This is a genomic window from Cyanobium sp. ATX 6F1 (assembly GCF_024346315.1).
In the GTDB taxonomy this organism is placed as follows: Bacteria; Cyanobacteriota; Cyanobacteriia; order PCC-6307; family Cyanobiaceae; genus ATX-6F1.
Genome location: NZ_JAGQCS010000006.1, coordinates 55,282 through 108,702 on the forward strand (window position 1 = coordinate 55,282; position 53,421 = coordinate 108,702).

Annotated in this window: 60 protein-coding genes, 1 tRNA gene and 1 pseudogene (2 of these 62 cut by a window edge); 33 read left to right on the plus strand and 29 right to left on the minus strand. The window is 68.5% G+C overall.

Annotated features, from left to right (window positions below; all coding sequences use genetic code 11):
• The 6 genes from atpA to KBZ13_RS10340 all read left to right on the plus strand — a co-directional run.
• A protein-coding gene (gene atpA, locus KBZ13_RS10315; protein WP_255008846.1) for a F0F1 ATP synthase subunit alpha crosses the window boundary here: on the plus strand, positions 1–94 show its 3' portion. Its footprint begins 1,424 nt before the window's first position; only the last 94 of its 1,518 coding nucleotides appear in the window; its start codon lies off the left edge, out of view; the stop codon is at positions 92–94.
• Between the two features lie 13 nt (positions 95–107).
• A complete protein-coding gene (locus KBZ13_RS10320; RefSeq protein WP_255008848.1) occupies positions 108–1,058 on the plus strand; it encodes a F0F1 ATP synthase subunit gamma in 951 nt (316 codons plus the stop codon).
• A gap of 77 nt (positions 1,059–1,135) precedes the next feature.
• The gene (locus tag KBZ13_RS10325; protein ID WP_255008850.1) at positions 1,136–1,906 is read left to right on the plus strand and encodes a TIGR02466 family protein; all 771 of its coding nucleotides are present in this window, start codon (positions 1,136–1,138) and stop codon (positions 1,904–1,906) included.
• A gap of 21 nt (positions 1,907–1,927) precedes the next feature.
• A complete protein-coding gene (locus tag KBZ13_RS10330; RefSeq protein WP_255008852.1) occupies positions 1,928–2,251 on the plus strand; it encodes a 2Fe-2S iron-sulfur cluster-binding protein in 324 nt (107 codons plus the stop codon).
• Positions 2,248–2,421: a hypothetical protein gene (locus KBZ13_RS10335; protein WP_255008854.1), complete on the plus strand. Its 174-nt coding sequence runs from the start codon at positions 2,248–2,250 to the stop codon at positions 2,419–2,421. The genes KBZ13_RS10330 and KBZ13_RS10335 overlap by 4 nt, the downstream gene beginning before the upstream one ends.
• Positions 2,422–2,447: 26 nt before the next feature.
• Entirely contained in the window at positions 2,448–3,476 is a 1,029-nt protein-coding gene (locus tag KBZ13_RS10340) for a DUF3326 domain-containing protein (RefSeq protein WP_255009107.1), read from the plus strand.
• 10 nt (positions 3,477–3,486) lie between these two features.
• Here the strand turns inward: KBZ13_RS10340 and ald are convergent, their stop codons facing one another.
• The 5 genes from ald to KBZ13_RS10365 form a co-directional block, all read right to left on the minus strand.
• Positions 3,487–4,626: an alanine dehydrogenase gene (gene ald, locus KBZ13_RS10345; RefSeq protein ID WP_255008856.1), complete on the minus strand. Its 1,140-nt coding sequence runs from the start codon at positions 4,624–4,626 to the stop codon at positions 3,487–3,489.
• Between the two features lie 70 nt (positions 4,627–4,696).
• Entirely contained in the window at positions 4,697–6,403 is a 1,707-nt protein-coding gene (locus KBZ13_RS10350) for an NAD+ synthase (RefSeq protein WP_255008864.1), read from the minus strand.
• Entirely contained in the window at positions 6,403–7,035 is a 633-nt protein-coding gene (locus tag KBZ13_RS10355) for a nicotinate-nucleotide adenylyltransferase (protein WP_255008865.1), read from the minus strand. The genes KBZ13_RS10350 and KBZ13_RS10355 overlap by 1 nt, the downstream gene beginning before the upstream one ends.
• The gene (locus tag KBZ13_RS10360) at positions 7,032–8,348 is read right to left on the minus strand and encodes a GTP-binding protein (protein WP_255008866.1); all 1,317 of its coding nucleotides are present in this window, start codon (positions 8,346–8,348) and stop codon (positions 7,032–7,034) included. Before KBZ13_RS10360 ends, KBZ13_RS10355 begins: the two co-directional genes overlap by 4 nt.
• Positions 8,345–9,358 (minus strand): CNNM domain-containing protein, encoded by a 1,014-nt coding sequence (locus tag KBZ13_RS10365; RefSeq protein ID WP_255008870.1) that lies wholly within the window; start codon positions 9,356–9,358, stop codon positions 8,345–8,347. The genes KBZ13_RS10360 and KBZ13_RS10365 overlap by 4 nt, the downstream gene beginning before the upstream one ends.
• 113 nt (positions 9,359–9,471) lie before the next feature.
• Between KBZ13_RS10365 and KBZ13_RS10370 the strand changes: the two genes are divergently transcribed.
• Positions 9,472–10,791, plus strand: coding sequence for an aminopeptidase P N-terminal domain-containing protein (locus KBZ13_RS10370; RefSeq protein WP_255008872.1), 1,320 nt, complete (start codon positions 9,472–9,474; stop codon positions 10,789–10,791).
• Positions 10,792–10,820: 29 nt separating this feature from the next.
• Here the strand turns inward: KBZ13_RS10370 and KBZ13_RS10375 are convergent, their stop codons facing one another.
• Positions 10,821–11,660 (minus strand): TIGR01548 family HAD-type hydrolase, encoded by an 840-nt coding sequence (locus KBZ13_RS10375; RefSeq protein WP_255008874.1) that lies wholly within the window; start codon positions 11,658–11,660, stop codon positions 10,821–10,823.
• On the opposite strand from KBZ13_RS10375, the gene KBZ13_RS10380 reads away from it, so the two are divergent.
• Positions 11,644–12,126: a 30S ribosomal protein PSRP-3 gene (locus KBZ13_RS10380; RefSeq protein ID WP_255008876.1), complete on the plus strand. Its 483-nt coding sequence runs from the start codon at positions 11,644–11,646 to the stop codon at positions 12,124–12,126. The two genes, KBZ13_RS10375 and KBZ13_RS10380, sit on opposite strands and share 17 nt — an antisense overlap.
• 344 nt (positions 12,127–12,470) lie before the next feature.
• Here KBZ13_RS10380 and atpC read toward each other — a convergent pair whose 3' ends face one another.
• Together atpC and atpD are read right to left on the minus strand one after the other, a co-directional pair.
• Positions 12,471–12,884 (minus strand): ATP synthase F1 subunit epsilon, encoded by a 414-nt coding sequence (atpC, locus tag KBZ13_RS10385; RefSeq protein WP_255008878.1) that lies wholly within the window; start codon positions 12,882–12,884, stop codon positions 12,471–12,473.
• Between the two features lie 3 nt (positions 12,885–12,887).
• On the minus strand, positions 12,888–14,366 hold the full coding sequence (gene atpD, locus KBZ13_RS10390; RefSeq protein WP_255008880.1) for a F0F1 ATP synthase subunit beta: 1,479 nt from the start codon (positions 14,364–14,366) through the stop codon (positions 12,888–12,890).
• Positions 14,367–14,621: 255 nt separating this feature from the next.
• On the opposite strand from atpD, the gene groES reads away from it, so the two are divergent.
• Both groES and groL read left to right on the plus strand, forming a co-directional pair.
• Positions 14,622–14,933 (plus strand): co-chaperone GroES, encoded by a 312-nt coding sequence (gene groES, locus KBZ13_RS10395; protein WP_255009109.1) that lies wholly within the window; start codon positions 14,622–14,624, stop codon positions 14,931–14,933.
• A gap of 118 nt (positions 14,934–15,051) precedes the next feature.
• Entirely contained in the window at positions 15,052–16,686 is a 1,635-nt protein-coding gene (gene groL / locus KBZ13_RS10400; RefSeq protein ID WP_255008882.1) for a chaperonin GroEL, read from the plus strand.
• A gap of 143 nt (positions 16,687–16,829) precedes the next feature.
• Here the strand turns inward: groL and msrB are convergent, their stop codons facing one another.
• Genes msrB through gpmI form a run of 3 tightly spaced genes read right to left on the minus strand, consistent with a single transcriptional unit; the run spans position 16,830 to position 19,154 of the window.
• Positions 16,830–17,309, minus strand: a complete 480-nt coding sequence (msrB, locus tag KBZ13_RS10405; RefSeq protein WP_255008883.1) for a peptide-methionine (R)-S-oxide reductase MsrB — start codon at positions 17,307–17,309, stop codon at positions 16,830–16,832.
• A gap of 14 nt (positions 17,310–17,323) precedes the next feature.
• Positions 17,324–17,554: a preprotein translocase subunit SecG gene (gene secG / locus KBZ13_RS10410; RefSeq protein ID WP_255008886.1), complete on the minus strand. Its 231-nt coding sequence runs from the start codon at positions 17,552–17,554 to the stop codon at positions 17,324–17,326.
• 16 nt (positions 17,555–17,570) lie between these two features.
• A complete protein-coding gene (gene gpmI, locus KBZ13_RS10415; protein ID WP_255008888.1) occupies positions 17,571–19,154 on the minus strand; it encodes a 2,3-bisphosphoglycerate-independent phosphoglycerate mutase in 1,584 nt (527 codons plus the stop codon).
• Between the two features lie 240 nt (positions 19,155–19,394).
• Between gpmI and pyrR the strand changes: the two genes are divergently transcribed.
• Positions 19,395–19,976, plus strand: coding sequence for a bifunctional pyr operon transcriptional regulator/uracil phosphoribosyltransferase PyrR (pyrR, locus tag KBZ13_RS10420; protein WP_255008889.1), 582 nt, complete (start codon positions 19,395–19,397; stop codon positions 19,974–19,976).
• Positions 19,977–19,980: 4 nt separating this feature from the next.
• Here the strand turns inward: pyrR and KBZ13_RS10425 are convergent, their stop codons facing one another.
• From KBZ13_RS10425 to KBZ13_RS10435, 3 genes are all read right to left on the minus strand, one after another.
• Positions 19,981–20,202: a ferredoxin-thioredoxin reductase variable chain gene (locus KBZ13_RS10425; protein ID WP_255008891.1), complete on the minus strand. Its 222-nt coding sequence runs from the start codon at positions 20,200–20,202 to the stop codon at positions 19,981–19,983.
• A gap of 61 nt (positions 20,203–20,263) precedes the next feature.
• A complete protein-coding gene (locus KBZ13_RS10430) occupies positions 20,264–21,094 on the minus strand; it encodes a hypothetical protein (RefSeq protein WP_255008893.1) in 831 nt (276 codons plus the stop codon).
• Positions 21,095–21,228: 134 nt separating this feature from the next.
• Positions 21,229–22,794, minus strand: a complete 1,566-nt coding sequence (locus KBZ13_RS10435; protein WP_255008895.1) for an Hsp70 family protein — start codon at positions 22,792–22,794, stop codon at positions 21,229–21,231.
• A gap of 99 nt (positions 22,795–22,893) precedes the next feature.
• Between KBZ13_RS10435 and KBZ13_RS10440 the strand changes: the two genes are divergently transcribed.
• The 4 genes and pseudogenes from KBZ13_RS10440 (at position 22,894) to KBZ13_RS15820 (ending at position 24,222) form a co-directional block, all read left to right on the plus strand.
• Positions 22,894–23,124, plus strand: a complete 231-nt coding sequence (locus KBZ13_RS10440; protein WP_255008897.1) for a DNA-directed RNA polymerase subunit omega — start codon at positions 22,894–22,896, stop codon at positions 23,122–23,124.
• A 4-nt stretch (positions 23,125–23,128) separates the two neighbouring features.
• Positions 23,129–23,542, plus strand: coding sequence for a DUF1818 family protein (locus tag KBZ13_RS10445; protein WP_255008907.1), 414 nt, complete (start codon positions 23,129–23,131; stop codon positions 23,540–23,542).
• Positions 23,543–23,795: 253 nt separating this feature from the next.
• Positions 23,796–23,876, plus strand: a pseudogene (locus KBZ13_RS15815) (hypothetical protein); the annotation flags it as partial.
• A gap of 40 nt (positions 23,877–23,916) precedes the next feature.
• On the plus strand, positions 23,917–24,222 hold the full coding sequence (locus KBZ13_RS15820) for a DUF2811 domain-containing protein (protein ID WP_409995643.1): 306 nt from the start codon (positions 23,917–23,919) through the stop codon (positions 24,220–24,222).
• A 22-nt stretch (positions 24,223–24,244) separates the two neighbouring features.
• Here KBZ13_RS15820 and KBZ13_RS10455 read toward each other — a convergent pair whose 3' ends face one another.
• A complete protein-coding gene (locus tag KBZ13_RS10455; RefSeq protein ID WP_255008909.1) occupies positions 24,245–24,706 on the minus strand; it encodes an EVE domain-containing protein in 462 nt (153 codons plus the stop codon).
• A gap of 126 nt (positions 24,707–24,832) precedes the next feature.
• Between KBZ13_RS10455 and KBZ13_RS10460 the strand changes: the two genes are divergently transcribed.
• A complete protein-coding gene (locus tag KBZ13_RS10460; RefSeq protein WP_255008911.1) occupies positions 24,833–25,570 on the plus strand; it encodes a hypothetical protein in 738 nt (245 codons plus the stop codon).
• Here KBZ13_RS10460 and murD read toward each other — a convergent pair.
• From murD to KBZ13_RS10480, 4 genes are all read right to left on the minus strand, one after another.
• Positions 25,559–26,962, minus strand: a complete 1,404-nt coding sequence (gene murD, locus KBZ13_RS10465) for a UDP-N-acetylmuramoyl-L-alanine--D-glutamate ligase (RefSeq protein WP_255008912.1) — start codon at positions 26,960–26,962, stop codon at positions 25,559–25,561. The genes KBZ13_RS10460 and murD overlap by 12 nt on opposite strands.
• A gap of 26 nt (positions 26,963–26,988) precedes the next feature.
• A tRNA-Val gene (locus KBZ13_RS10470) sits at positions 26,989–27,060 on the minus strand.
• 95 nt (positions 27,061–27,155) lie between these two features.
• The gene (locus KBZ13_RS10475; RefSeq protein WP_255008913.1) at positions 27,156–27,974 is read right to left on the minus strand and encodes a photosystem II S4 domain protein; all 819 of its coding nucleotides are present in this window, start codon (positions 27,972–27,974) and stop codon (positions 27,156–27,158) included.
• Positions 27,974–28,477 (minus strand): hypothetical protein, encoded by a 504-nt coding sequence (locus tag KBZ13_RS10480; protein ID WP_255008914.1) that lies wholly within the window; start codon positions 28,475–28,477, stop codon positions 27,974–27,976. Before KBZ13_RS10480 ends, KBZ13_RS10475 begins: the two co-directional genes overlap by 1 nt.
• Before the next feature lie 91 nt (positions 28,478–28,568).
• Between KBZ13_RS10480 and serA the strand changes: the two genes are divergently transcribed.
• The 4 genes from serA (at position 28,569) to KBZ13_RS10500 (ending at position 32,082) form a co-directional block, all read left to right on the plus strand.
• Positions 28,569–30,155, plus strand: a complete 1,587-nt coding sequence (serA, locus tag KBZ13_RS10485; protein WP_255008915.1) for a phosphoglycerate dehydrogenase — start codon at positions 28,569–28,571, stop codon at positions 30,153–30,155.
• An 11-nt stretch (positions 30,156–30,166) separates the two neighbouring features.
• A complete protein-coding gene (prmA, locus tag KBZ13_RS10490) occupies positions 30,167–31,132 on the plus strand; it encodes a 50S ribosomal protein L11 methyltransferase (RefSeq protein ID WP_255008916.1) in 966 nt (321 codons plus the stop codon).
• Positions 31,133–31,276: 144 nt separating this feature from the next.
• Positions 31,277–31,576 carry a ferredoxin gene (locus KBZ13_RS10495; protein WP_255008917.1) on the plus strand — a complete coding sequence of 100 codons (300 nt, stop codon included), beginning with the start codon at positions 31,277–31,279 and terminating at the stop codon, positions 31,574–31,576.
• A gap of 107 nt (positions 31,577–31,683) precedes the next feature.
• Positions 31,684–32,082: a hypothetical protein gene (locus KBZ13_RS10500; protein WP_261358977.1), complete on the plus strand. Its 399-nt coding sequence runs from the start codon at positions 31,684–31,686 to the stop codon at positions 32,080–32,082.
• 26 nt (positions 32,083–32,108) lie between these two features.
• Here the strand turns inward: KBZ13_RS10500 and psbV are convergent, their stop codons facing one another.
• Together psbV and rnz are read right to left on the minus strand one after the other, a co-directional pair.
• The gene (psbV, locus tag KBZ13_RS10505) at positions 32,109–32,621 is read right to left on the minus strand and encodes a photosystem II cytochrome c-550 (protein WP_255008918.1); all 513 of its coding nucleotides are present in this window, start codon (positions 32,619–32,621) and stop codon (positions 32,109–32,111) included.
• Between the two features lie 116 nt (positions 32,622–32,737).
• On the minus strand, positions 32,738–33,688 hold the full coding sequence (rnz, locus tag KBZ13_RS10510) for a ribonuclease Z (protein WP_255008919.1): 951 nt from the start codon (positions 33,686–33,688) through the stop codon (positions 32,738–32,740).
• Between the two features lie 134 nt (positions 33,689–33,822).
• Here rnz and KBZ13_RS10515 point away from each other — a divergent pair, with 134 nt between their 5' ends.
• Entirely contained in the window at positions 33,823–35,256 is a 1,434-nt protein-coding gene (locus KBZ13_RS10515) for a SpoIID/LytB domain-containing protein (RefSeq protein ID WP_255008920.1), read from the plus strand.
• A 109-nt stretch (positions 35,257–35,365) separates the two neighbouring features.
• A complete protein-coding gene (locus KBZ13_RS10520) occupies positions 35,366–36,127 on the plus strand; it encodes a glucosamine-6-phosphate deaminase (RefSeq protein WP_255008921.1) in 762 nt (253 codons plus the stop codon).
• Between the two features lie 4 nt (positions 36,128–36,131).
• Here KBZ13_RS10520 and KBZ13_RS10525 read toward each other — a convergent pair whose 3' ends face one another.
• Positions 36,132–36,884: a YebC/PmpR family DNA-binding transcriptional regulator gene (locus tag KBZ13_RS10525; protein ID WP_255008923.1), complete on the minus strand. Its 753-nt coding sequence runs from the start codon at positions 36,882–36,884 to the stop codon at positions 36,132–36,134.
• 1 nt (position 36,885) lies between these two features.
• Entirely contained in the window at positions 36,886–37,785 is a 900-nt protein-coding gene (gene truB, locus KBZ13_RS10530; RefSeq protein WP_255008929.1) for a tRNA pseudouridine(55) synthase TruB, read from the minus strand.
• Between the two features lie 62 nt (positions 37,786–37,847).
• Between truB and KBZ13_RS10535 the strand changes: the two genes are divergently transcribed.
• Both KBZ13_RS10535 and KBZ13_RS10540 read left to right on the plus strand, forming a co-directional pair.
• Entirely contained in the window at positions 37,848–38,597 is a 750-nt protein-coding gene (locus KBZ13_RS10535; RefSeq protein WP_255008931.1) for a queuosine precursor transporter, read from the plus strand.
• A gap of 23 nt (positions 38,598–38,620) precedes the next feature.
• A complete protein-coding gene (locus KBZ13_RS10540; RefSeq protein WP_255008933.1) occupies positions 38,621–39,394 on the plus strand; it encodes a class I SAM-dependent methyltransferase in 774 nt (257 codons plus the stop codon).
• Here the strand turns inward: KBZ13_RS10540 and rpmA are convergent.
• From rpmA to purD, 4 genes are all read right to left on the minus strand, one after another.
• Positions 39,381–39,638 carry a 50S ribosomal protein L27 gene (gene rpmA, locus KBZ13_RS10545; protein WP_255008934.1) on the minus strand — a complete coding sequence of 86 codons (258 nt, stop codon included), beginning with the start codon at positions 39,636–39,638 and terminating at the stop codon, positions 39,381–39,383. The genes KBZ13_RS10540 and rpmA overlap by 14 nt on opposite strands.
• Before the next feature lie 37 nt (positions 39,639–39,675).
• Positions 39,676–40,065 carry a 50S ribosomal protein L21 gene (rplU, locus tag KBZ13_RS10550; protein WP_409995644.1) on the minus strand — a complete coding sequence of 130 codons (390 nt, stop codon included), beginning with the start codon at positions 40,063–40,065 and terminating at the stop codon, positions 39,676–39,678.
• A 150-nt stretch (positions 40,066–40,215) separates the two neighbouring features.
• Positions 40,216–42,249 carry an ATP-binding protein gene (locus KBZ13_RS10555; RefSeq protein ID WP_409995648.1) on the minus strand — a complete coding sequence of 678 codons (2,034 nt, stop codon included), beginning with the start codon at positions 42,247–42,249 and terminating at the stop codon, positions 40,216–40,218.
• Positions 42,250–42,509: 260 nt separating this feature from the next.
• A complete protein-coding gene (purD, locus tag KBZ13_RS10560) occupies positions 42,510–43,838 on the minus strand; it encodes a phosphoribosylamine--glycine ligase (protein WP_255008936.1) in 1,329 nt (442 codons plus the stop codon).
• Between the two features lie 72 nt (positions 43,839–43,910).
• Between purD and KBZ13_RS10565 the strand changes: the two genes are divergently transcribed.
• The 9 genes from KBZ13_RS10565 to KBZ13_RS10605 all read left to right on the plus strand — a co-directional run bounded on the left by KBZ13_RS10565 (position 43,911) and on the right by KBZ13_RS10605 (position 52,447).
• Positions 43,911–44,921 (plus strand): hypothetical protein, encoded by a 1,011-nt coding sequence (locus tag KBZ13_RS10565; RefSeq protein ID WP_255008938.1) that lies wholly within the window; start codon positions 43,911–43,913, stop codon positions 44,919–44,921.
• Entirely contained in the window at positions 44,918–45,673 is a 756-nt protein-coding gene (purC, locus tag KBZ13_RS10570; protein WP_255008940.1) for a phosphoribosylaminoimidazolesuccinocarboxamide synthase, read from the plus strand. Before KBZ13_RS10565 ends, purC begins: the two co-directional genes overlap by 4 nt.
• Positions 45,674–45,717: 44 nt before the next feature.
• On the plus strand, positions 45,718–48,126 hold the full coding sequence (locus KBZ13_RS10575; RefSeq protein WP_255008941.1) for a BamA/TamA family outer membrane protein: 2,409 nt from the start codon (positions 45,718–45,720) through the stop codon (positions 48,124–48,126).
• The gene (gene lpxC, locus KBZ13_RS10580) at positions 48,126–48,977 is read left to right on the plus strand and encodes a UDP-3-O-acyl-N-acetylglucosamine deacetylase (RefSeq protein ID WP_255008943.1); all 852 of its coding nucleotides are present in this window, start codon (positions 48,126–48,128) and stop codon (positions 48,975–48,977) included. The genes KBZ13_RS10575 and lpxC overlap by 1 nt, the downstream gene beginning before the upstream one ends.
• A gap of 32 nt (positions 48,978–49,009) precedes the next feature.
• Positions 49,010–49,438: a 3-hydroxyacyl-ACP dehydratase FabZ gene (fabZ, locus tag KBZ13_RS10585; RefSeq protein WP_255009120.1), complete on the plus strand. Its 429-nt coding sequence runs from the start codon at positions 49,010–49,012 to the stop codon at positions 49,436–49,438.
• Between the two features lie 4 nt (positions 49,439–49,442).
• The gene (gene lpxA, locus KBZ13_RS10590) at positions 49,443–50,267 is read left to right on the plus strand and encodes an acyl-ACP--UDP-N-acetylglucosamine O-acyltransferase (RefSeq protein WP_255008944.1); all 825 of its coding nucleotides are present in this window, start codon (positions 49,443–49,445) and stop codon (positions 50,265–50,267) included.
• The gene (gene lpxB / locus KBZ13_RS10595) at positions 50,264–51,469 is read left to right on the plus strand and encodes a lipid-A-disaccharide synthase (RefSeq protein WP_255008945.1); all 1,206 of its coding nucleotides are present in this window, start codon (positions 50,264–50,266) and stop codon (positions 51,467–51,469) included. The genes lpxA and lpxB overlap by 4 nt, the downstream gene beginning before the upstream one ends.
• Positions 51,470–52,117 carry a peptide-methionine (S)-S-oxide reductase MsrA gene (msrA, locus tag KBZ13_RS10600; RefSeq protein WP_255008946.1) on the plus strand — a complete coding sequence of 216 codons (648 nt, stop codon included), beginning with the start codon at positions 51,470–51,472 and terminating at the stop codon, positions 52,115–52,117. It abuts the gene before it with no gap.
• 108 nt (positions 52,118–52,225) lie between these two features.
• Positions 52,226–52,447 carry a hypothetical protein gene (locus KBZ13_RS10605; RefSeq protein ID WP_255009122.1) on the plus strand — a complete coding sequence of 74 codons (222 nt, stop codon included), beginning with the start codon at positions 52,226–52,228 and terminating at the stop codon, positions 52,445–52,447.
• On the opposite strand, the gene KBZ13_RS10610 is transcribed toward KBZ13_RS10605, so the two are convergent.
• Positions 52,418–52,651, minus strand: a complete 234-nt coding sequence (locus tag KBZ13_RS10610; protein WP_255008947.1) for a hypothetical protein — start codon at positions 52,649–52,651, stop codon at positions 52,418–52,420. The two genes, KBZ13_RS10605 and KBZ13_RS10610, sit on opposite strands and share 30 nt — an antisense overlap.
• A gap of 30 nt (positions 52,652–52,681) precedes the next feature.
• Positions 52,682–53,421, minus strand: partial view of a leucyl aminopeptidase gene (locus KBZ13_RS10615; RefSeq protein ID WP_255008948.1) — the end only. Its footprint extends 754 nt past the window's final position; the window shows 740 of its 1,494 coding nt (coding positions 755–1,494); its start codon lies beyond the right edge, outside the window; its stop codon occupies positions 52,682–52,684.

Consider the following 53,421-nt stretch of genomic DNA (forward strand, 5'->3'; position numbering starts at 1 on the left):
CGTTCAGCGCGACAAGCAACTGAGCGAGGAGTCTGAGGCCCTGCTCAAGAGCGCCATCAACGAAGTCAAGGCCAGCCTTCTGGCCGTCGCCTGAGCACCCCCATCCAATGGCGAACCTCAAGGAAATCCGTGACCGGATCAGTTCGGTCAAGAACACCCGCAAGATCACCGAGGCCATGCGCCTGGTGGCCGCAGCCAAGGTGCGTCGGGCCCAGGATCAGGTGCTGCGCAGCCGACCCTTCGCCGACCGGCTCGCTCGGGTCCTGGAAAACCTCCAGGCGAACCTGAGCGGAGAAGGGGCCGATGTGCCCTTGTTGCAGAGCCGAGCGGTCTCCAGGATCACCTTGCTGGTGGTCACAGCCGATCGCGGCCTCTGTGGTGGCTACAACGCCAACATCATCAAGCGCACCGAGCTGCGCTTCGCCGAGCTCAAGGACCAGGGCTTCACCGTAGATCTGGTCCTGATTGGCCGCAAGGCGATCACCTACTTCCAGAACCGCTCCTATCCGATCCGGGCTACCTTCACGGGCCTCGAGCAGGTGCCCAACGCCGATGAGGCCCGGGGCATCGCGGATGAAGTGTTGGCGGAGTTTCTTTCCGAGAGCACCGATCGGGTGGAGATCATCTACACCAAGTTCATCAACCTGGTGAGTTCCAACCCCGTTTCCCAGACCCTGCTGCCCCTCGACCCCCAGGGAATCGCCAGCCCTGACGACGAGATCTTCCGCCTCACCACCCGCGAAGGTCGACTCCAGGTCGAAGTGGGCTCGGCTCCGGAGAACACTCAGCCGGTCCTGCCCTCGTCCTTCGTCTTTGAGCAGAGCCCGGCGCAACTGCTCAATGCGTTGCTGCCGCTGTATCTGCAGAACCAGCTGCTGCGCTCGCTTCAGGAGGCGGCCGCCAGTGAGCTGGCCAGCCGGATGACGGCCATGAACAACGCCAGCGACAACGCCAAGGCCTTGGCCAAGACCCTCACCCTCGATTACAACAAGGCCCGCCAGGCGGCGATCACCCAGGAAATCCTCGAGGTGGTGGGTGGCTCCGCGGGAATGGGCTGATCTGAGCAACCTCCAAAGCGGTCCTGCTCCTTCTTTTCAGCCGGCTTTCGGGCCGGCTGTTTCGTAGGGTTCACTGGATGGATGGCTCCCCACTTCGGCCCCTCTCGCTGCCGGAGCACCAGGGATTGGTGGTTTCACCCCTGTTCCCGCTGGCCCTGGGCAGCGCCCAGCTGCGGCTCGATCCGCTCGATCTGGCGGTGATGCTCCAGGACGTTCTGGCGCTGCGGGGTGAGGCAAGCGGCAACCCCGATCCCGATTGCGCCTGGACGGGGGATCTGCATGGGGTCGCTCAGCTGCACGAGCACCCCAGCTTTTCGAGCCTCTGCCGTCAGGTGGAGCAGCTGAGCCTGGCCTACCTGGAGCGGCTGGGCTTTGCCCTGGATCGTGTGGGCCTGCATCTGCAGCGCTGCTGGCCGGTGGTCAGCGAGCCCGGCCAGGGGGTGGGACGCCATCACCACCCCAACGCCCACCTGAGCGCGGTGGTTTACCTCAATGGCGATGGCAGCGGTGAGAGTGGTTGCCTGCGGCTGTATCCGCCCTGTCAGGTCAATGAGCTGGTGCCGGGGCTGGCGGTGGGCCACGGCGGGCCGATCCAGGTCGGTGGTGATCTCAACGCCCCCTGGGCGGAGGTGGCCCCCCGGGCTGGGCTGGTGGTGCTGTTCCCGGCGGCCACCGACCACGCTGTGGCGGGCAACGACGGCGAGGACCGGCGCTTCTCGATCAGTTTCGATTTCGTGCTCACCGCCCCCGCCGGCTCCCAAGCAGGTGGGCCCTCAGCGGAGTACCTGGCGCCCCATCCCAGCCAGTGGCGTCCCGTCGTCCAGGAAGATGGGCAGGTTGTGGACTGATCAGGCGCCCCAGGCAACCCCATGAGTGACACCTTCACCGTGATCGCCCTGCTGCATGGCGCGGAGCACAGCTTCCCGTGCCGCAGTGACCAGACCGTGCTGGCGGCCGCCGAAGCCGCCGGGGTCCCCCTGCCCAGCTCCTGCTGCTCAGGGGTGTGCACCACCTGTGCGGCCTTGCTGCAGGAGGGTCAGGTGCACCAGCCCGACGCCATGGGTGTCAGCCAGGAGCTGCAGGCGAAGGGTTACGCCCTGCTCTGCGTCTCCACGCCGCTGAGCGATCTCAAGCTGCTGGCGGCCCAGGAGGATGCGCTCTATGAAGCCCAGTTCGGTCAATTCCAGAAGTGACGCTGGAGAGCCTGGAGCTCTGGTTCGAGCTGGCTCCTGGGCTCCTGAGGCCCCAGGTGCTGGCGGCCCTGGCGCCCCACGGCGAACCCCTGCGCTGGGCGCTCACGGCTGTGGAGGTTGAGGTGGACGGGGCACGGCGGGCGCGGCTGGAGGCGGTGGTGCTGCGGTGAGCAGCTTTCCCCCGCTGCCGACGGTGATGGTGATTCCCACCGGCATCGGTTGCCAGATCGGGGGCTATGCCGGCGATGGCTTGCCCAGTGCCCGGCTGCTGGCGGCGGCCAGCGGCTGCCTGATCACCCATCCCAATGTGATGAATGGTGCGGCGCTCTACTGGAGTGATCCGCGGATCCACTACGTGGAGGGCTGGGCCCTCGACCGTTTCGTGGCCGCTGAGCTGGCCCTGGTGCCGGTTCGCAGCCAACGGGTGGGGGTGTTGCTGGATGCGGCCATCGAGGACGACCTGCGGCTGCGGCACCGGCAGGTGATCGAGGCCTGCCGCAGCACGCTCGGACTGACCATCGGCCCGGTGATCACCACCGATGAGCCCCTGGAGGTCAGCCTCAGCGTGGGCCCCAGCGGCAGCAGCTGGGGCAGCCTGGGGCGGCCTGGGGCCTTGCTGGCGGCCGCTGAGCGCCTCAAGGCGGCGGGAGCCACGGCGATCGCCGTGGTGACGCGCTTCCCCGAGGCCCCCTCCTGCGAGGCCCTGGCCGCCTACCGAGGAGGTAGCGGGGTCGACGCCCTGGCCGGCGCCGAGGCCGTGATCAGCCACCTGCTCGGGCGCCAGCTGGCGCTGCCCTGCGCCCATGCTCCGGCCCTGGAGCCCCTTCCCCTGGATCCCAGCCTGGATCCGCGGGCGGCGGCCGAGGAAATCGGCACCACCTTCCTGCCCTGTGTGCTGGTGGGCCTGTCGAGGGCCCCGAACCTCTGGCCGATGGCCCCTGGGTGCCCCGCCCCACCTGCCGGAGCGCTCCTCGGCGAGCAGGTCGGTGCCGTGGTGGCCCCTGCCGGAGCCCTGGGGGGCGAGGCGGTGCTGGCGGCCCTGGACCGGGGCGTTCCGGTGATCGCCGTGGCCGGCAACCCATCGCTGCTGGCGGTCAGCGCCGAAGCCCTGGGGGTGACCGTGCTGCCGGCGGCCAGCTACGCCGAGGCGGCCGGCTGGGTGCTGGCCCTGAGGGAGGGCCTCGCTCCGGAGGCCCTGGGGCGACCGCTGCGGCCCCTGGGCTGATGCACCAGGCTCAGCGCAGGCAGGCCATCGGATGGCGGGTGGGCAAGCCAAGCGCCTTGGCCACCCCGGGATGGCAGACATCTCCACTGATCGTGTTCAACCCCGACATCAGCTCGGGACGCTCGGTGATCGCCTCGACCAGGCCCCGGCCCGCGATGGCGAGGATGTAGGGCAGGGTGACGCTGACCAGGGCTTCGGTGGAGGTGTGGGGCACAGCGCCGGGCATGTTGCCGACGGCGTAGTGCTGCACCCCGTGGATGGTCAGCACCGGATCGGTGTGGGTGGTCTCGCGGCTGGTGGCGATGCAGCCCCCCTGGTCGATGGCCACGTCCACGATCACCGACCCCGGCCGCATCTGGCGCACCAACTCCTCGTCGACGAGGCTCGGGGCACGGCCGCCCGGAGTCAGCACCGCGCCGATGAGCAGATCGGCCGACGGCACCAGCCGCTCCACCAGCCCCCGGCTGCTCACCAGGCTCACCAGGCGGCCGCGGCGGTCGGATTCCAGGTTGCGCAACCGCTGGGGGGAGTGATCGAGCAGCAGAACTTCGGCATCCATGGCCGCCGCCACCCGGGCCGCATGCCAGCCCACGGTGCCGGCCCCCAGCACCACCACCCGGGCCGGCCTGACGCCGGTGCAGCCACCCATCAGCACACCTCGGCCGCCATGGGGTTTCTCCAGCAGGTGGGCCCCGACCTGGGCCGCCAGCCGTCCGGCGATCTCGCTCATCGGGGCCAGCAGCGGCAGACTGCCGTTCTCCAGTTGCACCGTTTCGTAGGCCACACCCGTGGTGCCCGCCTCCAGCAGGGCCCGGCCCACCTCCGGATAGGCGGCCAGGTGGAGGTAGGTGAACAGAACGAGGTCACTGCGCAGGAAAGGAAACTCCTCCACCTGGGGTTCCTTCACCTTGACCACCAGGTGGGCGGCCCAGGCCTCCTGGCGGTCCACCAGGCGGGCGCCGACGGCGGCGAAGGCCTCGTCGCTGATGCCGGCGCCGGCGCCGGCCCCGTGCTGGATGCGCACCTCCAGCCCATGGGCCACCAGTTCCCTGACGCCATCGGGTGTCAGGGCCACCCGCTGTTCGTCCCGTTTGATTTCGGAGGGAACTCCGATGCTGGCGATCGGAGCCGCCGGGCCGGAGGCTGACATGGGGTTGGGAAGCTCCTACCAGGTTGGCGACTCAGCCGGCTGATCGCCAACGAAGAACGGCATTCTCGCCTCAGTCGGCGGCGGCGATCGGCATCCGCCAACCGGTTCCGAAGGCCCGGCGGCTCACCTTCAGCAGCGGCGGGGCCTGGCGGCGTTTGAATTCCGCTCGTCTCAGCAGTCGCTGCACCCTGTGGGCCAAGGCCGGGTCGATCCCCGCTTCAATCAGATCCTCCGGGCTGCGCAGCTCATCGATGTAGGCCGCGAGGACCGGATCAAGCACGGAGTAGTCGGGCAGGGAATCGCTGTCCTTCTGGTTTGGGCTGAGCTCGGCGCTCGGAGGTTTCTGGCGGATCGCCTCGCCGATCAAGGGGCCTTCGGCCGCCAGGCCGACCCGTTGTCGGGAAGGACCGGATTCAGGGGCGTCAAGCCAGGCGCAGAGGGCGAAGACGGTGCTCTTGTAGAGGTCGCCGATCACGGCCAGGCCGCCGTTCATGTCGCCGTAAAGGGTGCAGTACCCCACGGCCAGCTCCGACTTGTTGCCCGTGGAGAGCAACAGCTGGCCCTGCTGGTTGGCCAGGGCCATCAGCAGGGTGCCCCTGATCCTGGACTGCAGGTTCTCGGCCGCCAGGCCCGTGGGCGGCCCAGCGAGGGGGCCATCCAGGGTTGAGGCGAACTGCTCCATCAGCGGCGCGATCGCCACGGTGTGGTGGGCGATCCCGAGGGTGCCGGCCAGGGCCAGGGCGTCGCTGATCGATCCGGCGGAGCTGTAGGGGGAGGGCATCAGCAGGGCCTGCACGCGCTCCGGACCGAGGGCGGCCACGGCCAGGGCGGCCACCAGGGCCGAATCGATGCCGCCGCTCAAGCCCAGCAGCGCCCGCTGGAAGCCGCATTTGCGCGCGTAGTCCCGCAGCCCCAGCACCAACACCTTGAACAGCTGCTCCATCGCCGGCGGCAGGGCCGGAGTGGCGGTGGCCTGGAGCTCTCGCGGAGCCTCATCAACGTCGTAGGTCCAGAGGCCCAGGTCCTCCTCGGCGCAGGCCAGCTGCAGCCGCACGCTGCCGCCTGGATCGATCACGAAGCTGGAGCCGTCGAACACCAGCTCGTCGTTGCCGCCCACCTGGTTGACGTAGACCACCGGGCAGCCCAGCCGCGCCGCCGCCGCCTGGGCCAGCTGGTGGCGCAGGGCCGCCTTGCCCTGGCCGAAGGGTGAGGCCGAGAGGTTGATCAGGAGCTCGGGGTGAAGCGGAATCAGTTCAGCGATCGGGTCGGGACCGGCCAGCCGCGGGATCGGCAGGGTTTCCTCCACCCAGAGGTCTTCGCAGATGGTGAGGCCCAATCGCCAGCGGCGACCTCCCACGGGTAACTCCAGCAGAGCGGGCTGGTCGGAGCTGCGGAAGTAGCGCCGCTCGTCGAAGACGTCGTAGCTGGGCAGCAGGCGCTTGCGGGCCACGATCCGCCACTGGCCCGCCTGCACCAGGGCGGCGGCGTTGAACAGGCCAGGCTGCTGGCCCCCCGGCAGGGGCTCGCTCACCCCCAGCACCAGGTTCAGTTCGGACGGCAGTTGGCGCGCCAGTTCCCCCAGCAACTTGTCGTGCTCTCGCTGCAGGGCCGGGCGCAGCAGCAGGTCCCGCGGCGGGTAACCCCAGAGGGCCAGCTCGGGGGCCACCACCAGATCGGCGCCGGCAGCGGCCGCCTCAATGCAGCGCTGGGCCAGCCGCTCGGTGTTGCCACGCAAATCGCCCACCAGCGGATTGATCTGGGCCAGGGCGAGCCGCATCAGCGCAGGGGGCGGGCGGCTGCAGGGCCGCCGGTGGCCGTGCCTGCCAGGCCATAGAGATTGTGTTTCCGCAGCACCGGCAGGAGCTCATCTGGGATCAAGGCTGGATCAGGCTGTTCGCGGATCTGGGAGCTGGCGGCGGCGGGGATCTCCAGGGGCAACACCTCAAGGTTGGCCCCCAGCTGGAGCAGGCGCTCCAGCTGTTCGGCTCGCAGGGGCCAGCCCTGGCGGGGCACAACCGCCAGTCGGCAGGCGGCCAGGATCCCAGCGGCGTCGTACCAGCGCGGCAGCTGATCCACCAGGTCGCTGCCAAGGACGAACACCAGTTGGGCCCCAGGCCAGCGCCGCTGGGCTGAGCGAAGGCTTTCGATCGCCCGCGGGCTGCTGAGCGCCTGGTCGAGGATCAGGCGTGGGTTGGCCAGACCGCTCACCAGGGCCTGGAGCAACGCCGAGCGAACCGCCAGTGGCGCCCCGTGGTGCTTGAGAGGATTGTCGCTGGCGTAGGTGGCCACCAGCGGAAAATGGCGGGTGAGCCCCTCGAGCAGGGCCCGGTGGCCCAGGCTGGGGGGATCGGCACTGGTGCCGAACAGGGCCACGACCGCAGGGTCCGAGGAGCCGTTGGGTTCGCTCATGGCAACAAGGCCTGGAGCGGTGGAGCGGTGTCCAGCGTCTGCCACTGCACCAGCCAGCGTTGCACTTCAGGATCCTGGCGGGCCAGGCGGCGCAGCAGGGCGCCGGGGCGCGCGGCCCCCACCTGGGCGCCGCGCAGCAGTTCGCGGGCGGCCAGGCGCCCGGTGCGCCGGGTGGCCACCACCGCCAGGGCCACCTGGGCCAGGGCCACCGGCGCCGCCGGCGCCAGGCTCAACCCGCCGCTGAGCGGGGCCGCGAGCACCAGCATCTGGCGCAAGGCGCCCAGCAGCAGCTGGATCCCCAGCTGGGCGCCCCCCAGCAAGGCGCTCTGGGCCGAGATCCGCCCGAGCATCAGCCGGGCCTGGGGGCCATCGAGCTGCAATCCATAGAGACGGCAGAGCTGAACCACCAAGGTGGTGTCCAGGGCCAGGGCACCGGCCACATCCAGGAGCACCAGAGGGTTGGCCGCGACGCTGGTGGCCTTGAGGGCGGCGAAGCGGCCGATCAGGCCCCGGGCGGCCTCGCGGCCGTGGCCCAGCCGCCAGTGGTGCAGACGCTGGCTGAAGCGGTCCGCGGCCCGCAGGCTGTTGAGGGCCAACAGCAACAGGCCACTGCGCCGGAGCAGGGCGGTGAGCTGTTCTTGCAGCGGTTCGATCCGGGCCGGCTCCCGCTCGCTGCGCACCCGTCCATCGGCCAGCAGGGTGGCGCGGCGGGGGGCGGCGGCCACCGTCACCAGCTCCAGAGCGGCCGCCGCCGCCGGCAGCCGGCGGCGGATGCTGGCCTCCAGGTCGCCCAACTCATCGCTGGGCCAGCAGTCGCTGCGGTTGAGCACCAGCATCAGGGGGGTGCCGCCCCGGAGCAGGGCCTCGAGGGCCTCCAACTCGGGGGCCGTCAGGTCGCCATCGAGCACGAACAGCACCAGATCGGCCCCCAGGGCCACCCGGGCCGCCAACCGCTGGCGAGCGCTGGCGGCGATCTCATCGATCCCGGGGGTGTCCACGAGCTCCACCCGTTCCAGCCCAGTGATCGCTTGCTTCCAGGGGGCGTGCTCCTGACGGCGGGTGCAGCCGTGGGCCACGTCGGTGGCGAAACGCCCCTCCCCCAGCAGGGCATTGAGCAAGCTGGATTTGCCCACCCCCACCCGGCCGAACACCGCCACCCGCAGGCGCCGTTGGCGCAGGCGCTCCAACTGGGCATCCAGGGCGGCCAGCTCAGGCCCCAACACGGAGCGTTCCCGGGGCGAGAGCCTCAGCTCCGGGCGCCAGCGCTCCAGCAGGGCGGTGCAGCGTTCGGGGCTGGGGGGGGTGGCGGTCATGGGGTTTCCGGCTTGGCCGCTGAGCGCGGCCGCCACCAGCCTGCGAGCACCGCCAGCACCGCATCGGCGCCGATCAGACCGACGAAGGCTCCGAACTCATCAACGACCACCCGCACCGAATGGTTGCTGCGCCGGAAGGCGGTGAGCAGCCGGTCGGCGCGGATCATCTCCGGCACGAATTCCACCTGTTCGGTGTGGCTGGCGACGCTGGAGCCTCCCTGACCCATGAGCAGGGCAGCCAGCAGATGCTCGCGGCTGGCGACCCCGAGAACTTCGTCCACTTCCTCCCCCAGCACCACCCACCAGGCGGCCGTGTTGCCGAGCAGGTTGTCCCGCAGCGCGGCCAGCTCGGCATGGCCCGCCAGGGTGGGGGCCGCCACCCTGGGCACCATCAGATCCCTGGCGGTCAGGTCGTTGAGCTGGAACACCTTGCCGATCATGGCGGCCTCATCGGCCTCGATCTGGCCCTTTTGGGAACCCAGCCGCGCCAGCAGGCGGATCTCTTCCTCGTCGGTGGCCAGTTCGTTCTCGGCCGTGATCGCCGGCATCAGCCACTCCAGCAGCACCACCAGGGGCAACATCAGCCGCAGCAGCAGCGCCACCGAGGCCGCGCTGGCCAGGGACAGGGGCAGGGCCAAGCTGCTGCCGAGGGATTTGGGCAGGATCTCACCCAGCAGGATCACCAGCACCGTGAGGCCCACCGAAAAGAGCGGCAGGGCGACTCCGCCAATGCCCTGCTTTTGGAACACCCAGCCGGCATAGCTGCCGAGCATCAAGCTGCCGAAGATGTTGAAGGCGTTGTTGGCGATCACCAGCACCGCCAGGGCGCGGCCGAGCCGGTTCTTGAGCAGCTGCAGGGAACGGGCCCCCCGGGGTGGGTTGGGCCGCCCGGCCAGCTCGTGCACCCGCAGGGGGTTCACGGTGAGGATCGCCGCCTCCACGCCGGAGCAGATGGCCGAACCGACCAGAATCACCACCACCAGACCCACCAGGCCGATGAGTTCGTTCATGGCCGTTGGGTCATGCGGGCCTGAATCGGAGGCTGGGGGCCACAGCTGAGCTGGCGATCTGACACTCTCATTTAATCGGCTATGCCATCTTCCCGCTGTACCTCCCTGCCCCCATGGTGACCGACTCAGCCGAGTTCCAGCAGCGCCGCTCCCGTTTTCTTGAGCAGTTGGGCGAGGTGGCGGCCGTGATCCCGGCTTCGCCGCTGGTCACCCACCACGCCGATGTGGAGCATGCCTTCCGCCAGAACAGTGATTTCTGGTACCTCACCGGCTTCGATGAACCCGGGGCGGTGGCCCTGTTCCTGCCCCATCGCGCCGAGAACCCGTTCGTGCTGTTCGTGCAGCCCAAGGAGCCGACGGCGGAGGTCTGGAACGGATTCCGCTGGGGCTGCGAGGGGGCGGTGGAGCGCTTCGGCGCCGACCTCGCCCATCCCCTGGCTGAGTTGCCGGATCGTCTCGGCCCCTACCTGATGGGGGCCGGCGGCATCGCCTTTCGGGTGGGCCGGCATCCGGAGCTGGAGCCGCTGGTGCTCAAGGCCTGGGGCCAGCAGCTCGATCGAGCCCCCCGCAGCGGCCAGGCGGCCCTGGGCCTGGTGGCCCCCTGCCCGATCCTGCACGGGCTGCGGCTGCGCAAGAGCCCGGCGGAGCTGGAGCGGTTGCGGGAGGCGGCGCGGATTTCCGCTGAGGCCCATGAGTTGGCGCGCCTGGTCACCCGCCCTGGGCTGGGCGAGCGCCAGGTGCAGGCGGTGATCGAGCAGCATTTTCTTGAGCAGGGGGCGCGGGGGCCCGCCTACGGCTCGATCGTGGCCGGGGGCGACAACGCCTGCGTGCTCCACTACACCAGCAACAGTTCCACCCTGGCGGCCGGCGACCTGCTGCTGATCGATGCCGGCTGCAGTCTGAACGACTATTACAACGGCGACATCACCCGCAGCTTCCCGATCGACGGTCGTTTCAGCCCCGAGCAGCGGAACCTCTACGAGCTGGTGCTGGCGGCCCAGCTGGCCGCGATCGAGCGCGTGGCGCCGGGGGCGGATGCCGAGCAGGTGCATGACACCGCCGTGCGGGTGCTGGTGGAGGGACTGCTGGAGCTGGGGCTTCTGAGCGGCTCGGTGGACGGGGTGATCGAGCAGGGGGCGTACCGGCACCTCTACATGCACCGCACCGGCCACTGGCTCGGGCTCGATGTGCACGACGTGGGCGCCTATCGGCTCGGGGAGCATCCCGTGCCGCTCGAGCAGGGCATGGTGCTGACGGTGGAGCCGGGGATCTACATCAGCGATCGGCTGCCGGTGCCCGAGGGACAACCGGCGATCGCTGAACGCTGGAAGGGCATCGGCATCCGCATCGAAGATGACGTGGCGGTCACGGCCCAGGGCCACGAGGTGCTCACAGCGGCGGCCCTCAAGGCCGTGGCGGCGATGGAGCGCTGACGGGTTGGACGAGTGTGGAGGCGGAAGCTTCAGGGCTCCAGCCAGGCGAGCAGCTGATCAGAGCTCAGATCTGAGGTGCGGCCGAGCAACCGGTCGGCACCAGCGGCACGCAGGGCCTCCTCGTAGCGGTGTCGGGCGGGGGCATCGCCATGGAGGTGCGGGGGCGCCACCGCCAGACTGAGCAGGGCCTGACCCGGTTGGCTCAGGCGGGCCTGTTCCACCGTGAGCACATCGGCGACGGTGTCGCCCAGGTAGGCGATCGGGGGGGATCCAGGGCCCAGGGGCCGGCCCGCCAGCCGCTCCGCCAGCCGCAGCAGCCCTGTGGGATCGGGCTTGTCGGGGGCATCGCCCATCGCGATCAGGGGCGGATCGCTGAGCCCCAGACGAGCTTCGAGCACATAGCGGGCCGAGGGTGGCTCAGCGCCGCTCACGAATCCCCAGGCGACCTCGGCGTCAGTGAGTGCCGCGAAGAAGCCTGGCTCCACCAGCAGTGGCTCGCTGCGGATGAACCCCCGCCAGAGGGAGGGATCGCCCTCCGGGTCGCCGCCGAAGTAGAAGCCGCTGAACACCTCCACCAGGGCCTCGAAGGCCGGCAGGTCCGCCAGCTCCCCCCGGCGCAGGAGTTCCAGGCTGGCCTCCCAGTCGTTGTTCCAGCGACCTTCGCCCTTGAGGGCATCGATGTTGCTGGCGCTCGGCCGCCAGCCGCCGAAGTGGTACACCGTTTCCACCAGGGCCCGGCGGTAGCTGCCGCTCACGTCCCGGATGACGCCATCGATGTCGAACAGCAGGATGGCTCGGGGGCTCAGAAATGCTGCTCCTGCGGCTGGTAGGTTAGTTGTTTGATCCCAAGTCTTGAGCGCAGAAACCATGACGGGCCCTGAGAGCGTCGCAGTGAGCGCGGCCATTCCCGAGGCTGGCCTCCCCGACGACGACACCACCCAGGGCCGTCCGGTGCTGCGGGGTGCGAGCGCCGCCCTGGCCACGGCCACTCTCGATGAAAACGGCGTCCCCTCCGGGCGCACCCCCAAGCCCGATGAGGGCCGCTTCCTGCTCAAGATTCTCTGGCTCCCCGACAACGTCGCCCTGGCGGTGGATCAGATCGTCGGCGGCGGCCCCAGCCCCCTGACGGCCTACTTCTTCTGGCCCCGGGAAGATGCCTGGGAAACCCTCAAGGGCGAGGTTGAGGGTAAAAGCTGGATCACCGACAACGAGCGGGTGGAAATCCTCAACAAGGCCACCGAAGTGATCAACTACTGGCAGGAGGAAGGCAAGGGCAAGTCTCTCGATGAGGCCAAGCTCAAGTTCCCCGATGTGACCTTCTGCGGGACCGCCTGAGTCCGGCATCGTTGCCTCCCCAGGCTTCGGGTGGCGCCTCTTCTGGGGCGCTTTTTCATGGGTGGATCCCTTAGTTCTGGCAGGTGAGACGGGTTTGTTCACGCCGCACGGTTCATTCAGCGCCGTTGATCGTGTGTGATCCAACGAGGCAGGGAGATTGGATGCGCGCGCATCCCCTCCGTTCGTCAGCGTCAGCCACCCACCTTTACCCGATGGCGCGCTTTGCGGCACACAGAGGATGATGCTCAACTATCGGACCTGACTTCGCAGCCATTCCCCTGGACCATCAGGTCATGGGGAGAGAGGGTCTGAGGGGCTTTCCGCCAGGGGCGAACTGGCTCGAATCAGAGGATCGAGGCGCGGGTGGCTTGCAACCGGGCCCGGGCGCGGGACAGCTCCTGTAGTGCCTTCAACTTCTTGGTGCTGGAGGGTTGACCCTCAAAGCCGCTGGCGGCCTGCTCCGCCTTTTCGAGTTCCTGTTGGGCGGCGGCGGGGTCGATGGCGGCACCGAGTTCGGCGCCGTTGACGAGCACCGTGACCTGGTCGGACTCCACTTCGGCGAAGCCGCCGAGCAGGGCGATCGCCTTCCAGCCGCCAGATTCCCGCAGCCGCAACACACCCACATCCAGGGCGGTGAGCAGAGAGATGTGCCCAGGGAGGATCCCCAGTTGGCCTGTCGTGCTGGGCAGGATCACCTCATCGGCGCTGCCGTCGAAGAGGCTTTTGTCCGGGGCCAGGACGCGAAGAGTCAGTGCCATGGATCAGGCCTTCGCTTCAGCGAGGATCTTGGCCGCCTTGGCACGCACCTGGTCGATGTTGCCCACCAGATAGAAGGCCGCTTCGGGGAGATCGTCGAGTTCGCCAGCGAGGATCAAGTTGAAGCCCTTGATGGTGTCTTCGAGCTTCACGTATTCACCGGACTGGCCGGTGAAGATCTCCGCCACGAAGAAGGGCTGGGAGAGAAACTTCTCGATCTTACGGGCCCGATCCACCGTGCGGCGGTCATCTTCGGAGAGCTCGTCCAGACCCAGGATCGCGATGATGTCCTGCAGTTCCTTGTAGCGCTGCAGGGTGGACTGCACGGTGCGGGCGGTGCGGTAGTGCTCATCGCCCACGATCGCCGGCTGGAGCATGGTGCTGGTGGAGTCCAGGGGATCCACCGCCGGGTAGATGCCTTTGGAGGCCAGGCCGCGGCTGAGCACGGTGGTGGCGTCTAGGTGGGCGAAGGTGGTGGCGGGCGCCGGGTCGGTGAGGTCGTCGGCGGGAACGTAGACCGCCTGGATGGAAGTGATCGAGCCTTCGAGGGTGGAGGTGATCCGCTCCTGGAGCATGCCGACGTCGGTGCCAAGGGTGGGCTGGTAGCCCACGGCGGACGGCATGCGCCCCAGCAGGGCGGACACTTCGGAGCCGGCCTGCACGAAGCGGAAGATGTTGTCGACGAAGAGCAGCACGTCCTGCTTGTTCACATCACGGAAGTGCTCGGCCATGGTGAGCGCCGAGAGACCCACGCGCATGCGGGCACCGGGGGGCTCGTTCATCTGCCCGTAGCAGAGAGCCACCTTTGATTTGGAGAGGTCATCGGGGTTGATCACTCCGGATTCCTTGAATTCCTCGTAGAGGTCGTTGCCCTCACGGGTGCGCTCGCCCACGCCGGCGAAGACGGAGACACCGCCGTGCTCCTTGGCGATGTTGTTGATCAGCTCCTGGATCAGCACGGTCTTGCCCACACCGGCGCCACCGAACAGGCCGACCTTGCCGCCCTGGCGGTAGGGGGCGAGCAGGTCGATCACCTTGATGCCCGTTTCGAACACCTGGGGCTTGGTTTCCAGTTCGGTGAGCTTGGGCGCGTCGCGGTGGATTGAGGCCGTGAGGGTGGTGGCCACCGGACCGCGCTCATCGACGGGTTCGCCAAGCACGTTGAAGATGCGGCCCAGGGTGGCCTCACCCACGGGCACGGAGATCGGAGCACCGGTGTCGAGGGCTTCCATGCCTCGCACCAGGCCATCGGTGGTGCTCATCGCCACGGCGCGCACCCGATGGTCACCGAGGAGCTGCTGGACTTCAGCGGTGAGAGCGACCTGCTGACCGGCGGAATTCTTGGCCTCGATCCGCAGGGCGTTGAAAATTCTGGGCAGCTTGCCGGCGGGGAATTCCACATCAAGAACCGGGCCGATCACCTGACGGACGATTCCTTTGGATCCGGTGGTGGCGCCTTTCTTGGCGGGGGCAGCAGCAGCCATGGGTGATGGAAGTTTTCTGAGGAGGCGCGCAGCGGGGAGCACACCCAACTGGAGCGGCGTCACCTTACCACTTGGGCCTCCCCCAACCGGCTGATCCTTCTGGGCGCCTGCTTCTCCATGGTTCGGTCACCCGCACGCCGGCGTCCTTGCTGAGATCGAGGCCAGTAACCTAGGTTGGCACTCGAGCTGGCCGAGTGCTAACTCGGTCGCCCCGTGGCGCACTTCGCGCCACATCTGTTGCTCTCGAACCTATCTATGGCTGCTGTTTCTCTCAGCGTCTCCACGGTCAAACCGCTCGGAGATCGCATTTTCATCAAGGTGTCCGAGTCGGAGGAAAAGACCGCCGGCGGTATCCTTCTGCCTGACACCGCCAAGGAAAAGCCCCAAGTGGGTGAAGTGGTCCAGGTGGGCCCCGGCAAGCGCAACGAAGACGGCAGTCGCCAGGCTCCTGAAGTGAGCATCGGCGACAAGGTGCTGTACAGCAAGTACGCCGGCACCGACATCAAGCTCGGTACCGACGAGTTCGTGCTCCTGTCCGAGAAGGACATCCTCGCGATCGTCAACTGATCAGTTCACTGATCCTCCGAACGCTCGGCTGAACCTTTGGCTGCGGCCCATCGCCGCCCCCAGGCCAGCCTGAGCCGATCACTCAATCAACCTGTTCACCGAAAGGACATCGCCTTCCATGGCCAAACGCATTATCTATAACGAGCAAGCCCGCCGGGCCCTCGAACGCGGCATCGACATCCTGGCCGAAGCCGTCGCCGTCACCCTCGGTCCCAAGGGCCGCAACGTGGTGCTCGAGAAGAAATTCGGCGCCCCCCAGATCATCAATGACGGCGTCACGATCGCCAAGGAGATCGAACTCGAAGATCACATCGAGAACACCGGCGTGGCCCTGATCCGTCAGGCCGCCTCCAAGACCAACGACGCCGCCGGTGATGGCACCACCACCGCCACCGTCCTGGCCCATGCCATGGTCAAGGCCGGTCTGCGCAACGTGGCCGCCGGCGCCAACGCCATCACCCTCAAGAAGGGCATCGACAAGGCCGCCGATTTCCTCGTCAAGAAGATCGAGGAGCACGCCAAGCCGATCTCCGATTCCAACGCCATTGCCCAGGTGGGCACCATCTCCGCCGGTAACGACGAAGAAGTGGGCCGGATGATTGCCGACGCCATGGACAAAGTCGGCAAGGAAGGCGTGATCTCCCTGGAGGAAGGGAAGTCGATGACCACCGAGCTGGAGGTCACCGAAGGCATGCGCTTCGACAAGGGCTACATCTCGCCCTATTTCGCCACCGACACCGAGCGCATGGAAGCGGTGCTCGATGAGCCCTACATCCTGCTCACCGACAAGAAGATCGGCCTGGTGCAGGATCTGGTGCCCGTGCTCGAGCAGATCGCCCGCACCGGCAAGCCCCTGCTGATCATCGCCGAGGACATCGAGAAGGAAGCCCTCGCCACCCTGGTGGTGAACCGTCTGCGTGGCGTGCTCAACGTGGCCGCCGTCAAGGCTCCTGGCTTCGGTGACCGCCGCAAGGCCATGCTCGAGGACATCGCCGTTCTCACCAACGGTCAGCTGATCACCGAGGACGCCGGCCTCAAGCTCGAGAACACCAAGCTGGAGATGCTGGGCACCGCCCGCCGCATCACCATCAACAAGGACACCACCACGATCGTCGCCGAAGGCAACGAGGCGGCGGTGAAGGCCCGCTGCGAGCAGATCCGCAAGCAGATGGACGAAACCGACTCCTCCTACGACAAGGAGAAGCTGCAGGAGCGTCTGGCCAAGCTGAGCGGCGGTGTGGCCGTGGTCAAGGTGGGCGCCGCCACCGAAACCGAGATGAAGGACAAGAAGCTGCGTCTGGAAGATGCCATCAACGCCACCAAGGCGGCCGTTGAAGAAGGCATCGTTCCTGGCGGTGGCACCACCCTGGCCCACCTGGCCCCGGCTCTGGAAGAGTGGGCGGCTGCCAACCTCACCGGCGAGGAGCTGATCGGCGCCACCATCGTGGCTTCCGCTCTCACCGCTCCGCTGATGCGGATCGCCCAGAACGCCGGCGTCAACGGCGCCGTCGTGGCTGAGCATGTGAAGGGCATGCCCTTCAACGAGGGCTACAACGCCGCCACCGGCGAGTACGTCGACATGCTGGCTGCCGGCATCGTGGACCCCGCCAAGGTGACCCGCTCCGGTCTGCAGAATGCCGCCTCGATCGCCGGCATGGTGCTCACCACCGAGTGCATCGTGGCTGACATGCCCGAGAAGAAGGAAGCGGCTCCCGCCGGCGGCGGCGGCATGGGCGGCGACTTCGACTACTGATCGTCCTCTGGGGCGGGGGCTCGCTCCCGCTGCCTTCACCAGGGGCGGAGGGGAAACCTTCCGCCCTTTTTTCATGGTTGCCAGAGCTGCCCACGGGCCTGTCCCGTGGCTGAGTTGGCGGTCCAGGGTCCTGCGACGCAGCCTTAATCGGCTTTGAACGTGAGGGCCACCCCGTTGTTGCAGTAGCGCTTGCCGGTGGGCCGTGGGCCGTCCGCGAAGACGTGGCCCTGATGGCCGCCACAGCGCCGGCAGTGGTATTCGGTGCGGGGGAAGAGGAGTTTGAAGTCGGTGCGCGTGGCGATGGCGGTGGGCAGCGGTTGCCAGAAGCTGGGCCAGCCGGTGCCGCTGTCGAATTTGGCCTTTGAGCTGAACAGGGGCAGCTGGCAGCCGGCGCAGCTGAACGTGCCTGCGCGCTTCTCCTGGTTCAGGGGGCTGCTGAAGGGCCGTTCGGTGCCCTCACGGCGCAGCACCTCGAAGGCGGCTGGGCTGAGCCGGCGCCGCCACTCGGCCTCGCTCAGTTGCCAGGCGGCTTCCCCCGCTGTCGTTGCCGCATCAGCTTTGCGAGCCCCCAGGAGAGGAGAGAGCAAGGCGGCGAAGCTGGCCAGCAGGTGGCGCCTTGGCATCCGAACGCCGCCCTTCAACGGAACCAGCCGGCGCTGATCGCGACCGCCAGACCAAGGAAGGTGGCCAGCAGCGACCAGGTGATGCGGTTGAGGGTGGTTTCAGCGCTGCGGGCGCTGCTGAACATGGAGCCACCACTGCTGGCCAGACCACCCATGCCATCGCCCTTGGGGCTGTGCAGCAACACGCTGATGATCAGCAGCACACCACTGGCGGACCAGATCCAGGTGATGACGGTTTTAAGCATCGAATCAGCCTAGGGGTCAGACCGGCAGGGTCTGGGCGAGGAGCTCGCTCCGATGGATGGCCCCCAGCGGTTCGATCAGGGAATGACCGGTCATGTTGGCGGGCTGGGGCAGGCCCAGGATCTCCAGCAGGGTGGGGGCGATGTCCGCCAGCCCAGCTCCCTCGCGCAGGCGAAGATCGTTGCCGTGGCCGGGCAGCTTGCGCTTTTCGCCCTCCACCAGGATCACCGGCACCGGGTTGGTGGTGTGGGCTGTCCAGGGGCGGCCATCGGGGGTCTCCATCACTTCGGCATTGCCGTGGTCAGCGGTGATCAGCAGGGTGCCGCCGGCCCGGTTGGTGGCCTCCATCAACCGCCCCACGCAGTGATCAACCGTGGCGATCGCCTCGAGGGTGGGGGCCATCAGGCCGGTATGGCCCACCATGTCGGGGTTGGCGTAGTTGATCACCACCAGGGCATAGATCCCCTTGTTGATGGCCTTGATGCAGTCGTCGGTGAGTTGCTCGGCCGCCATGGCGGGGGCCAGGTCGTAGGTGGCGACCCGTGGGGAGGGCACCAGATGGCGATCTTCTCCGGGGAATGGTTTTTCGATGCCGCCGTTGAGGAAGTAGGTGACGTGGGGGTATTTCTCGGTCTCCGCCGTGCGCAACTGCCGCAGGCCGTGTTCGGAGACCACCTGACCCAGCAGCCCATCGAGGGATTCGGGGGGAAAGGCCACGGCCACCGGCAGATCGAGGGCGTATTGGGTGAAGGTGACCACATCGAGCGTTGGGTGCCGCTCACGGACGAAGTGGTTGAAGTCGCTGAACACCAGCGCTCGCATCAACTGACGCACCCGGTCGGGGCGGAAGTTGAAACACACCACACCATCGCCATCGGCGAAGGCCCCTGGGGCGAGCCGCACCGGCTCGAGGAATTCATCGGTGATGCCGGCGGCATAGGACGCTTCGATGGCCGCCTGGGCCCCAAGACCCATGAGCTCACCGGGTTCGGTGTAGAGGCGGTAGGCCTTTTCGGTGCGCTCCCAGCGGTTGTCCCGGTCCATGGCCCAGTAGCGGCCGCAGAGGGTGGTGATGGCGCCCACGCCACTGGCTTCGATCTGCTCTTCGATGCGCTGGATGAACTGGGGGGCGCTCAAGGTGGCGGTGTCGCGGCCGTCGGTGATCACGTGGATGCACACCTTGTGCAGATCGGCCCCAGCCGCCCAGCGCAGCAGGCCGCCCAGGTGGTCGATATGGCTGTGGACGCCGCCGTCGGAGCAGAGACCCAACAGGTGCAGGGTGCGGCCGCTGGCGCGCAGGCGCTCGGCCAGGGCGTTGAGGGCGTGGTTGTGGTCGATGCTGCCGGAACTCACCTCCTGGCTGATCCGCACCAACTCCTGGCGGATGATGCGGCCGGAGCCGATGGTCAGGTGGCCCACTTCCGAGTTGCCCATCTGATCGTCAGGGAGGCCCACATCGGCGCCGCTGGCCTGGATCAGGGTGTGGGGGTAGGCATGCCAGAGGGCATCCATGACCGGAGTTTCCGCCGATCGGATGGCGTTGTGGGCGCTCTCGTGGCTGTAGCCCCAGCCATCCAGGATCGCCAGCACCACAGGGGCCATAGGGGCGGAGGTCGCCGAACCCGCGATCACTGGGGAGAGCGGCTCCAGGGGCTTTGGACTGGGATTGGAGGAAGAAATCGGTAGCACCCCTGCTTTGTGACGTTTTCAGTCGTGATGCCGTTTCAGCTCCAATTTACAGCCTGCTCCAGGGCCGATTGGCCCTAGGAGCCCCAGCGTTAGCTTTTCGGGATGCGGCAGGCCCACCAGGTTCCATACGATGGGGTTTCGCCGAGAAGGCCCATGGCACGGTCCTCCTCCAGCCCCGCCACCAGCCCCGCCTCTGGCACCCCGTTTCAGCGCTTGGAGCTGCTTTCGGCCGCCGATCTGCGGCGCACGCTCAAACGGCTGGCCTCCCAGGTGTTGGAGGGCGTGGCCGACAGCCGGCAGCTGCTGTTGCTGGGCATCCCCACCCGAGGCGTGGCCCTGGCCCAGGAGCTGGCGGCGGAGCTTGAGCTGATCTGTGGCCACCCGATCGACCAGGGCAGTCTCGATCCCACCTTCCATCGCGACGATCTCGGGCGCATCGGAACCCGACTGGTGGAGGCCACCTCCCTGCCGGGTGGTCTCGATGGGCGCCAGGTGGTGCTGGTCGATGACGTGATCTTCACAGGGCGCACGGTGAGGGCGGCCCTGGAGGCCCTGCAGGAATGGGGCCGACCCCAGCGGGTGTTTCTGCTGGTGATGGTGGACCGGGGTCACCGCGAATTGCCGATCCAGCCCGACTTCTGCGGTCGTGTGGTGCCCACCAGCCGCCAGGAAAGCATTGCCCTGTGCCTGGAGGCCATCGACGGCGAAGAGGGCGTGTTCCTGCTCAAGCCCTGAACGTTCAGGCCAGGGGGGTGAGTTCGTCGTCCCGGAAGTGGGCGCGGAACTTGCCGAAGGCCACGATCACGGGCAGCGTCGGGCTGATCGGCCGCCCTTTCCAGTCGCTCAGCACCTGGTGCACCTGCCCCACCTGGCCCTGGAGATCGAATGGTTCGCCGCGGTGTTCGGGGTGGGTGTACACCACCACCTCGGTGCTGACCTTGACCTGATCTCCCGGTTGCATCGGCTGATCGCGCTCGGGCGCCATCCTGTCATGGGCCGCCCTGAAGTGACGAGCGCTCCCTTCAGCGCTGGCAGGCGCTTTCGGGACCCGATTCCACCACTTTGCCCCCGAGTTCACGGCAGGCCAGCTTGAAGGCCTTGAAATCGTCCATGCCCTGGGCGATGTGGCGGCGCACGGCAGAATCCAGCTGCTCCATGGGCACGGTGGTGGGCAGACCGCTTTCGTGGCTGTGGTGGTCATCTTCCTTGGCTTTGAGGCTCAGCAGGCCCTTGCTCACCTGCTGACGCAGTTCAAGCGAGCGTTGCTTCCACCAGGGGTGGTCGATGCGGTTGAGGGCATCGAGGGCTTCCCACCAGCGCTTGGCGCCCACCAACTTGCGGCTGCGCTCCAGCTGCAGCCGGTTGCGGGCCCATTCCTCCTTGAGGTTGTCCCCCAGGGCGCTGCCGTCGGGGCGGTGGTCTTCGTTCATCGGGGCCAGCAGGGCCAGGGCGCCGCTCAGGTCCCCCTGCCGGTAGCGATCGAGGGCCCTTCGTTGCAGATGCTTTTGCCAGGCCAGCAGCTGGCGCTGGTCTTCGGGGCTGCCCGCATCGGAATTCACGAGCTGCAACTGCAGCCTCATGGCCTCGCGCCAACGCTCGGCCTTCCAGAGGCTTTCGGCCTTGAGGCGCCGGCACTGCCCCTGCTCCTGGGGGGCGCGATCCCCCAGCCAGCGCAGGGCGGCCAGCTGCTCGCTGTAGCGCAGGCAATCGTCGAGCTTGCCTGTGCGGGCCGCCCGCTCGAGGCGATCGGGCAACTGGGTTTCCCACCAGTGGGCCGCCAGCACCGCTCCGCTCACCAGCCCGAGGGTGAGCGCGAGCCAGAAACGTGGAAGCCTGTGCCGGCGGATGGCCAAGGCGAAGCAGGTGCGGAGCGACGCTCAGTTCTAGGGATCCGCCGGCCCCGCCAGCAGGGCGAAGGGGCAGAGCGGCCGTCGTCCCATGGTCGGGGCGTGCTGAGGGGTGTGCTGATGGGACGGACCCGTCTGAGTCAGCGCACCGCGCCGAGGGCCATGGCCGATGAGCGCTCACCGGTGATCAGGTCTTCGCTTTCGAGCACCAACCGGCCCGCCGCGTCGATGCTGAAGCGCAGCCGCAAGCGGTCGACCCCCTGCCGGCCCGGCGGATCCAGCGCCAGCTGCAGGCTGGGGCCGGCCCAGGGCTCCACGGCGGGGGGCCCCGCTGGCCGGCTGCGCAACTGGGGCAGACCGTCGATGAACACCACCTCAGCGCGTTGATCGTTGCGGGGCTCCCCCAGGGCGAGCTCCAGTTCCGCCTGCCCATCGCGGCTGCAGGCCAGAACCATCTCCAGCGGCCGGCCCGTGGGCCAGCTCTGGCCGGCCAGGAAGAGGGGATGCCAGCGGTGCTCGAAGCTGCGCCGATCCCAGCAGCGCAGGGAGACCCCCCGGGCCAGCACGTCTTTGACCTGGACGCCGGGGGTCAGGGCGAGGGCCCCCAGGGCCACGGCCTCGATCGGGCGCTCGTCCCGCAGGGGCACGGCCGGGCAACGCTCGCTGAGCCACTGCCGGATCAGGGGGATGCGGCTGCTGCCGCCCACGGGCAGCACCGCGTCGATCTGATCGAGATCCAGGCCCTCCGCCCGTCCAGCCGCCAGCACGGCGTCCAGCAGCTGATCGAGGGCGCTCAGCAGGCCCCGCTCCCGCAGCAGGGCTTCGAGGTCACGGCGCTCCAGCCTCAGGGCCCTGGGCGCCGCCGCCGCCCCCGGCAGCCAGGTCACCACGGCCTCGGGGGCGCTCGAGAGGGCGCATTTGAGTTGTTCGGCCGCCTCCAACAGGCTGCCGCTGGGGGAGGCCTCCGGCACCAGCGCGGCAGCGATCCAGCGGTCGATGTCCCGCCCCCCCAAGGCCAGGCCGGCCTTGCCCACGACCCGGGCGCAGCGCAGGGCTTGGCGGCTGTCATCGAGGCGCAGGCCTCCGAAGCGCAACAGCTGCGCGATCGGTGCCGCCTTGCCCTCCCCCCCCTCCAGGGCCACCAGCGACAGATCGATCGTGCCCCCCCCCAGGTCAACCACCAGCACGCGGCTGCCGGGGGGCAGCCCGGCGCCGATGGCCGCCGCCGTGGGTTCGTCCACCAATGCGATCTCCTCCACCGGCAGGTCGGCGGTGGCCTGCTGCAACCACTGGCGGTAGCGGCGGTAGCTGTCGATCGGGGCGGTGAGCACCAGGCGCCGGGGCTGCAGTTCCCCAGGGAGCCGCTTCCAGATTCGCTCCAGCAGCAGCCCCCCGACCCGCTCCGCTGACAGGGGCCCTGGCGCTCCAGGCCGGTCCTCGCTGGCGGCACCGATGCGCCGCTTGAAATCCCTCCACAGCAGGGGGCTGTCCTGGGCGCTGGGGCCGGCTTCAAGCACCTGGCGGCCGATCAGGGGGCGGAGGTCCCCGGGCCCGCTGAACCAGAGCAGGCTGGGGATCACCGCCGGATCACTGCAGCTGTAGGGGGGGATCTCCAGCAGCCGGCCCGGGGTTCCGTCCCCGGCCTGGAAGGCCACCACGGTGGTGGTGCTGCCCATGTCGATCGCCAGGGTGCCGTCCTGGGCCATGGCAGGGGCGGGGCGCGGGGGCTTCCGTTCTATCGGTGGCAGGGCGCCTCTGGGTCCGCAGGGCCCTCCCCTAGAGTTATTGGATTGGCTGGATTCTTCATGTTCATCGGCAGCGATGTAAGCCCCAAGGAGCTGGCCCAGCGGGCCGAGAGCCTGATCCGTCAGTCGAGCAACCGTTACCTCACCACCGTGAAGATCGCCTTCCGAGCCAAGCAGCGCCGGTTCGATGATTTCGACGGTCTGTTGGAAGATTCGATGATCAAGCCCGTCCAGCGGGCCATCGTCGAACTCAGCGATGAGCAGGACCAGCCGGACCTGCTGCCGGGCTGAGGGCTTGGACCCCCAGCAATGGGAAGGAGAGGGCTGGCGCCTGGGATGTGATCCCGGGCGCCAGCCCTTTTCCGTGCTGATCGGAGGCGAGGGCTGGGCCGTGGAGCTCACGGGCGCCGAGGCGGCGGGGCTGCGCCAGGCCCTGGGGTGCCTGGTGGCCCAGCACAGCGACCTGACAGGACAGCTGATGGCGGAGGAGACGATCGAACTGGAGCTGGAGAGCGGCCCCTGGTGGCTGGTGCTGGCGGGGGATCGCCACAGTTGGCGGCTGCGGATCGTGCTCACGCCCGAATCAGGCCAGCGGGCCCTGGAGGTCAGCTGGGGCCTGGGGGCCAGCGCCGCCTTCGCCCGCGCCCTCGAGCAGTTGCCCCAGGCCCTCGATCGGCAGCCGGAGCTGGGGCTGGGCGCAGCGCCCTGATGGTGCCCATGGGCACTGTTCTGTGAGATCAACCGACCAAATCGGCTGCCGATCAGCACTGCTGATCGGAGCGACAGGCCCGGAGTTCTCCCACAAGTGAGCTGGGTTTTGCACCGATTTTCCACAGGTGACGGGACCCGGACCGCCTGCCCCCACAGCAACCTGGGGAGAACGGCCGCGATCTTGGTCGTCCCCTTGACAGCCGTGGCGGGCCGCTCCAGGCCCGGGGCCGACTTACGGGGCGTTGCCGAAAGTGCCTGCCAGTGCAGGGATCTCAGCCTTGGACGCCAGGGATGGTCGCCGCCTGTGGCGATTTGACGCGGCTGCGGCGGTGTGGGGAACTGGTGCCCGTACGCCGAGGCTGAATGAACCCGATGTCCCCCAACCAGTTGAACGCAGCCGTGGCCACGGGGCCTTGGGCCGGTGGGTTGGAGGTCCCTTCGCTGGGGGAGGACGGGTCCTCAGAGGTGGTGGCGGCAGATGTGATGGCGTCCATGGTCAGCCTGCGGGCCGAGGTGCCCGAAGCGTTGCTGATGTCGATGCGCGGGTTCATCGACGCCCACCCCAACTGGGACCAGTACCGGCTGTTTCAGGCCGCCCTGGCGGGGTTTCTGGTGCAGAACGGGGTGCAGAGCCGGGAGGTGACCCGTTGCTACCTGGCCAACATGTTCCGCCGCTGAGCCAGGGGGCTGACCAAGCGCCTCAGGCGGGCTCCCCCAACAGCGCGAAGATCCGCTCCGCCGCGGCCTGGGGCACCGGCAGGATCGAAAGCCGGTTGCCCCGACGCACCACAGCCAGCTCCTCGACACTGAAGTTTTCCCTCAGCTCATCGAGGCTCACAAGCCGTTTGAAGCTGCGCTCGTAGCGCAGGCGCACGCAGTCCCAGCGAGGGGCCTCGGGTTTGGAAGCCGGATCGAAGTACTTCGAGCCCGCATCGAACTGGCTGGGGTCCACCAGCTGGGTCTCGATCACCTCCATCAAGCCGACGATCCCTGGCGGTTGGGTGTTGGAGTGGTAAAAAAACGCCCGATCGCCCACTGCCATGGTGCGCATGAAGTTTCGGGCCTGGTAGTTGCGGATTCCATCCCAGAGGGTGGTGCCTTCCTGCTCCAGATGGGCGAGGCCGTAGACATCCGGTTCGCTCTTCATCAGCCAGAAGGCCATCGCTTGCTGGGGCATCGCTTGGGTCGCGAGTGAGTCTATGGAGAGCGCCTGTCAGGAGCGCAATGTGTCGGCGTTGTTGGCTGGAGCGGCGAAGGCGACTAAACAGGGCCCATTGGTTCTTCTTCCATGACCAGCACCCCTGACCAAGAACCACCTGCGGACCCCAAAGCTTCACTTGGACCCACGCTGCAATCAGCCTGGAACCTCTACAAGGCCAACTGGCAGGCCTACGTGCTCACCCAGCTGGTCATCCTTGGCCTGGCGCTGGTGTTCGGTGTGATCACGGCACTGACCACCGTTCTCGCCCAGGTGCTCACCGGTGGCTTCCTCCAGGACAGTGGAAGTGGATCAAGCTGGGCCGAAGGGCTGCAGGCTCTGCTGAATTTCCCCTTCCAGATCGTCTATCAGGTGCTGGTGAGCCTGTTGGGGGTGCTGATCGTGGCCTTCCCCGCGCTCTACTACGCCACCGGCCAGCACCCTGATTTCAACAGCGGTCTGGCGCTGCTGCGCAAGAACTTCTGGCGCTATGTGCTGGCGGGACTGCTGGTGTCGGCGGCCACGGGGATCGGCTTGCTGGCCTGCCTGGTGCCCGGGATGATCGTGGCCTTCATCACCCCGATCTACATCCGCCGGGTGTTCACCAGCGAGGAGCCGATCTGGCCGGCCTTCCTGGCCTGCTTCCGTGATCTGTTCAACAGCGGCTTCGGCTGGGGCCTGGTGGGCTACGAGCTTCTCGCCGGATTGCTGGTGCTGATCTCGGCCCTGTTCTGCCTGGTACCCGTGATCGTGACCGGCCCCCTGGCGGCGATCTTCATCCAGCAGTACCTGGTGAGTCGACGCCTAGGGGAGCCCTCAGAGGCCTGAGACCAGGTGGCGGAAATGCTCGCCGCGGGCCTCAAAATCGCTGTACTGATCGAAGCTGGCGCAGGCCGGTGAGAGCAGCACCGCCGAGGCGCCCAGGCGTTCGGCCAGGGCCTGAGCCCCTGGCACCGCCTCGCCAAGGCCCTCGAGCCTCAGCACCTCGCCCCCATAGCCGTGGCCGGCCAGCAACGTCTCAAAAGGCTGGGCGGCTGCGCCGTAGAGCACCACGGCGGGGGCATGGCGCTTGAGCTGCTCGATCCAGCCGCTGGCATCACCCTGCTTCGGCTCCCCGCCGGCAAGAACCACCACGGGCTTGGCCAGGGCTTTGACGGCCACCTCGGCGGCATCGAAGTTGGTGGCCTTGCTGTCGTTGAAGTAGCTGATGCCATCGAGCTCCCGGAGGAACTCCAGGCGGTGCGGCACCCCGGGGAAGGAGCGGAAGGCCTGCTCCATCTGCTCGGGCGAGAGGCCCAGCTCCAGTCCGACGGCGGTCGCCATCAGCATGTTCTGACGGTTGTGGGCTCCCGGCATCGTCAGGGCTTCGGCGGGAAAGAGGGGCCCGCAGGCGGCCGTGACCTGGTCGTCCTCGATCCAGAGCAGCGGATCGAGACCTGCCGGCAGACCCCCGCGCGGTCCCGCCGTGATCCAGCGAACGTTGGGGGTGTCGTCCCAGCTGGCAGCCCGCTCGGCCAGGTCGGGGTCATCGCCGTTGAGCAGGCGCAGGGCGGAGCGCTCCAGCAGGGAGCGCTTGATGGCGCGGTAGGCCTCCAGGCTGCCGTGGCGCTCCAGGTGGTCGGGGGTAAGGGTGGTCCAGAGACCGATGCGCGGGCGGAGGCAGGCCGCCGCCTCGATCTGGTAACTGCTCAGTTCCACCACCAGCCAATCAGGCTGGGGTAGCCCCTCGGAGCGGCGCTGCAGGGCCAACTCGGCGGCCGAGCGGCCGACGTTGCCGCACATCGGCGCATCCAGCCCGGCGGTCCCCAGCAGATGGCTCACCAGATGGGTGACGGTGGTCTTGCCGTTGGTGCCGGTGATGCCGATCCAGGGCACCGTGGAGAGGGCAGCCCCCCAGGCCACCGCCATCTCGCCAATCACCTCCACCCCCGACTGGCGCAGCTCCACCAGGGTGGGGTGGTCCCAGCGGATGCCCGGGCTGACGACCACCTTGACCGCCCGTCCCCCCGGCCAGTGGAACGCCTCGATCGCCAGGGGGGTGTTCAGGCACACCTGAATTCCTTCGGCCTCCAGTTCGGCGGCCAGGCGCTGCTGCTCGTCAGCGCCTTTCGATTCGATCAGCCGCACCCTTTCGCCGGTTGCGGAGAGCAGGCGGGCGGCGCCAATGCCAGAGCGTGCCAGGCCAATCACGACGGTGAAAGGTAGATCCGCCGTGATCATTTCCAGGCTTTGTTGATAAGAACAAATGGGCGATACTGGAATCGAACCAGTGACTCCTACCGTGTCAAGGTAGTGCTCTACCTCTGAGCTAATCGCCCCTCTGGGCCTCAGCCCAAGCTCCGAAAACCTAGCAGCCGCCCGCGCGGGTCTCCCCGCGCCCCAACGCCAGCGCCCCTTCGGCTTGATCGCCCGATCAGCGGCGCAGCATCACCAGCCGCCAGCGCTCCCGTTTGGTGGGCTCCACCGCCTCGATCGTCAGCTCGCCCCGGTTGTCCAGCTGGATGCGATCTCCCGCCACCAGCTCCCGGCTGGGGCTGCTCACCGCCGCCCAGTTGAGGCGCACCGCCCCGGCGCGGATCAGCGCGACCATGCGGCTGCGCGAAAGCCCGAACCCGGCCGAGGCCACCGCATCGAGCCGGCAGGAGGCCTCCACGCTGCTGAGCCGCCGGGGTGCCCGTCGGCTGGGGAATTGCAACTGCTCCAGGCTCAGACGTTCGATCTGCACTGGCACCGTTCGCACCAGCAGCGGGCCCTGGTTCTGTTGCTCCAGCAGGCGCTCGGCCAGCTCCGGGGTGGCCAGCAGCTGGGCGCCCCGGTCGCCGCGCACCCAGAGGTCCCCTAGGTCGCCTGGCTCAGCGCCCGCGGCCAGCAGGGCGTTGCGGAAATCGCTGGCATCGGCGGGATCGAACAGAAAATTGCCGGCCAGTTCCAGGGCGGTGATCGGGGCCGGTGCCTCGGCTTCGCCCGCGGGCGGCCCGGCCTCCTCCCCCTCGCCCGTGCGGCGGCTGAAGCAGAGGCGACTCCGTTCGGCCTGGGGCCAGCCGCCACGGGCCGTCACGGTCAGTTCAGTGAGCTGCCCCAGGCGCTCTTCGGCCTCCTCGGCCACGGCCGCCGCCACGAACGGGCTCCAGCGGGGCTGCCAGGTGCGCAGGGCCTCCTCGGCCTGGTCGATCAAGGCGCCCAGGTCAGTGGGCGCACGGCTCCCGTCCAGCAGGCTCTGGCGGGGCAGCATCAGCTTTCCGCCAGGGTCACCACCGCCTGGACCCCGGCCTTCTGCAGCAGGCCCATCGGCAGCTCGACGCCGCGGGGGGTCTCCACCAGCAGCAGCCAGTTGCCTTCGTTGAGCCGGTTGCGCAGGCTGCGGATGCGGTCGTCGTCCTCGGGAACGATGCTGGCGGCGGCGGCGAAGCTGCCCATCCAGCCGGAGGCCATCCCCAGCAGGCCGCCCATCAGCGGTTCGCCCCAGGTGCCGAGGAAGGCAAAGGTCTGCAGGTCGGTGATCTGGGTGAAGGTGAGGCCGGCGAAGAAACCGAAGGGCATCAGCCAGCGGGCCATGCTGCGCTGCCGCAGGCGGCGGCCGATGGCGGGATTGAGCCGTGCCACCGTGAGCACGTCGGTTTCCTGGTCGCCGATCGGCACCAGCGCGCTGGGGGGCGGGTTCAGCTCGGCGAGCTGATCCCTGAGCCGGTGCAACTGGCGGCGATCCGCCAACACCGCCACCACACAGTTCCCCACGTCAACCTTGCGTACCCGCTGATTCTCCCTGGCCGCAGGGCGCGCCCGGACCGCTCACTACACTTCACGACCGGCGGCGCCCAGCTGGTTCATGACGAAGGTTCTCGTTTCCGACCCGATCGATCAGACGGGGATCAACATCCTCGCTCAGGTGGCCGAGGTGGACGTACGCACCTCTCTTTCCCCGGACCAACTCAAGGCGATCATCGGTGACTACGACGCCCTGATGATCCGCTCGGGCACCCAGGTGACCGCCGAGATCATCGAAGCCGCCAGCAAGCTGCGCATCATCGGCCGGGCCGGCGTTGGCGTCGACAACGTCGATGTGCCGGCCGCCACCCGCCGCGGTGTGATCGTCGTCAACTCCCCCGAGGGGAACACGATCGCGGCCGCCGAGCAGGCCCTGGCGCTGATGCTGGCGCTCTCCCGCCACGTGCCCCAGGCCCACGCCAGCACGATCGCCGGTGGCTGGGATCGCAAGACCTACGTGGGCAACGAGCTTTACAAGAAAAAGCTGGGCGTGGTGGGCCTGGGCAAGATCGGCTCCCACGTGGCCCGGGTGGCCAAGGCCATGGGCATGGAGGTGCTGGCCTACGACCCATTCATCACCGCCGAACGCGCCCAGCAGATTCAGGTGCGGCTGCTGCCGCTGCCGGAGCTGTTCGCCGAAGCCGACTACATCACCCTGCACCTGCCCCGCACCCCTGACACCGAGAACCTGGTGAACGCTGCGCTGCTGCGCACGATGAAACCCACCGCCCGGCTGGTGAACTGTGCCCGCGGCGGCATCGTCGACGAAGCGGCCCTGGCCGAGGCGGTGAAGACCGGCGTGATCGCCGGCGCAGCCTTAGATGTCTATGCCAAGGAGCCCCTGGAGGCCGATTCGCCCCTGCGCAGCGTCGGCGAGCGCCTGATCCTCACCCCGCACCTGGGTGCCTCCACCGAAGAGGCCCAGGAAAACGTGGCGATCGACGTGGCTGAGCAGATCCGCGACGTGCTGCTGGGGCAGCCCGCCCGCAGTGCCGTCAATATCCCCGGACTCAATGCCGAGGTGATGGAGCGGCTCAAGCCCCACCTGCAGCTCGCCGAGACCCTCGGTCAGCTGATCAGCCAACTCGCCGGCGGCCAGATCAGCGAACTGGAAGTGCGCCTGCAGGGCGCCTTCGCCAGCCATCCGGCCCAGCCCCTGGTGATCGCCGCCCTCAAGGGCCTGCTCTCCACCGCCCTGGGCGAAAGCATCAACTACGTGAACGCCGCCCTCGAGGCCAAGGAGCGCGGCATCCATGTGCTGGAGGTGAAGGATGAGGCCAGCCGTGATTTCGCCGGGGGCTCCCTGCAGCTGAGCGCCCGGGGCGCCAATGGCCAGCACACTGTCACCGGGGCTGTGTTCGCCGACGGCGACCTGCGCATCACCACCATCGACGAGTTCCCGGTGAACGTGGCCCCCAGCGACCACATGCTCTTCACCCGCCACCGGGACGTGCCCGGCATCATCGGCAAGCTGGGTTCGGTGCTCGGTGAGCACAACGTCAACATCGCCTCGATGCAGGTGGGACGTCGGGTCGTGCGCGGTGATGCCCTGATGGTGCTGTGCCTCGATGACCCCATCCCCCCCAGCCTGCTGGCCACCGTCGTGGCCATCGAGGGCATCCAGGACGCCCACCCGGTCACCCTCTGAGCGCCCAGGCGATGGCAGCCCAGGGCTGGTGGCGACTGGAGATGGCGGCACCGGCTGAACTGGAGGAGTCGCTGCTGTGGAAACTGCCGCAGCTGGGGATCGTGCGGGTGGCGATTCGATCGCTCCCTGCCGATCCCCGTGCCCACCAGCTGGTGGCCTGGTTGCCTGAGGTCGACTGGCCCGAAGCCGAACGAGGGCGCCTGGAGGGCGCCCTCGCACCCCTGGCCGAAACCTTTGGCCTGGCCCTGCCGCCTCTGCAGTGGTTTCAGCAGAGCGATGAAGACTGGAGTCTCAGCTGGAAGCAGCACTGGCAGCCGGATCCGGTGGGCGAGCGTTTCCTGATCCTGCCGGCCTGGCTGGAGCTGCCGGAGGAACACCGGGAGCGGCTGGTGATCCACCTCGATCCAGGCAGCGCCTTCGGCACCGGCAGCCACCCCACCACCCGCCTCTGCCTGGAGGCGCTCGAAACCTTGGCGCGCTCGCGGGGCGGGACGCTCGCGGGGCTGCGGGTGGCGGATCTGGGCTGCGGCAGCGGCATCCTCGGCCTCGGGGCCCTGCGCCTGGGGGCGGCCTCCCTGGCCGCCAGCGATACCGATGCCCTGGCGGTGCGTGCCACGGGGGAGAACGCCGCCCTCAATGGCCTTGATCAGGGCAGCGCACCGGATGGTGCTGGGGAGCGACTCCAGGTGGCCCAGGGTTCGGTGGAGGTGCTGGCGGAGTTGCTCGCCGGGCGTCCCGCCGATCTGCTGCTCTGCAACATCCTGGCGCCGGTGATCGAGGCCCTCGCTCCCCAGTTCGTCGCGGTGCTCTCAGCCGCTGGGGTGGGCTACCTCAGTGGCCTGCTGCTGGAGCAGGTGGAGGGGCTGCGCGGGGCGCTTGCGGCCTGGGGATGGCGGGCGGAACTGGTGGGCTCCCAGGGCCCGTGGGGGCTGCTGGAGCTGCGCTCCGCCGTTGCCGAGTCCACCAAAGTTACATAAGGCACACTGATCTGTGCCCTCGCTTTGATTGGGCTTCTCTGGCCAGAGCGGCTGAATTGGCGGGATCGGCCCCTTCTGGATGTAGGAAGGTGCGGTCCTACAGGCCCGGAACCCACCAGGCGCCTGTGAGCCCTAATCCCTTCCATGGCTTCCTACAAGGTCACCCTCGTCAACGAGAGCGAGGGTCTCAACAAGACGATTGAGGTCCCCGACGACCAGTACATCCTCGACGCTGCTGAAGAGCAGGGCATCGACCTCCCCTACTCCTGCCGCGCCGGCGCCTGCTCCACCTGCGCGGGCAAGCTCACCGCCGGCACCGTGGACCAGTCGGATCAGAGCTTCCTCGACGACGACCAGATCGAAGCCGGTTTTGTGCTGACCTGCGTGGCCTACCCCACCTCCGACGTCACCATCAAGACCCACACCGAAGAAGAGCTCTATTGAGCCCTCCGGGAGGGGACCAATCGGGCCCCTCCCGCCCTTGAACCCTGCGTTCAGCGTCGCCACCCTGCTGGGTGGCTTTTTTGTCGCTCACTATCCCCGGTGCCGCCTTGGCTGAGGTTTCCTCAGGGTCCCGACCCGCACTGGTGCAGGAGCTGCTGGAACCCGGCAGCATCCATACCAGCCCGGGGGGCCAATACAGCTACAGGGTGCTCGGCCCCTGCTGCCGACTGTTTGATCGAGAGGAGCTGCCCTGGCCCTGCTGTCGTCTGGCCTGGCGCAGCAAGGAGCCCAGCTGGCGCCGCATTGGCAGGCGCTTCGTGGCCGACCTGGCGGCCCGCCGCTGCCCTTCCTACGCCGTGGAGCTGCTGCAGCCTGGCTCACGTCCGACGCGCACGATCCTGACCCTGTTCGCCCAGCGGCTGGATCGCGAGTTGCAGGAGTGGTGGTACAGCAAGCGCCATGAAAAAGCCGCGGACACGGCCGCGGCTTTGGCAGAGGAGGTTTGAGCGCCGGCTGACGTCCGGGGGCTCAATCAGAAGTAGATCTTGCCGCCGCCCCACTGGATGCCTTGCACCTTCGGGGCCACAAGGATGTAACCGGCGATCAGGCGAAGGTCGTTGTCGTCGAGGTCGCGCATCTTCACGAAGATCTCGCTGCTGCGCATGCTGGGGTGGATTTCGGAAATGCTGTACTCCCCGTCGTAGGAGGTGGGGTCCTTGATGTAATCGACCAAGGCGTCGACCGAATCGCGTGGAGGGGTGGCCAGGGCCAGGGTTTCGGGGTCAAGGCCCACGTTCTGGTTGGTCTTGGTGATGCCACCGGCGTGGCAGCTGCCGCAGCTTTCGTTGAAGAGCTTGCGGCCGGCCTTGATCTCCTGCTCGCTGAAGCTGACCAGGCTGCCGTCGGGGCCGCCGGGCACCGTCAAGGTGGCGGCATCCCAGTTGGCCGCGGCCACTGGAGCCCCGAAACAGACCAGAAGCGCCAGCGGCAGAACCAACAGGATTCTGGCCGCGGCCCGGAGCGCAGAGGAGAGGAAAGAAGCCATGAAGGGAGCTGGCAAAATGGCGGTGGCACCACACCAGAGCCCTTGTATCACGGGCGGAGTGCCTGCCGGGGCGGAATCACGAAGTGTTGCAGCCACAGCTGCTTTGCGGCCCTGGCTCACTCCCCGGAGGGGGTCACCTCAAGGCTCATGAAATCCCTGGCGAGCACGGTGTTGGGGAAGATCGCCCGGGCCTCCGCAAGCAGGTCGTCGGGGGTGAGGGCATTCCCGGGGGCGTAGCGGGGACTCAGGTGGGTGAGCACCAACTGGCCCACCCCCGCTTCGGCCGCCGTCTGGGCGGCCATGGTGCTGGTGGAGTGCTGGCGCTGATAGGCCATCTCCGCTTCCCGGTGGGCGAAGGTGGATTCGTGGATGAGCAGGTCGGCGCCGCGGGCCAGCGCCACCGCCGCCTCCGAGAACACCGTGTCGGTGCAGTACACAACACTGCGGCCAGGCCGCGGCGCTCCGCAGAGGCTGCGGCCATCGATCAGGCGCCCATCCTCCAGCTGCAGACTGCGTCCCTGCTTCAGTTCGGCATAGATCGGTCCGGGGGGAATGCCCAGTTCCCGGGCCCGCTCGATGTCGAAGCGGCCTGCCAGGGGTTTTTGATCGATGCGGTAGGCGAAGGCGGGCACCCGGTGGTTCAACGGTGTGCAGCGCACCACCAGATCGTCGTCTTCGAGCAGGGGGTCGCCGCTGCGGGCCGCCGCCTCCACCCGGTGCACCCGCAGGGGATAGCCGATGCGGGTGGAGGAGGTGCGCAGCACCCCATCGAGGTAGTCGCGCAGGGGCTCGGGGCCATAGAGATCCACCCCGGGGCAGCTGCCGGCCATCCCCAGGCTGGCCAGCAGGCCCGGCAGACCGAACACATGGTCGCCATGCATGTGGGTGACGAAGATCCGGCGCAGCTGCGACACCCGCAGGTCGCTGCGCAGGAACTGGTGCTGCGTGCCTTCACCGCAATCGAACAGCCAGAGCTCGGGGCGCTGGGGCAGGCGCAGGGCAACGGCCGAAACGTTGCGGGCACGGGTCGGTACGCCCGAACTCGTGCCTAGGAAGGTGATCTGCACGCCCAGGGTGATGCCAGCTGCATGCTGTCACGCCTTGTAGGCCATCGGTCCTGCCGGCGTCGTGGCGGGCACTGGCGGCAGGCGTAGCCGGCGGCCACAATGGCGCCGCCCTTCGACTCCTCCTGCGCGCTTCGATGCCACGCACCCTTGCCCTGCCCCTAGCCCTCAGGCGCCGCCTGCCCCTGGTCACCGCGGCGGCGCTGGGTCTGTCACTGCTGCTGCCCAGGGAGGGCCGGGCCCAGCAGGGAGAACCGCAAGTGCGCGTGCTGCTGCTGGAGAGCGCCGCCGCCACCGTGAGCGGTCTGGCCGGTGGTCTGCGTCTGCGGGACGGCCGCGGCACGGTGCTGGCGGAGACCGCCGCGGGTCAACCCCTCAGCCTGCGGCTGAGTGCCGCCCAGGTGGAGGCCCAGGGGCTGATGCGCCCTGTGGTCGCGTATGAACTCTGGATCGAGCCCCTGAGCCAGGCGGGAGGCGATGGCGCCCTGGCGGTGGAGAACCGCCGCTACCGCGGCCGGCTCCAGGTGCTGCCAGGAGCCTCCCAGCTTCAGCTGATCAACCACCTGGGGGTCGAGAGCTATCTGCCCAGCGTGGTGGGCAGCGAAATGCCCGCCAGCTGGCCCCTGGAGGCCTTGCGGGCCCAGGCCGTGGCGGCCCGCACCTACGCCCTGCAGCAGCGCAAGCCCGAGGCTCCCTTCGACCTGCGGGCCACCGTGGCCAGCCAGGCCTACAAGGGGGTCGAGGCGGAAACTCCCTCCACCTGGGAGGCGGTGCGGGGCACCCGCACCCTGGTGATCACCTACCGCCAGGCCCTGATCAACGCCGTCTTCCACAGCAGCAGCGGTGGCAGCACGGAGAACAGCGGCGAACTGTGGGCCCGCCAGCTCCCCTACCTGGTGAGCGTGAGCGATTTCGACGAGCAAAGCCCCGTGCGCGTCTGGCGACAGCCGCTGCCGCCGGAGCAACTGCAGCGGGCTTTTGCCGAGATCGGCGGGGCCAGTCGGATCGAGGTGCTCTCCAGTTCCAGCACCGGCCGGGTGCGCCAGGCACGGGTGCTGGGTCCCCGCGGCCAGCTGCTGCTGAGCGGGGCCGACCTGCGCCGCCGCCTTGGTCTCAGGAGCACCACGGTGCGCTTCGAGCCCCTAGGCACCGAGGCCCTCGGGCTCCCATCCCTGGGGGCGGATCCCCAGGGCCAGGCGGCGTGGGGCGGGGCGGCCCGCACTCGCTGGCCCCTGGCGGTGGATTCCGCCAGCGGCGCGCCGCTGCCTGGCCCGCCGCCGTTGCCGGACGTGTTCGCTCCTGCCGCTGCCCCGATCACCGGCCTGGTGGCGATCGGCCGCGGCTTCGGCCACGGGGTGGGCATGAGCCAGTGGGGTGCCTTCGGCCTGGCCCGCCGCGGGGAGGGCTTTGAGGCGATCCTGCGCCACTTTTACCAGGGCGTGGAGGTGGGACCGTTTCGCGAGAGCGTGGCCCAGCTGAGCTCCCTGCCGTCCAGCGCCGGCAGCCCAGCCGCCAGCCCTACGGCCACCACGTTCCGCATCCCGACGGTGATCGCCAACCGCCAACCCTGAGGGCAGACGCTGGGTTCTACGCCCACCCAGGTTGCCCGCTTGCGCACGCCCCTTGGCTCGATCCGCTTCAGGGTTTTCAAACGTCGTTCGTCGCCCACGGCCCAGCCCCATGCCGCTTTCCCAGGATCGTTTGCTGGTGGAAGCCGATGCCGAGGCGGTGGCCGAGCGGGTGGTCGATCGGCTGATCGAGGCCCTCAGCGCCGCTGGGCGGCGCCCCCTGGGACTCGCCACCGGCCGCACCATGGAGCCGGTCTATGCGGCCCTGCGCCGGCGCCTGGAGGCCTTCGAACCGGTTGTGCGGGGACGGCTGCTGGCGGGCTGGAGCAGCTTCAACCTGGATGACTACATCGGCCTTGCGGCGGACCATCCGGCCTCCTTTCACGCCGCCATGGACCGGAATCTGGGGGAACCCCTGGGCCTTTCCCCCGCCCAGCTGCGCCTGCCCGATGGCGGCGCCCCCGATCCCGAGGCCGAGGCCCGCCGCTACGCGCGCGCCCTGGCCGCCGCCGGTGGCCTGGGGCTGCAGTTGCTCGGGCTGGGGGAGAACGGCCACGTGGGCTTCAACGAGCCCCCCTGCGGCCCAGGTGTCATCACCCGCTGCCTGCGCCTGAGCGCGGCCACCCGGCGTCAGAACGCCGCTGCCTTTGGTGGTGATCCGCAGCGGGTGCCGGAGCGGGCGATCACGGTGGGCCTCTCGGAGATCCTGGCGGCCAGGAGCCTGGTGCTGGTGGTCACCGGGGCCTCGAAGGCGCCGATCCTGCGGCGGGTGCTTGAGGGGCCTCCCCAGGAGGCGCTGCCCGCCAGCTGGCTGCTGGGGCACCCCGATCTGTCGGTGATCGCCGACCGGGCGGCCCTGGGACTCGAGGGCTGAGGCATCAGGCCATCGCGGCTTCCAGCAGGGCGTCTGTGGCCTCCAGGTTCGAGCTGACGCTGCGGACGTCGTCCAGTGATTCGAGCGCTTCAAGCAGCCGCAGGCTGGCCTGCAGGCTGTCCAGGTCGTCGAGGCGGCAGGGGGTTTCAGCTTGCCAGCGCAGCTCACAGCCCTCCACCCTCCAGCCGGCCGCCACCAGCGCCGCCTGCAGCCCCTCCAGCTGGGCCGGTTCGCAGAGCACCTCGGCGCCATCGTCTTCGAGGCTGTAGCTGATCACCTCTTGCTCCAGCAGGCTCTCGAGCAGGGCCTCCTCGTCTAAAGCGCTGCCGCTGAGCCGCACGACGCCGCGCAGGTCGAACAGGTAGCCCACGCAGCCGTTCTCCCCCAGGTTGCCGCCGTGTTTGCTGAAGGCCAGGCGCAGGTCCGCCGCCGTGCGGTGGCGGTTGTCGCTGAAGACGTCCACCAGCACGGCCACCCCGCCGGGGCCGTAGCCCTCGTAGCGGATCGCCTCCAGGTCGTTGCCGGCATCACCCCGGCCGGACCCCTTGGCGATCGCTCGATCGATGTTGGCGTTGGGCATTCCGGCGGCGCGGGCCTTTTCGATCGCCGTGCGCAGTTGGAAGTTGCCGGCTGGATCCCCACCGCTGCGGGCCGCCACGGTGATCTCCCGTCCGAGGCGGGTGAACACGGCGCCGCGCTTGGCGTCGACCACCGCCTTGGTGCGCTTGATCTGGGACCACTTGCTGTGTCCGGCCATCTCAACCCCGTGCGCCCAGCACCAGCTTCGGTTGGAGCAGGCCGTCGCCGTCGGCGCGGGCGATGCCCGCCCACTGGCCCTCGGGGTTCACCACCACCACCGTCTGATCATTCGCCAGGGTCATGGCGCTGGCAATGGCACGGCCGCAACACCAGCTGAGCTGGTCGGCGGCCCCCAGGCGCTGAAGGGGCAGGTGCGCCAGGGCGCTGAGCGGATCGATCAGGGGCGGACGGGGTGTGCGATCGAGAGCCTCCAGGGGGACACTGACGATCAGGTCGAAGCCAAGGGCTTCGGTGCGCCGCAACTGGGCCAGGGCGGCGCCGCAACCCAGACTCTCCCCCAGATCCCTGGCCAGGGATCGGATGTAGGTGCCGGCCGAGCAGCGCAGCTCCAGCTCCAGCTGGCCCGATTCCGCTTGCCAGCCCAGCAGCCGCAGGTGTTCGATCGTCACCGGCCTTGGCTCCAGCTCCATGGTTTCGCCCCGCCGGGCGCGCACATGGGCCCGCTCTCCTCCCACGTGCACGGCCGAAACCTGGGGCGGACGCTGCAGGATCGCCCCTTGGAAGGGGGCCAGGGCGGCCTCCAGGTTCGCCGCGCTCAGGAGTGGCACCGGCCGCCGCGCGATCAGCTCACCGCTCAGATCGTCGCTGCTGGTCGACAGCCCCAGCTGGATCACCCCCCGGTAGGCCTTGGCCCCCTCGAGGTAGGGCAGCAGCCGTGTGGCGGGCCCCAGGGCGATCGGAAGCACTCCAGTGACGGCCGGATCGAGGGTGCCGCCATGGCCCACACGTTTGAGGCCATAGGCGCGGCGCACCCGGGCCACGCAGTCGTGGGAGGTGAGCCCGGCGGGCTTGTCCAACACCAGGAAGCCGCAGTGATTCTCGGGGCTGGGGGGCGCCACGGCGGGCCAGGTCGGTGACGGCTCGCCACCCTATGGGGAGCCGTGCCCAGCAGCTGGAATCCATGAAGCTCGCCAACCGCCGTGACCTGGCCTTCCTGGTGCTGGCCGGAATCTTCCTGGGCACCATGGGGATGCTCAATATCCTCGGCCTGACGCGTTTCCTCAGCCTCGGTTCGATCGGCGGATGGCCGGTGGTGGTGGCCGTGGGGGCCTTGCCCTACCCGGTGACGTTTCTGTGCACCGACCTGATCAGCGAGATCTGGGGGGAGCAGAAGGCGGGCCAGCTGGTCTGGGTGGGGTTGCTGCTGAACGGCTGGATCGTGTTGATTCTCTGGTTGGGCGGGGTGCTTCCGGGGTTTCCCGGCAGCGACGGCAGCACCTTCTTCGAGGTGCGCAGGCTGGCCTTCGGGGCCGTGGGGGCCTCGATGGTGGCTTACCTGGCGGCCCAGTTCACCGACGTGCGCCTGTTCCATTTCTGGAAGCGCCTCAGCGGCGGCAAGGCCCTGTGGTTGCGCAACAACGGCTCCACCCTGGTGAGCCAGCTGGTGGACACCAGCGCCGTGGTGCTGATCAGCCATTACGCCGCCCACGTGTTGCCGGTGGACGAGGGCCAGCCGGTGCTGCCCCAGTTGGGCTCGTTCATCGCCAGCGGTTACCTGTTCAAGCTGGTGGCCGCCCTGCTGGACACCCTGCCCTTCTATCTGCTGGTGGCCTGGTTGCGGCGCTGGCTGGAGGTTCCCGGCGCCGGGGCTGAACTGGGAGCGGAACTCGGGGCTGAACTGGGGGCGGGGTTGGGGGGCGAACTACGGTGAGCACTCGGGAGCAGATCTTGGCGGTGGCGGCAGCAGTTCTGGATCTGGAGCGCTTCGTCGCCGATGGCTTTGCGCTCAAGCGTCAGTTGGCGTCCCACCTGGAGCTGAGCCCCCAGGATCTGGAGCGGCGCCTGCCCAGCAGCACCGCTGATCTGGCGGCCCTGCACCCCGGGGCCTTCGATCCAGCCCAGGCCACGGCCTTCTATGAGCAGGAGGTGGGCACCGCTCACCTGCTCGAACTGGCGGCCTGGCACTTGGGCAGCGCCCCCTACATCGCCGACACCCTGCGCCTGCAGGAGCGGTTCGCCCGTGGTCAGGTGCTCGATTTCGGTGGCGGCATCGGCACCCATGCCCTGGCTGCAGCGGCGCTGCCCCAGGTGGAGAGGGTGTGGTTCGTCGATCTCAACCCCCACAACCGTGCGTTCGTGGCCGAGCGGGCCCAGGCCTTTGGCCTCGAAGACAAGCTGCGCTGCTTCCGCGACCTGGAGGATCCCGCCCTGCCGGGGCTGTTCGACACCGTGGTCTGCCTGGATGTGCTGGAGCACCTGGCGGATCCCGCGGGTCAGCTGGAGATTTTCGAGGGCCGCATGGAACCCGCCGCCATCGCCCTGCTCAATTGGTACTTCTTCAAGGGCTTCTCAGGGGAGTTTCCTTTCCACATCGATGATCCCGCCCTGGTGGAGCGATTCTTCCGCACGCTGCAGGGCCGTTTCCTTGAGGTGTTTCACCCCTTCTTGATCACCACCCGCGCCTACCGGCTGGCCAGCCCCAGCGGCGACCTGCTCAGCCCACGTTGACGCGCTTGCGGTTGCGCAGATTGCGCTTGATTGAGTCGAAGCTGACGATGCCGTCCACCAGGGCGAAGAGGGTGTCATCGGTGCCGCGACCGACGTTGAGGCCGGGGAGCACGGAGGTGCCGCGCTGGCGAATGATGATCGAGCCGGCGGTCACGGTTTCACCGCCGTAGCGCTTGACGCCCAGGCGCTTGCTGTTGGAGTCGCGGCCGTTGCGGGTGGAGCCTGTGCCTTTCTTGTGGGCCATGGTTTGGAAGTGAGGTGGTTGGGGGAAAGCCGGGGGATCAGGCGAGGGCCTTGCCGGCCACGGTGATCGATTGCACCAGAACCCTGGTCAGTTCCTGGCGGTGACCGTTCTTGCGGCGCGTCTTCTTCTTGGGGCGCATCTTGTAGACGATGATCTTCTGCCCGCGGCGGTGCTCCAGCACCTTGAGCTCGACGCTGGCGCCATCCACGTAGGGGCGGCCGAGGGTGGCGCCGGCGGCACCCTTGACCAGGAGCACGTTCTCCAGGGTCACCGTGTCATCGACCTCGGCATGGATCCGATCGAGGTCGTAGTAACGGTTGGGCTGCAGCCAGAACTGGGTGCCGGAGGTTTCGACGATGGCGTAGGTGCCGTTCGGCTCGTTGGCGGCAGCGGTGTCGGGGGAGGAACTCATGGGCAGGGGGGGCATGGACAGGCTGACGGGGTTGGTTTGGTTCAAGTACCGAGTGGTTCAAGAACCGCCGTCATTGGGCCTGGCGCACGGCGCAGCGAAGTCAAACAAAGATCTTCCCCCGCCGCTCACCCCAACGTCAACACAAGGCCCTGATGCAGGCCGGCCTCAGACCAGGGCCATGCCGCCCGTGGGCTGGCTGCGCCGTTCGGCGTCCAGGCGCAGCTCGTCGCCATCGGCCTGCTCCAGGGGCAGATCGAACCAGAAGGTGGTGCCCACCCCCAGCTCGCTGGCGATCTGAATGCGGCTGCCGTGCTTCTCAAGAATGCCGCACACGATCGAGAGCCCCAGGCCGGTGCCTGCTTCGGTGTGGACGGCGTTCTCCACCCGGTAGAAGCGCTCAAAGACGCGCTCTTGATCTTCCATGGAGATGCCGCTGCCGCTGTCGGCCACCTCCACCCGCAGCCGCGGCAGGGGTGAGGTGAGCGCGCAGGACGGACGTTGATCGTCGTGGGCCGCGGTGGAGGCATCGGGATCCAGGCTGCAGGTGTCGGGCCAGGGGTAGGCCCGCAGCGCCACCCGACCTCCGGGGGCGGTGAACTTGAGCGCGTTGCCCAGCAGGTTGTCGAACACCTGCAGGAGCAGATCCCAGTTGCCGCGCACCAGCGGGAGCTGGGCATCCACCTCCAGATCCAGGCGAACCCCCTTCTCGTCGGCGTTGAGCTTGTAGGTGCGCAGGGTCTGCTCGATCGCTGGCCGCAGCTCCATGGGCTCAAACGTCCAGACCCGCTCCGATTCCAGGCGTGAGAGGTCGAGCACGTCGTTGACCAGGCGCGTGAGCCGGTCGGTCTCATCGTTGGCGATCGCCAGGAATTCCTTCTTTTCCTGCTCGGTGAGCTGATCTCCGAGGTCGTGGAGGGTTTCCACGTAGCTCTTGATGTTGAACAGCGGCGTGCGCAGCTCATGGGACACGTTGCTGATGAAGCGGCTCTGGGCCGCGTTCAGCTCCACCTCGCGGGTCAGGTCCTGGATCGTCACGGCGATGCCCTTGAGGCTCTCGCCGCTGGCGTCGCGCACCGACTGGAGCACGATGCGCAGGGTGCGGGCTGGATCCCCGAAGCTGCAGCGCACGTCGTTGATCTCCCTGGCGCCGCTGAGCAGGGTCTCCAGGGGGACCTGCAATTCGATCGCCAGCCTTTCCGGCAGTTCAGCGGTGAGTTCCCGCCCCTCCAGGTTGCGGCCCTCCCAGCGGAACAGACGCCGGGCGGTGGGGTTCACCAGCACGATCTGGCCCTCGGCATCGAGCAGCACGGCCCCATCGGCCATGGTGGCGATCAGGGATTGCTGCTTGACCTGGGCCGCCGTCAATTCCTCGATGTTGGCCTCGTCGTACGACTGCAGCCGTGAGGCCATCAGGTTGAAGCCATCCAGCAGCTCCCCGAGCTCCCCGCCCATCGGCAGGCCGATGCGGGCGGCGAAATCGCCGCCCTCGATGGCGCGCACCCCCATCAGCAGCTCCTTGACCGGACGGGTGATCGTCAGGGCGTTGAACACCGCCCCGAGAATCACCAGCACCCAGATCGAGATGAACACCGCCACGGTCACCTCACGGGTGAGGGCGGCGCTGGCCAGGGTGGTTTCGTTGGGGTTGATTCCCAGGGCGAGTACCCCCAGATCGCGCCCCTCGTTCACCAGCGAGACGAACACATCGGTGACCGCACCATCGGGGGTGAGGTGCTGGCGCACCAGGGGGTTCTGGGGGCGGCGCTTGAGTTCGGCGGGCAACTCCAGCCGGCGGCTGAGCAGCAACTCGCTGCTGTTGCTGGTGCCGCTGATCGGGATCCCCAGGTAGATCACGCCCTCTGGGTCGGCGAAGAAGATGTAGCGGAGGCTGCGGGTGGTGCGCCAGAAGCGCTCGGCCACCGCCGCCAGTTCCCTGTCGTTGCCTTCCGCCACCAGGGGGGTGACGTTGGCGGAGAGCAGCAGCCCCAGGTCGCGGGCGAAGCGGGTGTCGCTCAAGCGCGCATCCGTCTGGATGCTGTTGAGGGCAATGAACGTGATGCCGGTCATCATCAGGCTCACCACCAGGGTGGCCACCGCCAGCAGCTTGGTCTGGAGGCTGAATTCGGCCCACCAGCGGCCCAGTCGTTGGCGCCAGTTCAGACCAGTTTCTTGCGCAGCCGGCGGCGGCCTCCAGCTCAGGCCGTTCGCTCCGCCGGAGAGGGACGATCCGGCCTGGGGATCGCCGTCCTGGCCAGCCCCGGCAAGCTCAGCACCGACAAGCTCAGCATTGACCGGGTCTTTGTCGGCCAGGTCTTCATCGGCCAGGTCATCAGCCACCAGGCCAGTGCCCTCGGTTGGGTGCGAGGCACCGGGAGGAGTGTCACTGGGGTCAGTGGTTCCGGGATCCGTGGCGTGGGGGTCGGCGATCAAGCGGCCGGAGCCTGGGGTAGCCCACCACCCTAGGGGCGACGCACCTGATGGCCGATGTCCCGCCGGAAGGTGATGCCCTCGAAGTGCACCTGGGACAAACCCTCGTAAGCGGCGGCGAAGGCCGCGTCGAAGTCTTCGGCCTGGGCCACCACCGCCAGCACCCGGCCGCCAGCCGTGCGGCAGACCCCGTCCGTCCCCCGACGGCTGCCGGCATGGAACAGTTGCAGCTGCTCGGAGGCCCCCAGCGTGCCGGTGATCGCATCGCCCTGGCGCACCTCCCCCGGGTAGCCCGCGGCGGCGGCGATCACGCAGGCGCTGCAACCGGGGGCGATGGTCAGCTCCGGGGCCTGGCCCAGATCCCCCCGGGCGCAGGCGAGCAGCACCGCCGCCAGTTCAGGCCCCAGCAGGGGCATCACCGTCTCGCATTCCGGATCGCCGAAGCGGCAGTTGAACTCGATCACCTTCGGGCCAGCCGCGGTGAGCATCAGACCGGCGTAGATCACGCCTCGGTAGTCGATGCCGCGCGCTCTCAGGGCCGCCAGGGTGGGCTCCAGCACCGTGCGTCGCACCTGCTCCAGCCCTGCCGCATCCAGCAGGGGCGCCGGCGCATAGGCCCCCATGCCGCCGGTGTTGGGGCCCGTGTCCCCTTCGCCGATGCGCTTGTGGTCCTGGGCCGGGGGCAACAGCACCATGCCGCGGCCATCGGTGAGGGCGAACACCGACACCTCAGGCCCACTCAGTCGTTCCTCCAGCACCAGGGCGGCGCCGGCGGCCCCGAAGCGGCCGGCGAACACCTCCTCGATCGCGGCGCGCGTTTCCGCCAGGGTTTCGGCCACGGTCACCCCCTTGCCGGCGGCCAGGCCATCGGCCTTCACCACCAGCGGCTGGGGGTGCTGCTCCAGCACCGCCAGGGCCTGCCCACGGCTGGCGGCCGCCCAGTGGAGCGCCGTGGGCACCCCCGCCTCCAGCATCAGCGCCTTGGCCCACTGTTTGCTGGCCTCCAGGCGCGCCCCATCGGCGCCGGGTCCGAACACCGCCAGACCGCCGGCGCGCAACGTGTCGGCCAGGCCGGCCGCCAGGGGACCCTCCGGACCCACCACCACCAGCTCGATGCGGCGCTCAAGGGCCGCCGCCAGCAGGCCGTCGCCATCGGTTTCGGCCAGGGCCAGGGCCTCGCAGCCCTGCAGCTCGGCGGTGCCGCCGTTGCCGGGCGCCACCCAGACCCGCTCCACCCCATGGCAACGGGCCAGGGCCCAGGCCAGGGCGTTTTCGCGCCCCCCCGAGCCGATCAGCAGCACCCGGCTCGGGCTGGGGGCGGTCTCTGGGAAGCTCTCTGGGGCGGTCTCTGGGGTGGTCATGGGGCCGGGCGGGGCGGGGGCCAAGGAGGGGTGGCGCGGCTCCCTTAGGTTGTGGCCCGGTGGCCAGCCGCTGTGCCTTCCCCTCTCTACATGCCGATGCGCAAGCTCCCCCTGCGGCTCCGGCCAGGAGCCCGAAGCCGAGGGGCGGTGATCGCGGCACTGGCGGCCTTGCTCGCCACTTCCGGGGCCACGGCCGTCCCCCTGTCCCCCGCTCCCCTACCGGTGGCGGCGATGGCCGAGCCGGCCTTTCGGGCGGTGCTCAAGGACGGTGGGCTGGCTGATCTTGAGCAGGCCTGCCAGGACGCGGCCCGCTTCGATCAAGCCGAGAGGCTGCGTCTGCTGCGGGACCGCCTGCTGCTGGTGCGGCCGGTCCCCCAGCCCTTCGCCGTGGTGCTGGCCAATGCCAATGCCCTGCTGAGCTGCAAGGCACCGGCAACCTCCCTGCTGGTGCTCGACCGCTACGGGCCGGGGGCCGGCGCCGAGCGAGACCAGTGGCTGATTCAGGTCTGGCGCGGGGCCAGCGCCGCCCTGCAGCATCGCCGCGCCGCCGAGGCCCTGACCCGGCTGGCGGCCGGCAACCTTGCCAGCCTTGAAACCATTGCGCTGCCGTTGCTGCTGCGGGAGGACGGCACCCTGGCCACCCGCCCTGCCCTCGATGCCCTGGCGGACCATCTGCAAATTCTTGGCGAGAACGAGCAGGCGGCTCGTGTGCTGCTGGCGGGTCGGCTGCCCGGCAAGATCGCCGCCGAGCGTCTGGCCCGGGCGGCCCAGCTCATGGCCTCGCTGCCCCTGGAGGAGCGCGACCGCTTGATCGAAGCGGCCCTCGACCAGGCCGCCGCCGCCGCTGCCTGGGGGCTGGCCTCGGAGTTGCTCGAGCAGCAGCGGCTCCAGGCCCAGAGTGGCGGCGGTGATCCGTCCAGGGCGCTGGCCCGGCACCTGCGCCTGAGCCAGCGCATCGACGATGCCTACGGCGAATGGCTGCTGCGGCGCCAGGATCCCACCCAGGCCGACCGCAGTCGCGCCCTCGAGCGCAGGCTCCGCTCTCCCCGTGACTCCGGCGGCCACGCCGCCCCGCCCCCATGACGACGATCGAACTCGGCCCGCTGCTCTATGAGGGCAAGGCCAAACGCGTCTACCGCAGCGCCGATCCCGAGCGACTTGCGGTGGAGTTCAAGGACGACGCCACCGCCTTCAATGCCCTCAAGAAGGCTCAATTGGAGGGCAAGGGAACGCTGAATTGCCGCATTTCCGCCCTGCTGTTCGAGCGCCTCGAGGCCGCCGGGGTCCCCACCCACTACCTGGGACTGCTCAACCCCAGCTGGATGGTGGTGCGGCCGGTGCGGATCGTGCCGATCGAAGTGGTGATCCGCAACCTGGCCGCCGGATCGCTCTGCAAGCAGCTGCCGATCACCACCGGCACCCGCCTCGATCCGCCCCTGCTGGATCTCTATTACAAGGACGACGCCCTGGGCGATCCCCTGCTCACCGAGGCCCGCCTGGCCTGGCTGGGCCTGGTGAGCGCCGATCAGCGCGCCGCGATCGAGGCTCTGGCCCGCCGGGTGAATGGGGAGCTGCAGCCGTTCTTCGCCGCCCTTGGCCTGCAGCTGGTGGATTTCAAGATCGAACTGGGCTTCACCAACGCGGGCGAGTTGGTGGTGGCCGATGAGATCAGCCCCGACACCTGTCGGTTCTGGGACCTGGATGTGGAGGACAGCCAGGACCGCATCCTGGACAAGGATCGATTCCGGCAGGATCTGGGCGGTGTGATCGAGGCCTACGGGGAGGTCCTCAAACGGGTCCAAGGGGCCTGTCCGCAGGCCCGCATCTACCAGTAAGGTCAGCCCACTTTGCGGCTTCGGCCGCCTTGCGTCGAAACCCCATGGCCGTCTCCCGCGTCAGCATGAACCGCACCCTTCGGTTCCGCGGGTCCAGGGGTTTTGGCGCCGCCCTGCCGCTGACGGCCGCTTCCCTGGCTCTGGTGGGTCTGCTGGCCCCGGGCCGGGCCCAGGCGCAGCAGCCGTCCAGCTCCAAGCCATCAGCCACCCCCACGGCGCAACCCGCCGCCCCTCAGTCGTCACCGACCACAGGGCAGCCCAGCACTCCCCAGCCCGCACCCTCCCAGCCTGCACCGTCTCAGTCGGTACCGTCTCAGTCAGCACCGCCCCAGTCCCAGCAGACGGATCAGGGCCCGGGTCCCGGTCCCGGTCCCAGCCCGGCGGGGCCACCCACGGGTGAGACCTTCACCCCCAGCGCCTCGGAGCCGCGCGTGCTGATCAGCGAGGTGGCGGTCGCGGGGCTCGATGGCCATCCCGAGCGAGAGCGATTGGAGCGGGCCGTCTACGACGCCATGGCCAGCCGCCCCGGCACCCGCGTCAGCCGCAGTGAACTGCAGAACGATCTCTCGGCGGTCTATGCCACCGGCTGGTTCTCGGATGTGCGCATCCAGCCCACCGACAGCGCCCTGGGCGTGAAGCTGGTGGTCACCGTGGCCCCGAACCCGGTGCTGCAGAAGGTCGAGATCGATCCGGTCAAGGCCAAGCTGCCCGCCAGCGTGATCAAGGACACCTTCGCCGCTGACTACGGCAAGACCCTCAACCTCAACGCGCTCCAGAGCCGCATGCAGGAGCTGCAGCGCTGGTACTCCGACAAGGGCTACTCACTCGCCCGCGTCACCGGCCCGAACCGGGTGAGCCCCGAGGGGGTGGTGGAGCTGCAGGTGCGGGAGGGCACGGTCAGTGGCGTGGAAGTGCAGTTCCTCAACAAGGAGGGATCGACCACCAACGAGAAGGGCCAGCCGATCAAGGGCAAGACCAAGCCCTGGGTGGTGAGTCGGGAGATCTCGATCAAGCCCGGCGAGGTGTTCAACCGCCGTCAGCTCGAGGAGGACATCAAGCGGCTCTACGGCACGGGCCTGTTCGGTGACGTCAAGGTCACCCTCAAGCCCGTGCCGGCCACTCCCGGCGAGGTGGTGATCGTTCTGGGCATCGTCGAGCAATCCACCGGCTCCCTCTCCGGCGGCCTGGGCTACAGCCAGAGCCAGGGGGTGTTCGGCCAGATCCAGCTCCAGGACAGCAACCTGGCCGGCCGGGCCTGGGACACCTCGTTCAATTTCACCTACGGCCAGTACGGCGGCCTGGCGGACATTTCCTTCACGGACCCCTGGATCAAGGGGGACCGCTTCCGCACCGCCTTCCGGGCACGGGTGTTCCTCAGCCGCGATGTTCCCCAGATCTTCCAGAGCCAGGACAACGGCAACTTCAACACCGTTTCTGATGTCTCCTCGGATTTCTTCAAGGCGCCATCCACGGCCATCGCCAACAACATCTTCAACAGCAATAACCTGGCCGGCCGAACCTATGCCAACGTTCAGGAGGCCCAACAGGCGAACGGGGCCCTGGGGACCAACAACAACTGGTTCGCTCTCGATAACAACTCCATTGCCATCCAGCGGGTCGGCGGCAGCCTCCAGCTGATCCGGCCCCTCAATGGTGGCAATCCCTTCAAGAAGGCCCCCTGGACGGTTGTTGTCGGCCTCAATGCCCAGGAGGTTCGCCCGATCAACTTCGCGGGCGACACCATGCCCTACGGGGTGACGTCGACGTTCAACGGCGGCACCACCAACGTCAGCAACGTCATCTGCATCGCCTACAACTGCGCCACCTCGAACCAGCTGGTGGGCCTGCGCCTGGCGGCCACGCGCAACACCCTCAACGACGCCCGCAACCCCACCTCCGGCAACTTCCTGAGCCTGGGCACCGAACAGTTTCTGAGCGTTGGCCCTAACTCACCCACCTTCAACCGCCTGCGCGGCAGCTACACCCACTACATCCCGGTCAACTGGTTCAAGTTCTACAAGGGCTGCCGGCCCAAGCGGGGTGAGACTGCTGATTGCAAACAGGCCCTGGCGTTCCAGGTCACCGCTGGCGCCAACATCGGTCAGCTGCCTCCCTACGAGGCCTTCTGCCTGGGTGGCTCCAACTCCGTGCGCGGCTTCTATGACTGCAACCTCGGGGTCGGGCGCAACTTCGGTGAAGCCACGATCGAATACCGCTTCCCCCTGTTCAGCATCGTCAGCGGCGAACTGTTCATTGATGGCGGCACCGCCTTCGGCAGCCAGAAGGATGTGCCCGGCAATCCCGGTGAGCTGCTGGGCAAACCCGGTCAGGGCTTCTCGGTGGGCACCGGCCTGATCGTGACCACACCGGTGGGCCCCCTGCGCCTGGAGGTGGCCAGCCAGGACTTCACCAGCAACTGGCGTTTCAACCTGGGTGTGGGCTGGAAGTTCTAGTGAGCCTCTGGCCTGAGACCTACCAGCAGGCCTGGACGCTGCGGGGACCTGTGGAGCGATGTGGGGTGGGGTTGCACAGCGGTGCCAGCACCCGGGTGCGGCTGGAGCCCTGCGAACGGCCCGGCTTCTGGCTGGGGGCCCTGGGGAACGGCTCCGGAGGCCTGACCCGGCTGCACCCCAGCCAGGTGAAGGACACGCGGCTCTGCACGGCCCTCCAGCTGGATCAGCAGCGCCTGGCCACGGTGGAGCATCTGCTGGCGGCCCTGGTGGGTACGGGCCTGACCCATGTGGAACTGCGGGTGGAGGGCGAGGAGGTGCCCCTGCTGGATGGTTCCGCCCAGGGCTGGGTGGAAGCGATCGCCGAGGCGGGGCTGCACCCGTTGGGGGAACGGGAACCACTGCAGGTCTTGGCGTCGCCGATCTGCGTGCACCAGGGTCTGGGTTTCCTCACCGCCATCCCCTGCGATCGGGTGCGCCTGGCGGCCGCCGTGGAGTACCCCCAGGCCGCGATCGGCCGCCAGCTGTTCAGCCTCGAGCTCACCCCCCAAAGCTTCGTGGCCGAGCTGGCGCCGGCCCGCACCTTCGGCTTCCGCGAGCAGATCGAACAGTTGCGCGCCGCGGGTCTGATCCAGGGCGGGGCCCTGGAGAATGCCTTGGTTTGCGATGGGGATCACTGGATCAATCCGCCCCTTCGCTTCGCTGATGAACCGGTGCGCCATAAGCTGCTGGACCTGCTGGGGGACCTGGCACTGGTGGGCCTCCCCCAGGCCCAGGTGTTCGCCTACCGCGGGTCCCATGGGCTTCATACGTCCATGGCCGCGGCCCTTGCCGCCCAGTTCCGCCCCTCCTGAGCCCCTTGTCCGTGTCCCCCGCCGGCGCCGCCATCCTTACCAGTGAGCAGATCCTCTCCCTGCTGCCCCACCGTTTCCCCTTCGCCCTGGTGGACCGGGTGATCGAGCATGAACCCGGCAAACGGGCGGTGGCGATCAAGAACGTGACGCTCAACGAGCCCCAGTTCCAGGGCCATTTCCCTGGCAGGCCCCTGATGCCAGGGGTGCTGATCGTGGAGGCCATGGCCCAGGTGGGGGGACTGATCGTGGTTCAGATGCCTGAATTCGAGAAAGGGCTGTTCGTGTTCGCCGGCATCGATGGGGTGCGTTTCCGCCGGCCGGTGGTGCCGGGGGATCAGTTGCGGATCAGTTGTGAGTTGCTCAGCCTCAAGCGCAGGCGCTTCGGCAAGGTGCGCGCCGAGGCCACCGTCGATGGTGAGCTGGTCTGCGCCGGGGAATTGATGTTTTCTCTGATGCAATAAGACGATGACGTCCTCGGCAGTTCAGGTGAGCATTCATCCCACCGCGGTGGTCGACCCCCGCGCCGAGCTCGAGGCCGGCGTGGTGGTGGGTCCGTACACGGTGATCGGTCCCGATGTGGTGATCGGCGCCGGCAGCACCCTGGGACCCCACGTGGTGATCGATGGTCACGTGCGCATGGGCAAGGGCAACAGGATCTTCCCTGGGGCCTGCATCGGCCTGGAACCCCAGGATCTCAAGTACAACGGCGCCCCGACCGAGGTGGTGATCGGGGATGACAACGCCATCCGCGAGTGCGTCACGATCAACCGCGCCACCGCCGAAGGGGAGCAGACCCGGATCGGCAGCGGAAATCTGCTGATGGCCTACAGCCATCTGGGTCACAACTGCCAGCTGGGTGACCGCATCGTGGTGGCCAACAACGTCGCCATCGCCGGCCATGTGCTGATCGGTGATCGGGCGGTGATCGGCGGGGTGCTCGGCATCCACCAGTTCGTGCAGATCGGCACGTTGGCGATGGTGGGCGGCATGAGCCGCATCGATCGGGACATCCCTCCGTTTGCGATCGTCGAGGGCCACCCTGGCCGGTTGCGGGGGCTCAACCGCGTGGGCCTGAAGCGCAGCGGCCTTGATCGTCAGGACGGTGGCGAACAGCTGCGCCAGCTGCAGGAGGTCTGGAACATGATCTACCGGAGCGATTGGGTGCTGGCCGAAGCCCTGCGCCAGGTGCGCGCGCTTGAACTGTTGCCCGCCTCCGAGGAATTGTGTGCCTTCCTGGAGGCGTCGATCCAGCCCGGCCGCCGGGGTCCCTTGCCTGCCCAGCGTTCATGAGCCGACTGCTGATCAGCACCGGTGAGGTGTCCGGGGACCTCCAGGGCGGCCTGCTGATCGAAGCGCTCCACAAGGAGGCCCGGCGGCGGGGCCAGCCCCTGGACATCGTCGCCCTCGGGGGGGAGCGCATGGAGCGGGCCGGTGCCCTGCTCCTGGCCAACACCGCGTCGATGGGCTCGATCGGCCTCTGGGAAGTGCTGCCGCTCGTGCTCCCCACCCTGCGGCTGCAGCGGCGGGTGGGCCGCTGGTTGAGGGATCACCCCCCCGATGGCCTGGTGCTGATCGACTACGTCGGCGCCAACGTCAACCTGGGCCGCCGGCTCAAACGCCTCAGCCCCAGCCTGCCGATCATCTACTACATCGCCCCCCAGGAATGGGCCTGGCGTTATGGCGAGGGCAGCACCACCCACCTGATCGCCTTCACCGACCGGATCCTGGCGATCTTTCCCGAGGAGGCACGCTTCTACGCCGCCCAGGGCGCCCGGGTGAGCTGGGTGGGCCACCCCCTGCTCGACACCCTGGAGGAGCAACCCAGCCGTGGGGACGCCCGGCGCCAGCTGGGACTGAGCGGCGACGAGCAGCTGCTGCTGGTCTCGCCCGCGTCCCGAGCCCAGGAGCTGCGTTACCTGCTGCCCCCGTTGGTGGCGGCGGCGGCCCGGCTGCAGCGCCGCTTCCCGCAGCTGCGCGTGATCGTGCCGGCGGGTCTGGCGGGCTTTGAGGAGCCCCTGAAACAGGCCGTGGCGGCGGTGGGCCTCGACGCCACGGTGGTGCCGGCCGCGGAAGCCAACCGTCTGCGTCCGGTGCACTGCGCGGCGGCCGACCTGGCCCTGACCAAATCGGGCACGGTGAATCTGGAGCTGGCCCTGCGCGGCGTTCCGCAGGTGGTGGGCTACCGGGTCAGCCGGCCCACGGCCTTCGTGGCTCGCCATCTGCTTCGCTTCGCGGTGCCCCACATTTCCCCGGTCAACCTGGTGCTTGATGAGCGGCTGGTGCCGGAGCTGCTGCAGGAAGGCCTCACGGCTGAAGCCATCGAAGCGGCGGCGGCGCCGCTGCTGGAGGATGGTCCGGCGCGTCAGCGCATCCTCGAAGGCTATGGGCGTCTGCGCTGCGCCCTTGGGGAGCCGGGGGTCACCCAGCGGGCGGCGGCGGCGATCCTGGACCAGTTGCCTGCCTCTGCCCTCCCCTCCATCTCGGCCGCCTGAATGGAACCAGCCTCCCGATCGATCCTGCGCCCGATCGCCCTGGCTCTGGTGCTGCTGCTGACTTTCGTGGCGCCGGCCCAGGCGGCGATGGAGGAGGCGGTGTTCGCCGGTGGCTGCTTCTGGTGCCTGGAGCACGACCTGGAGGGCTTACCTGGGGTGCTCGAGGCGGTCAGTGGCTACAGCGGTGGCCCGGGGAGCAAGCCCACCTACGCCCAGGTGTCGGCGGGGGGCACCGGCCACCAGGAAAGCGTCAAGGTGCGGTTCGATTCGGCCCGGCTCAGCTATCCCACCCTGCTGCGCAGTTACTGGCGCAACGTGGACGCCCTCGATGGGGGAGGTCAGTTCTGCGACCGGGGTGATTCCTACCGCCCGGTGATTTTCACCAGCGGCGCCAGCCAGGCGGAGCAGGCCCGCGCCAGCCTGCTCGCCGCGGCGCGCGAATTGAAACGCCCTCCCGCGGCGTTGAAGGTGCAGATTCGCCCGGCTGCAGCGTTCTGGCCCGCCGAGGAGTATCACCAGAACTTCGCTGAACGCAACAGCCTCAAATACAACTACTACCGCTGGTCCTGCCGCCGTGACAGGCGTCTTGACCAGCTCTGGGGCTCAAAGGCCCGCACCGCCACTCCCTGGAGTGCCCCGGCGAAGTGACCATTGTCGACGCCGATGGGCCCATCCACTGGAGCGTGATCCGTACATTTGCCCAGGCCCATGGGCCCTGACGCCCTTAGCGTGATGGCAGCGCAACGCCCGTTGGCGATGTATCTGCTGACGATCAAGGAAGGCCTGCATACCCGCCATGTGGGTCCCTACGCAAGCCCCAAGGAAGCGGCCGAAGATCTCGATCGTCTGTTGGCCTCCTGCAGCGATCGCGCCCACTGGCAGATCCACGCCCTGGAATCGCCAGCCGGGCTGCAGAAGCAGGAGGGCCACCCCGGGGGGCGAGGGGCCTCAGCTGGGGTTGCGGGGATAGCCGCGTAGCAGGCCGCTTTCGATCATCAGGCCCACGCCGGCGGTCACGCAGATCAGGCTGAGGGTGCCGTACCAGAACCAGGGGCCGTGGGGCTGGCCGAGGGCCTGCTGGGTCTTGCGCACCACCGCTTCTCCGAACAGGCAAAGCCCCAGGGGCAGCAGCAGCACCCCTGATTGGGCGCGAAGGTACCAACGCAGTTTCTGAACGGCCATGGCTCGGGTCAGACGTCAGCGCAGCCCAACCTAGGCCGGGCCTCCACTCCTCACCCAGTTCACCAGGGTGCGCACGCCGAAGCCCGTGGCCCCGGCTGGATCGAGCCCCCGGCCCTTGTCGCTCCAGACGGTGCCGGCGATGTCCAGGTGGGCCCAGGCCAGATCCGGCCGCACGAACTCCTGCAGGAACAGGGCGGCGGTGATCGACCCCCCGGGCCGCGGGCCGGTGTTCTTGAGGTCGGCCACGGGGCTCTTGAGCCCTTCGATGTAGGAGGCCTGCAGGGGCAGGCGCCAGAAGCTCTCGCCCCCATCGCGGCCGGCCGTCACCAGGGCCTCGGCCAGGCTGTCGCTGGGGCTCCAGAGCCCGGCGATTTCCTCCCCCAGGGCGATCACGACGGCTCCGGTGAGGGTGGCCAGGTCGACCACGGCATCCAGTTCCAGCTTGCAGGCATAGACCAGGGCGTCGGCCAGGGTGAGGCGGCCCTCGGCGTCGGTGTTGTTGACCTCGATCGTCTTGCCGTTGGAGGCAGTGACGATGTCGCCGGGGTGGAGGGCGTCGCCGCTGATCATGTTTTCGCAGGCGGCCACGATCATGTGCACCTCGATGCCCTCGGGCTTGAGTTCGGCGATCGCCCGCGCTGCCCCGAGCACGGCGGCGCTGCCGCCCATGTCGTACTTCATCATCTCGATCTGGGAGCCCGCCGTTTTGAGGTTGTAGCCACCGGAATCGAAGGTGAGCCCCTTGCCCACCAGGGCGACCCGGCGGCGCA

Excerpts from the sequence above, each read along its gene's own strand:
- KBZ13_RS10515 (WP_255008920.1), top strand. The coding sequence starts at position 33,823 with ATGCCACGCACCCTTGCCCTGCCCCTAGCCCTCAGGCGCCGCCTGCCC.
- KBZ13_RS10425 (WP_255008891.1), bottom strand. The coding sequence starts at position 20,202 with ATGCAACCGGGAGATCAGGTCAAGGTCAGCACCGAGGTGGTGGTGTAC.
- KBZ13_RS10605 (WP_255009122.1), top strand. The coding sequence starts at position 52,226 with ATGTATCTGCTGACGATCAAGGAAGGCCTGCATACCCGCCATGTGGGT.
- KBZ13_RS10325 (WP_255008850.1), top strand. The coding sequence starts at position 1,136 with ATGGATGGCTCCCCACTTCGGCCCCTCTCGCTGCCGGAGCACCAGGGA.
- lpxA (WP_255008944.1), top strand. The coding sequence starts at position 49,443 with ATGACGTCCTCGGCAGTTCAGGTGAGCATTCATCCCACCGCGGTGGTC.
- groES (WP_255009109.1), top strand. The coding sequence starts at position 14,622 with ATGGCTGCTGTTTCTCTCAGCGTCTCCACGGTCAAACCGCTCGGAGAT.
- groL (WP_255008882.1), top strand. The coding sequence starts at position 15,052 with ATGGCCAAACGCATTATCTATAACGAGCAAGCCCGCCGGGCCCTCGAA.
- msrA (WP_255008946.1), top strand. The coding sequence starts at position 51,470 with ATGGAACCAGCCTCCCGATCGATCCTGCGCCCGATCGCCCTGGCTCTG.
- atpC (WP_255008878.1), bottom strand. The coding sequence starts at position 12,884 with ATGGCACTGACTCTTCGCGTCCTGGCCCCGGACAAAAGCCTCTTCGAC.
- KBZ13_RS10460 (WP_255008911.1), top strand. The coding sequence starts at position 24,833 with ATGACCAGCACCCCTGACCAAGAACCACCTGCGGACCCCAAAGCTTCA.
- purC (WP_255008940.1), top strand. The coding sequence starts at position 44,918 with ATGACGACGATCGAACTCGGCCCGCTGCTCTATGAGGGCAAGGCCAAA.
- KBZ13_RS10340 (WP_255009107.1), top strand. The coding sequence starts at position 2,448 with ATGGTGATTCCCACCGGCATCGGTTGCCAGATCGGGGGCTATGCCGGC.
- KBZ13_RS10350 (WP_255008864.1), bottom strand. The coding sequence starts at position 6,403 with ATGCGGCTCGCCCTGGCCCAGATCAATCCGCTGGTGGGCGATTTGCGT.
- KBZ13_RS10355 (WP_255008865.1), bottom strand. The coding sequence starts at position 7,035 with ATGAGCGAACCCAACGGCTCCTCGGACCCTGCGGTCGTGGCCCTGTTC.
- prmA (WP_255008916.1), top strand. The coding sequence starts at position 30,167 with ATGGCAGCCCAGGGCTGGTGGCGACTGGAGATGGCGGCACCGGCTGAA.
- pyrR (WP_255008889.1), top strand. The coding sequence starts at position 19,395 with ATGGCACGGTCCTCCTCCAGCCCCGCCACCAGCCCCGCCTCTGGCACC.
- KBZ13_RS10535 (WP_255008931.1), top strand. The coding sequence starts at position 37,848 with ATGAAGCTCGCCAACCGCCGTGACCTGGCCTTCCTGGTGCTGGCCGGA.
- KBZ13_RS10320 (WP_255008848.1), top strand. The coding sequence starts at position 108 with ATGGCGAACCTCAAGGAAATCCGTGACCGGATCAGTTCGGTCAAGAAC.
- lpxB (WP_255008945.1), top strand. The coding sequence starts at position 50,264 with ATGAGCCGACTGCTGATCAGCACCGGTGAGGTGTCCGGGGACCTCCAG.
- KBZ13_RS10375 (WP_255008874.1), bottom strand. The coding sequence starts at position 11,660 with ATGGTTTCTGCGCTCAAGACTTGGGATCAAACAACTAACCTACCAGCC.
- KBZ13_RS10455 (WP_255008909.1), bottom strand. The coding sequence starts at position 24,706 with ATGGCCTTCTGGCTGATGAAGAGCGAACCGGATGTCTACGGCCTCGCC.
- murD (WP_255008912.1), bottom strand. The coding sequence starts at position 26,962 with ATGATCACGGCGGATCTACCTTTCACCGTCGTGATTGGCCTGGCACGC.
- KBZ13_RS10365 (WP_255008870.1), bottom strand. The coding sequence starts at position 9,358 with ATGAACGAACTCATCGGCCTGGTGGGTCTGGTGGTGGTGATTCTGGTC.
- KBZ13_RS10440 (WP_255008897.1), top strand. The coding sequence starts at position 22,894 with ATGTTCATCGGCAGCGATGTAAGCCCCAAGGAGCTGGCCCAGCGGGCC.
- KBZ13_RS10370 (WP_255008872.1), top strand. The coding sequence starts at position 9,472 with ATGGTGACCGACTCAGCCGAGTTCCAGCAGCGCCGCTCCCGTTTTCTT.
- KBZ13_RS10495 (WP_255008917.1), top strand. The coding sequence starts at position 31,277 with ATGGCTTCCTACAAGGTCACCCTCGTCAACGAGAGCGAGGGTCTCAAC.
- KBZ13_RS10520 (WP_255008921.1), top strand. The coding sequence starts at position 35,366 with ATGCCGCTTTCCCAGGATCGTTTGCTGGTGGAAGCCGATGCCGAGGCG.
- rpmA (WP_255008934.1), bottom strand. The coding sequence starts at position 39,638 with ATGGCCCACAAGAAAGGCACAGGCTCCACCCGCAACGGCCGCGACTCC.
- msrB (WP_255008883.1), bottom strand. The coding sequence starts at position 17,309 with ATGCCAAGGCGCCACCTGCTGGCCAGCTTCGCCGCCTTGCTCTCTCCT.
- purD (WP_255008936.1), bottom strand. The coding sequence starts at position 43,838 with ATGACCACCCCAGAGACCGCCCCAGAGAGCTTCCCAGAGACCGCCCCC.
- ald (WP_255008856.1), bottom strand. The coding sequence starts at position 4,626 with ATGTCAGCCTCCGGCCCGGCGGCTCCGATCGCCAGCATCGGAGTTCCC.
- serA (WP_255008915.1), top strand. The coding sequence starts at position 28,569 with ATGACGAAGGTTCTCGTTTCCGACCCGATCGATCAGACGGGGATCAAC.
- KBZ13_RS10360 (WP_255008866.1), bottom strand. The coding sequence starts at position 8,348 with ATGACCGCCACCCCCCCCAGCCCCGAACGCTGCACCGCCCTGCTGGAG.
- KBZ13_RS10435 (WP_255008895.1), bottom strand. The coding sequence starts at position 22,794 with ATGGCCCAGGACGGCACCCTGGCGATCGACATGGGCAGCACCACCACC.
- KBZ13_RS10610 (WP_255008947.1), bottom strand. The coding sequence starts at position 52,651 with ATGGCCGTTCAGAAACTGCGTTGGTACCTTCGCGCCCAATCAGGGGTG.
- secG (WP_255008886.1), bottom strand. The coding sequence starts at position 17,554 with ATGCTTAAAACCGTCATCACCTGGATCTGGTCCGCCAGTGGTGTGCTG.
- atpD (WP_255008880.1), bottom strand. The coding sequence starts at position 14,366 with ATGGCTGCTGCTGCCCCCGCCAAGAAAGGCGCCACCACCGGATCCAAA.
- KBZ13_RS10575 (WP_255008941.1), top strand. The coding sequence starts at position 45,718 with ATGGCCGTCTCCCGCGTCAGCATGAACCGCACCCTTCGGTTCCGCGGG.
- KBZ13_RS10475 (WP_255008913.1), bottom strand. The coding sequence starts at position 27,974 with ATGCTGCCCCGCCAGAGCCTGCTGGACGGGAGCCGTGCGCCCACTGAC.
- psbV (WP_255008918.1), bottom strand. The coding sequence starts at position 32,621 with ATGGCTTCTTTCCTCTCCTCTGCGCTCCGGGCCGCGGCCAGAATCCTG.
- KBZ13_RS10330 (WP_255008852.1), top strand. The coding sequence starts at position 1,928 with ATGAGTGACACCTTCACCGTGATCGCCCTGCTGCATGGCGCGGAGCAC.
- gpmI (WP_255008888.1), bottom strand. The coding sequence starts at position 19,154 with ATGGCCCCTGTGGTGCTGGCGATCCTGGATGGCTGGGGCTACAGCCAC.
- KBZ13_RS15820 (WP_409995643.1), top strand. The coding sequence starts at position 23,917 with ATGTCCCCCAACCAGTTGAACGCAGCCGTGGCCACGGGGCCTTGGGCC.
- KBZ13_RS10525 (WP_255008923.1), bottom strand. The coding sequence starts at position 36,884 with ATGGCCGGACACAGCAAGTGGTCCCAGATCAAGCGCACCAAGGCGGTG.
- rplU (WP_409995644.1), bottom strand. The coding sequence starts at position 40,065 with ATGCCCCCCCTGCCCATGAGTTCCTCCCCCGACACCGCTGCCGCCAAC.